Genomic DNA, 55038 nt, shown 5'->3' on the forward strand with positions numbered 1-55038 from the left:
CTCTAGCGGCGCGCGCGACGCTCGAAGCTGCCCGTGAACGCCGCGAAACGCGCGGCTGTCATAACCGCAGCGACTATCCGGATCTTGATCCAACCTTGCAGGTGAACCTCGTCTGGTCTCCTGCTCGTGGCATCGAGCACGAAGGCATCGCGCCTGTATCGCACGAGATTGCGACGCTCATGCGTCGACCGGTCACAACCGCGGACAAACTCGTCGAGTGAATGAGGGTCCGGTGCGTCCGATAGGACCTCCGCGTCACAAATCAATGGTTTGTCGATACCCTCAGTCGAAGACCCTCCTACCTTCCACCCCCGGGGCGACGCGGCCGGGCCGGACGTCAACCAAGAAACAACCTGCAGAGCAAGGGAACAGCTAAGAATTGGCATACCAACTTACCGCCAGAATGCCCGGCGTCGGACGACAAACTCGACCCACACTTCCATGGCCAGGGTCCAGCCCTTGGAGCAGTAATATTGGGCGCATGAGTGCCGATGCCGGGTCAGCCTCCGATTTAGAGACTGCGTCGACGATATTCGCGGAGGTCCGTTCTCGGTTGTTCGGGATTGCCTACCGGATGCTCGGCAGTGTCAGCGAGGCGGAGGACATCGTCCAAGAGACCTGGGTTCGATGGCAGACATGCGATCGCAGCCTAGTTCGGAATGCGCCGGCGTTCCTGGCGACCACCGCCACCCGTCTTGCCATCAATGTCGGGCAGTCGGCACGTGCCCGTCGTGAGACGTATGTCGGTCCGTGGCTGCCCGAGCCGGTGGACACAAGCGCCGACCCTGAACTGGGCGCCGTACGTGGTGATGCGCTCGAGCTGGCCGTGTTGCTGATACTGGAAAAGTTGTCGCCGACCGAACGGGCCGCGTACGTGCTGCGGCAAGCATTCGACTACCCGTATGAGCAGATCGCGGAGATCATCCAACAGACAGAAGCGAATGCCCGCCAGTTGGTAAGCCGGGCGCGCAAACGCCTTACCGAGGAGAAACGCGCAGCGGTGAGCGTGAGCGAGCAGCGGCATCTGCTCGAAGCATTCCTGGCTGCTGCGCGAACCGGGAATCTGGCCGCGCTGGAGGCACTATTCGCCGCGGACGTCGTCAGCTACTCCGACGGCGGCGGCAAGGTTCGGGCTTCCAAGTTCCCTGTTGTCGGACGGGAACGGGTCGCGAAGTACTACAGGGCATTCGCGGCGCGCTTCTGGGATGGTGTCGATACCGAGCCCTTCATGGCTAACGGCCGGCCCTCGGCACGGCTGACACGGGACGGGGTGGTGTTTGCGGTGGTGACTCTCACGGCGTCTGCGGATGGTATTGATCGGCTGTTGTGGACGATGAATCCGGACAAGCTCTCCGGCGTGACGAGGGTTGGCGGCTGACCTGTGGGCTTCCTGAACCGATCATGTGGCACCGCTAATGTCTGAGATCAGCCCGGCCCAGTATGGTCCGCGAGCGCATGAGAGCCCGTGCGGCGGATGAACCCCACCGCCATTCAAGCCAGTTGGAACTGCTGTTCGACCTCACTTTCGTGGTCGCTGTCGCCAGCCTTACAGCGCACCTGGCGCACGGGATCGCTGAAGATCATTTAGCAGAGTCGATCCTGCCGTTCCTGCAGGTGTTCTTCGCGATCTGGTGGGCGTGGATGAACTTCACCTGGTTTGCGTCCGCGTTCGACACGGACGATGCGCTTTACCGGCTGCTGACGATGCTGCAAATGGGCGGCGTGCTGCTGCTGGGTGCAGGTGTGCCCGCGGCATTCAACGACGGTAACTATCTGGCGGTCACCCTTGGCTTTATTGTGATGCGCGCCGGTTTGATCGCCCAATGGCTACGGGCTGCGATTGAGGATCCGGCCAGCCGCCGGCCGGCCATACGATACGCAGTCGGGTTCCCGATCCTTCAACTGGGGTGGGTCCTGCGGTTGGTGTTGCAGCAGGTGTCGGTGACGGTCGAAAATTGAGCCATTGTGACGGTTGAAAACTGAGCCACCCGTTCCAAACGATTGGGTGGGTGATCACAGTGGAGGATTGGGCGCTTATTCGGCGGTTGCATCTTGCCGAGGGTGAGTCGATGAGGTCGATAGCGGCGCGGCTGGACATTTCCCGGAACACGGTCGCGAAAGCGGTCAGCGCTGAGAGCCCGCCGACGTATGTTCGGGCGCCTCGGGACTCCGGGATCAAAGCGGTCGAGCCGGCCATACGGGCGCTGCTGAGGGAGAACCCGCGGATGCCGGCCACGGTGCTTGCAGAACGCGTGGGCTGGTCCGGGTCGCCGGCCTGGTTCAGGGAAAACGTGGCCAGGATCCGGCCGGAGTATGCCCCGGCTGACCCTGCTGACCGGATCACTTACGAACCCGGGGATCAGGCGCAGTGCGACCTGTGGTTCCCGGAGGTGCGAATCCCGGTTGGGGCGGGAAAGCCAAGGATCCTGCCGGTGCTGGTCATGGTGTCCTCGCATTCGCGGTTCGTCATGGCGCGGATGATTCCGTCCCGCATGACCGGGGATTTGCTGGCCGGGATGTGGGAGCTGATCGGTGGTTTGGGGGCGGTTCCGAGGCGGCTGATCTGGGACAACGAAACCGGGATCGGGCGACGGAACAGCTTCGCGGCCGGAGTGCCGGCGTTCGCTGGAGTGCTCGCGACCAGGATCGTGCAGGTCAGGCCCTACGACCCGGAGAGCAAGGGAGTCGTGGAGCGGACGAACCAGTTCCTGGAGACCTCGTTCCTGCCGGGACGGTCCTTCGCTTCGCCGGAGGACTTCAACGCCCAGCTCGCGGAGTGGCTGCTCAAGGCCAATACCCGGCTGGTCCGCCGGATTGGTGCCCGGCCCACGGAACTTCTCCCTCAGGACAAGGCGGCGATGCTTGGATTGCCGCCGGTTCCGCCGGTGACAGGGTTCGCGGCGAGGGTCAGGCTCCCACGGGATTACTACGTCAGGATGGGATCCAACGACTACTCCGTGCACCCGCAGGCTATCGGTAGGTTCGTCGACGTCACCGCAGACCTGGACACTGTCCGCGTCAGCCTGGATGGCAGAAGCGTCGGAGACCACTCCCGCTCTTGGGGCACTGGCCTGACGATCACCGATCCGGTCCACGTCGACGCTGCCCGCACGCTGCGGAAAGCCTTCCAAAACCCGGTGCCCGCGGAGCCCGCGGGAGTGCGGGACCTGGCCGACTACGACCGCGCATTCGGCGTCGTTCTCGATGATGGGCAGGTCGCCTGATGCCCGAAGCCAAAGAAACCGCAGGACAGATCGAGTACTACTCCCGGGCCATGAAGGCACCCCGTATCCGGGAAGCAGCGGCCCGGCTCGCTGACCAGGCAAGAGACGGCGGCTGGACCCACGAGGAATACCTCGCCGCGGTCCTGTCCCGGGAAGTCGCCGCCAGGGAGGCCTCCGGAGCTGAAGCCCGGGCCAGGGCCGCAGGATTCCCGGCCCGAAAATCGCTCGAGGACTTCAGCTTCGACCACCAGCCCGGCCTCAAACGCGACACCATCGCGCACCTGGCCACGGGCGCATTCCTCAGCGAAGCGTCCAACATTGTCCTGCTCGGCCCACCCGGAACCGGCAAGACACATCTCGCTACCGGGCTGGGCCTCCGGGCCACCCTGCTCGGCCACCGGGTCCTGTTCGCCACCGCCATCGACTGGGTCGCCCGGCTCCAGGCTGCTCATCAAAATGGGCGGCTGCCACAGGAACTAGTCAGGCTGCGCCGCTGCGGGCTGATCATCGTCGACGAGGTCGGCTACATCCCGTTCGAGCAGGACGCGGCGAACCTGTTCTTCCAACTCGTCTCATCGCGCTACGAACACGCCTCGCTGATCCTGACCTCGAACCTGCCCTTCGCCCGCTGGGGTGACGTCTTCGGAGACCAGGTCGTGGCGTCGGCCATGATTGACCGGATCGTCCACCACGCCGAAGTCATTACCCTCAAGGGCTCCAGCTACCGGCTCAAACACACGCAAGCGGACTCGTTGCCCTCGACACGGCCAGAAAATACGGCAAAATAACCAACGTCAACGTGGCTCAGTTTTCAACCCGCGAAATGGCTCACTTTTCGACCATCGCTGACAGCAGGCGGGGTTGTTGCCGGGGCAGCTGCAGCTCGTCGCGTTCGTGATGCTCGCTATTTTGGAGCTCACCGTTCCGTTGTGGGCCGAACGGACAGGTCACAGCAGCTGGCATCCGCATCATATCGCCGAGCGGTATGGCCTGTTCGCGATCATTCTGTTCGGTGAAAGCGTGCTGGCCGCATCGAATGGCGTGGCCGCTGCATTAAGGTCCGGCGGCGTGAGCGCATACTTGATTGCTGTCTCGGCGGCCAGCCTCGCGCTGTTGTTCGCCCTGTGGTGGTTGTACTTCCTCCAGCCGGCGGGTGAGACATTGTCGGCAAATCGTGACAAATCGTACCAATGGGGATACTGGCACTTCCCCATCTTTGCGGCCTTAGCCGCCCTCGGAGCAGGCCTCGAAGTTACGACCACGCTCCCGCTGACCGGACCGCAGCCCCTGGCGCAGGCGTTTATCGCCGGGTACTGCGTCGCGATTCCGACCGCCGTTTTCGTGGGATTGTTGTGGGCGATTCACGCGCCCCTCACGGTCCTGCGAGTCGTCCGCCCGCCGGTGATATTGCCAGCGGTGGGGACGGTGCTGGTGATTCCGGCTAGCGTCAGTGCGATCGGGGTTGCCGGAGTGGTTGGCGGAATCGCGGTTGTGAGTGCACTGGTCGTCGTGGTGACGGTGTTGCAACCCGGACAGAAGCGGGAAGCAAGCTGATCGATCACGGATCCTGCCGCGTGGCACTTTTCGGCTGTTCCGAAAGTTGGCCCAGACAAGCCCCCGGAGTTACGAACTTTGGCGCTGAACTAGCGTGCAATTTTCCCAAGGCTGTCACAGATTGATTTGGACCCGGTCATAGCTGGCAGACGGAATGTCACTACATTCCGCTAAGCCATTATCAAAGGGAAGATCATCATGAAGATCGTTGTTATCGGCGGCACTGGCCTGATCGGCAAGCAGGTTGTGGAGATTCTAAGCAGTCAGGGCCATGAGGCGATAGCGGCGTCCCCTTCCACCGGGGTGGATTCGGTGACCGGCCAGGGATTGGATGAGGCGATGGCGGGGGCGGACGTAGTTGTCGACCTGACGAACACCGCCGATTTCGATGAGAAGGTAGTCGTTCCCTTCTTCTCCACTTCATCTCACAATCTTCTCGCCGCCGAGAAAAAGGCAGGCGTGCGACATCATGTGGCTCTGTCCGTCGTTGGAACCGACCGTATCGGGGCCGTCAGCTACTTTGCCGGAAAGACTGCGCAGGAGAAGGCTGTTAGAGAAGGCGGAGTGCCGTACACCATTCTGCGGGCCACTCAATTCTTCGAGTTCATCCCGATGATCGCTGACGCCGGAACAAGCGGCGGGTCGGTTTATGTGACAAGTCACCTGATGCAACCGATGGCTGCTGCAGACGTTGCTCGCATTGTGGCGGAGACGGCGGTCTCGCCTGCGATTGACGGCGTCCTTGAAATGGCGGGCCCTGAGCGCACAGGACTTAATGAATTCGTGGGTCGGGTTCTCGCGGCCCGCAATGATTCCCGCCCAGTGGTCATTGATACCGAAGCCGGCTACTTCGGTATACCGATCGAAGAGACAAGCATCGTTCCCGTCGGTGAAACCCGCATCGGGGACATCACCCTCAAGGAGTGGCTGAACTTGACGTCATAGCACGGCCTGTAGCTACGTCTCCGCGACTATAGGAGATTTCGCCAGCAGCGTTTCTCCCGATTAACGGACGCTACCCAGCTCCGGACACCATAGCCAGGACATCGGCTAGCTCGGCCGCAGCATGACCGCAGGCTGGAATTCACCGCGTTGAACCCGGACCATCTCTCCGGGCGTTACAAGGGTTGGCACCTGACCTATGGCGTCCCATTGTGAGCCTGTCAACGGCACCCACTATGACGCAGTACCCGGACGCGGATGAAGCAATCTTCCTCAGGCCGTCACAGATTGTGTTGGTACATGGTCATAGCTGGTGGACGGATGTCACTGCATCCCTCTGCGTCACTTATCGGAAGGAAGATCATGAAGATCGTAGTTATCGGCGGAACCGGACTCATCGGGTCGAAACTGGTCAACAAGCTCGGCGAACACGGACACGAAGCAGTGGCCGCTTCCCCTGACTCGGGTGTGAACACCCTCACCGGCGAAGGCCTCGCGGACGTGCTGCAGGGAGCCGACACTGTAGTCGACGTGTCGAACTCGCCCTCGTTTGAAGATGCAGCTGTGCTGAACTTCTTCACTACCTCCACCCGCAACCAGCTCGCCGCGGAGAAGGAAGCCGATGTCGGCCACCACGTCGCACTGTCGGTCGTCGGCACCGAGCGTCTGGCCGAAAGCGGCTACTTCCGGGCGAAAATCGCCCAGGAGAAGCTCATCAAGGAATCAGGTGTCCCGTACTCCATTGTCCATGCGACGCAGTTTTTCGAGTTCGTCAAGAGCATCGCACAGGCCGCGACCGACGGAAACACCGTTCGTCTGTCACCCGCGCTGATTCAGCCCATGGCCGCTGAGGACGTAGCGACCGCTGTTGCCTCTACCGCCGTCGGAAATCCACAAAATGCCACCATCGAGGTCGCCGGCCCCGAGCAATTCGGTCTCGACGAGCTCATCCGCAAGGGCCTCAGCTTCCAAGGCGACCCCCGCGAGGTCGTCACCGACCCCAACGCACGCTACTTCAACGCCCTGCTCCAGGATCGCGAACTGCTCCCCGGCAACGAAGCGACCATTTATAACACCCGCTTCGAAGAATGGCTGAACCAGCAGTAGCCGGACAGCGCGGGTGTCCTTCATCACGGAAGGCGTCGAGGGGCGCCCCCGCTCCCAGCATTTTTTCGATGCAAGGCAATACATTCTGAAAGCAGACCGCCATGGGACATCACATTCGCTTGAACCAGGCCGTCCCAGCGGCCTACAAGACCTTGCTGCTCCTAAACGACGAGTCCTCGGCCGCGGCCGCCGCTTCAGGTCTGGAACCCCTCCTCATCGAGCTCGTCAAGATTCGCTGCTCCCAAATCAACGGCTGCGCGTTCTGCCTGAGAATGCACATCCGCGACGCCATCTCCCACGGCGAAACCCAGGACCGCCTCGCCGTCCTGCCCGCCTGGCGGGATACCGGGTACTTCACCCCAGAAGAGAGACATGCCCTTGCCATCGCAGAGAGCACAACCCTGATCTCCGACCGGCTGACCCTGCCCCAAGACGAACTGGCAGCACTCAACGACGACCAGATAGCCGCAGTGGAATGGGTGGCAATCACAATCAACGCGTTCAACCGGGTGGCAATCTCCAGCCACTACGATGTCCGCAACTGAACTCGGGCATCCAGCGGTACGCCCGGGGAGTCGTCAGTGAACCAATCCCATTCATGGTAGGGAACGTGGATCATGAAGTCACGGGCCGAAGGCCAACCTTACAGTGGCGCTTCCGCGTCAGCAGGAGCGCCACTGGCAGTGTTCACGGCCAGGAAAGGCGTCGAACCATGACGGGCGTCACGAGGGTGGGCCGGAGTACGGTTGCGTTCCTGACCACGCTATGCACGGACGCGTCAACCCGACACTTCCGATCGTGGCCGAGCTTGTTCGTCGCGGTCACTCCGTTACGTACCACACCTCGCCGCGTTCAGCGAGGCGATTGCCACTACTGGTGCGACCGTGCGCCTCTACCCAGGGGGAGACCAGCGACCCCCCGATCCGCCCGTTCCAGCCACGCTGTTGGAGGGGCATGCCCGTACTGCCGTCCGCGTGCTGCCGACTGTGCTCACTGATCTTCGAGGCATGCGGCCGGACCTTATCGTCCATGACTCCGCTTGTTTGTGGGGCGCAGTCGCCGCCAACGAACTCGGTGTGCCAGCGGCGTCGTCCTTTACTACGTTCGCGTTCAACCGGCACGTGCCAAGTCCCACTCGCGGCTCTTGGGAAACTGCTGGCCGGAGCGATGACTCGGCCGCGCAGCCTCCACGGGTACTCTGCGATCGCGCTGGGGGCTACACTGCCGCTTCAACACGCGCGGGTTACCACTGTTCGACCCGGGAAACATCCGCCAGCCGCTCAACCTCGTCTATACATCCCATGCGTTCCAGCCTCACGTCGAGAACTTCGACGAGTAGTACCGGTTCATCGGCCCAAGCCTCGGCGCCCGTCCAATCGATCCGTCGTTCACGCCCAATCTCCTGCAGGACCCGGTGCTGTACGCCTCACTGGGCACGATTTTCAACCCGGTCCCGCAGCTTCTTCACACCTTCGCAAACGCGCTCGCCCCGCTAGGTGTACTGCTCAGGGACGGTGGTCGTCTCCACCGGGCAGACCGATCCCGCGCTACTGGGACCGTTGCCTGCCAACGTCCTGGCCAGCCGCTTCGTGCCACAACTGGAGGTGCTGGCCCGCGCGGCACTGTTCGTCACCCATGGCGGGATGAACAGCGTCAACGAGGCCATGTATGCCGGCGTTCCGATGCTGGTGATCCCGCAGGGCGCCGAACAGCCGCTGGTAGCCGGTCGGGTCGCGGAGTCCGGTGCCGGCCTGTCTATTCGCGCCCAGGATGCTTTGGGTGCGGAGCGGGCGGAAGCGCTTGAGTTTGCGGTACTGCTCATTCTGGAAAAGCTATCGCCGACCGAACGTGCCGCCTATGTTTTGCGTGAGGCGTTCGATTACCCGTACCCGTAGATCGCCGAAATCATCCAGGCCACGGAACCGACGGCTCGCCAACTCGTTAGCCGTGCTCGTAAACGCATTAAGGCGGAGCGCCGTTAACCCGTTGCTAGCCAGGAGCAGCAGCGGCTGCTGGAAGCATTTGTCGCTGCCGCTCGGACTGGGGACCTCTCGACTTTGGAGCGACTCTTCGCGGCAGACGTTGTCAGCTACTCGGACGGTGGCGGAGTTGTGCGGGCTTCGCGGATCCCGGTTTTCGGCAGGGAGCGGGTGGCCAAGTACATACGTGCTTTTGCAGACCGGTTCTGGGAGGGTGTCAGGGTCAGCCAGATACAGACCAACGGCCAGGCATCTGTGGTGCTTTCGCGCAATGACGAAGAGTTCCCGTTCGCGATCGTGACGGTGACGGGGTCACTTCAGGGAATCAACCAGGTGCTGTGGATGATGAATCCGGAAAAGCTGGGGGGAATTGCTGTCACAAATCCTGGGTCTGCTCGGTCTTAGTTGATGACCGGACGGCATTCAGGCCACGGGCACAAATCGAAAGGCTCATCATGAAGATCGTAGTAATCGGCGGCACGGGACTTATTGGCTCAAAGCTCATTGAAAAGTTGTCCGAGCATGGACACGAGGCTGTTGCCGCCTCCCCCAACTCCGGCGTCAATACCCTTACCGGTGAGGGACTTGCCGAGGTCCTGGTGGGTGCACAGGTAGTCGTGGATGTCTCCAACTCGCCATCGTGGGAAGACGAAGCTGTGATGGACTTCTTCAGGACTTCGACCAGTAACCTTCTCGCGGCCGAAGCCGTAGCGGGCGTCGGACACCACGTTGCCCTGTCAGTCGTTGGAACCGACCGCCTGTTGGAAAGCGGGTACTTCCGCGCGAAAAGCGCCCAGGAGAAGCTGATCAAGGAATCCACCATCCCTTTCACGATCGTTCACGCGACCCAATTCTTCGAGTTCGTGATGAGCATCGCTGAGACTGGCGCCGTGGGTGACACGATTCGCATGTCGCCGGCCCTCATCCAGCCAATCTCAGCAGACGATGTCGCAAGCGCAGTGGGACGTGCTGCCGTTAGCGAGCCGATGAACGGCACTCTCGAGGTTGCAGGTCCCGACCAGTTTGGCCTTGACGAACTTGTCCGCAAGGCCTTGAGCTTCCACAATGATCCACGCGAAGTCATCTCCGACCCCGATGCACGCTACTACAACTTCGTGCGGCTGACCGGACGCGAGCTCCTCCCAAGTGATGATGCCCGCATCTTCGAAACCCGATTCGAGGACTGGCTGCCTCAGAACGTGGCACAGTAGCTGCCATGCCGTGGTGGCCTCGATCGAATCTCCCCTTGGCCACCACGGCACTCCAGCATGCGGGGCCTGGGGAGTGTTGCTAAAGCTGGGTTTTGGCCAGGCGAGTGAGGCGACGAGCTGTATTGCGGCCATGCGTGCGATCGGCTAGGCCAGACGCGGTTGGCCCTTGAGGTGTATCCCTTGCTGCCAGGCCCGGGCCCGGCCCTCTTACACCGCCCACGCGTACCAAGCTACGTAGTGGGTGTGTCCAAGGAACCGGGACGGACCGTGGGCTCGTATCTATTGGCTTGCTGGTAACTGCCTCGAAGGGAACAAGCTCAGGTCTGCAAACGGCCTATATATCGGCCGTCCCCGCCGCGCCGGACTCGGTCCCCGGGCAGTGTCTGCCTGCCGGGGGACTGCGACCAGATGTGGCGAAACGCCACTTTCCAAGGTCTAGGGGGAACAGAGCAAGAAGACTTGCCTGAGCCGCGTTTGGCATCCAGTGCCGGACGCGGCGTACGGTTGGGGCTGTAGCCCGGTATGCCCCCCAATATGCCGTGCTACAGCCTTTTCACAGGCACACCGGACTGCCCGGCCGTTCGCCGCCGCCGCGGGGCGTCTCATGAACTCTAGTTCTCAGGAACGTCCGCCTCGGTCGTGACCTCGCACCCTGTGACTGTTAGCGGAGAATGGCGGTTAAATCGCAGTTCAAGATGGGGGTTTTCGAACCGTTTCGGCTGTGGACTTTATCCACTCCTTGCCGGCGTTCTTTGATCACTTGTCTCGCTCTAAGCGGGGATGCGACTCGACTAGCTTGTGAGTGCTCGGGACCTTCGATAAAACGTTGCTCGGGACATTCCGAGATCGCGGGCAACCTGCGCAGCGGGGTCGCCGCCTTCGACCACGCCGTGATCCACATACAGGTCATCGCGTCTGACGCCGGCCGCCAGCAGATCCGCCTGCTGCCGGTCGATGGACTGCTGCCGCGTCGAAACGCGGGCATAACCGATCAGCTTCGGCACAGGCTGCTCCGATGTGTCGCATAACTAACGATGAATACACCGGCGAGTTCAGGTGGTGAGTGCAACACCCTGAATTGTGTGGGGTGTCGTCGATGGGCAGGCCGTGGTCGCCGTTGAGTGTTCGTTTAGCGTTCTGGGAAGGGCTGGATGCCGGGCTGTCGGTAGCCGTAGCGGCGCGGGCCGCGGGGGTGTCGCGTCCGACTGCGTACCGGTGGTTGAGCGACCATCAGAAGGTGTTGCCATCACCGGTTCAGGATTTCAGTGTGCCCCGTGCAGGGCTTTTGTCGTTGCGTGAGCGGGAAGAGATCGGGTTTCAGCTTGCCCAGGGTCATGGAGTGCGGCGTATCGCCGGCTTCCTGGGCCGGGCTCCGTCGACGATCAGCCGGGAGATCGCGAGGAACCGCGTCAGTGACCGGTATTCGCCATCGCTCGCGCAGGAGCAGACGTGGGCTCGTGCCCGCAGGCCGAAGCCGCGGAAGCTGGACGGGTTAGCGTTACGGGAACAGGTCACCACGATGCTCACCGACCGGTTCAGCCCGGAACAGGTCGCTGGCCGACTGAAGGTGGAGCATCCGGAGAATCCGGAGATGCAGGTGTCACACGAAACGATTTATCAGGCCCTCTTCGTCCAGGGCCGCGGATCCTTGCGCCTGGAAGTTGCGACGGCGCTGCGGTCCGGGCGGGTGCGTCGGCGCCCGCAAAGGCCGGAGGGTCCTCGCCCGCAGCGGTTCCAGGAGATGGTGATGATCTCTGACCGGCCGGCAGAGGTCGAGGACCGCGCCGTTCCCGGCCACTGGGAAGGGGACTTAATCATCGGTTCGACGGCATCGAAGTCCGCGATCGGGACCCTCGTCGAACGCACTACGGGATACGTGATGTTGCTGCATCTGCCCGAGGACCATACTGCCCGCACCGTCGCCGACGCCATGATCACCGCGATGAATACCCTCCCCGAGCAGTTGCGCCGATCGACGACCTGGGATCAAGGAGCTGAGATGTCACGGCATCAAGAAATCACGATGGCGACCGGTATGCCGATCTACTTCTGCGACCCGCATTCACCCTGGCAGCGCGGCAGCAACGAAAACACCAACGGGCTCCTCCGCGAGTACTTCCCGAAAAGCACCGACCTGTCATTCCACGGGCCCGGAATCCTCGAAAACGTCGCCGCTGAACTCAACCGCCGGCCACGCAAACGACACGGCTACCGAACGCCCGCAGAAGTCCTCGCTGAGCTAGTCTCGAACCCAGTCAACTAAATCCGGTGTTGCAGGCACCACTGGAATTCGCCACCGATTCAACCAGAAGGTTATGCGACATAGTTACGAGAATCGCCGACTGTCGTCCAACTAGCGCCGTTCCAAGGAAATTGGACGAGCGCCGTCGAAGCGATTCCTCGCTCAGTGAGACGTCTCGTATCCCAAGGGTTATGAGACGGCCGGTTGCTCCGTTTGGGGGACCGCACGGGACGACGAGTTCACCTGCTACTCCTGCTTCCTGGTTCGGCACCGCCCCCAGATAGCGCGGGAAAAGAACGCCCACGCCTACTGCATTGAATGCGAAGGCTAAGTCCCGCAATGGACTAGAAGCGCTCCCCTCACTGACGATTATCCGAACAAGACTCAGGTCTTGTTGCCAACCAGCAGAAATGTCCCTGCTGTGCGGGCCCCCTTTAAAAGTATGTCTTGGTTATCCACAGTGGATTGATGGCGTGTCCCGGCAGTCGGGAGCCGCGCTTACGGTGGCAACGCCGTCGTGCAGTGGTTCGATGAGGTGGACCCACCGGAATCGGCTGAATGACTGATGTCAGTGGTGTGCCAGCCTGCTGCCGCTCCCGGGGCGATGGAACTTTTCGATCAGCCCCCCGGTCAGCGCCTTCACGCTTCTGAACAGCCCGATGGCAGTAAGCCTCAGGACGAGAATCACCAGATGGACGGCCCCACCTACGAGGAGGAGCAGGACCAGGCTGAGGATGGCGGGCAAGAACATGACAAAAACGGTGCCCATGGTCGCTAAGTACGCGAGGGCGTAGGCCATGATGGTGGACGGGTCCACTGGGTATCCCTTTGAACGGCCGGATCGGCTCCGGTGCCTGCTGCGGACGCCCTTGCAGCTAAGGGTTGGCGTGGTCCGGCGCCTTTGCCGGGCCACAGTAGGCGCGCGACCATGCATTTCTCAGTGGGCCTTGGACCACCTCCAGGCATGGACGCGTGGAGAGGTAATACGAAGTGGGCGCCGTTCCGAGCTCTGCCGCATGGGTCGGACGGATTCAGGGTCGGATGTCTTCGCCTCATCGCCGCACATGTCGCTGACCAGGCCGGTTCCGGCGACCTCCCGTACGGTGAATATTCCTGCCGCCGCTGCCTGTTTCGTCGGAAACACCCCGGACGTTGCCAGGTGATTCCCTGCGGCATCCATCAGCCGAAAGCGGTAGCCCCCTTCAAGGGGAATCGAAGACTTCAAAGTGCCGGACATGTTGCTCCATCGCGCTGTCTAATGTGACGACAACGACGGAGTCTGCATACCGCCTGAGACCACTCACTTTATCGGCTGCCGAGGGAGCTTGAAAAGGTTTTGGGTCACCAAAAGGTCCCGAGTGACCCTACCCTAGCGCCGTGTCCCAGGCGCCACGCGAAGGCACGATGATTGACCAAGAGCAAAATGTCTTCGCCGGTCCTATAGTCAGACGGCCTTCCTCGAACAGCAGATGGACCCCGCCCGCCGAAGCGTAGCTGGACGCGCTCGAGCGGTGGGGCGCCCATACTGCGGAGCAGCTTGGGGAGTAAGGCGTTTCGCCTTGATGTTTCCTGGACGGTGGTTGGTTAGACCGTCAGAGGGCTGCTGCTGATCGCGAAGCAACTCTCGATGTCGTCGTCATCACGCGAGATGTATTCGGTGAAGTCCGCCAGTGACATGAAGCAGTAAAAGTCGCCGTATCGGTAGTCGGCCTTATCTGCTCTTGTTGCCACTCCGGCCACCTCCATTCATTGTCGTTCTATTTTCCTGTGGATTGATAGTGCACCGCCAGGCGCAGTGTTTCGCTCCACACTGTTCGGGCAGGATCGGGACAGGGTTTGCCCAGGACACGCTAACGCCCGCCGGATTCCGCTGAACCGTCCTGCCCACGTGGTCAAGCGCTCCCACGCCCGGTCGGCTGGCAGCTGTTGTTTATGGGCGAGCGGCACCGAGGCCCCCGGTAAGGGGAAATTCGCACGCTTCCTGGAAACATCTCTCCAAGAAGGCAGATACGGGAAATAGCCCGTGCAGTGGTGCTCCCGGGGCCTTCCCGACGGAGATCCGTCAGTGGGTTCCCCGGAGGCCCTTTTGTACCGCCAAAGTCGGGGCGGGTTTGCGGGGAAGGATCCCGCCACCCGAGAGGCTTGGTCACAGCGCGTGACCAGGTTTGCCAGCCGGCAGGGAATAGGGCGGTATTCGGGAGCCTTGCGCTGCGTCACGGTGCGGCCTGCGGTGCCATACTGGTTCCACGAGTATGACGGACCGGGGGCCCACCATGATGCTTGATACGACGACCCTGCGTGCCGCTTTCGGGGTGATCGCGCTTACCCTGTTGGTTCTTTTCTACGTCGTGACGTTCCGTCACACCCGTTCGGAGTACAGTGCCTGGTGGTGCACGGCGCTCGGCCTGTTCCTTTTCGGAGCCGCTTCGTTTCTTCTTGACGGAACCTCGCAGCAGGTATGGGCGAACCCGCTGGGAAACACCCTGCTGGTTGCCGGCGCTGCGAGTGTCTGGTCCGCCGCCCGTTCTTTGAGGACGAGCCGGCCGCTGTGGTGGCAGCTGACCTTGGCGCCGGCCACCACCGCGGTTGCCTCGGCACTGGATCATCCGGCCACCAACGACTGGTCAGGCGGGCCGGTTTTTCTGGCGTTGATGTCGTTGATGATTGGCCTTGCCGCCCGGGAACTGTGGCTGCTAAAACCCGACGACTCCCGAGTCCACCGGCCGTTGGCGGTCATGTCCGGGCTGCTCGCGGCATACTACTTCGGCCGGTTGCTGGTCTTCCTTGCTGAAGGTCCGACAGGGCCCGTTTTCCTCACTTACTTCGGTTCCGCGCCCACGACGCTTCTCACCATGGCCCTCCTTGTGGTTGTGTCCTTCAGCATGGCCGTGCTCAGTCACGAACAACTGACAAAAGACCTCAGTGCCCGTGCCACGCGGGACGGCCTGACAGGCGTCCTGAACCGCACAACCTTCCTGAACCTCGCCGCCGGAGACGTACGTCGGTTGCGCTTCACGAGATCCTCAGCATCACTCGTTCTCGCTGACCTTGACCACTTCAAGGCAGTTAATGACAGGTATGGGCATCCTGCGGGAGACTCAGTTCTCCAGGCGTTCGCCGCGGCCTGCTTGGCTTCGGTCCGGTCTACGGACCTCGTGGGCAGATACGGCGGTGAAGAATTCATTATTTTCCTTCCCGGAGCAGGTCCGGACCGGGCCGAGGCCATAGCAGGGGAAATAAGCCGCCGCTTTGCCGCGGTGGAGATCCCGGAGAACGTCCGGTTTCCGACCGTCAGCTACGGGATCGCCACAAACAATTCCGGCGCCGCCGATCTGAGAATGATGATCTCATCAGCCGACTCGGCCCTCTATCGGGCGAAGTCAACCGGGCGAAACCGCGCCGCCCGGAACCACCTGAACTGAGACGCCCCCGGTACTTTGGTTGCAGTCACGCACACCTGGCTTCCGCGGCAAGGGTTCGAATGTGGGCTGTCTGGTCGTTGTTGTCCCGGCTGATGAAGCCTGACCCGAGTTGCGCTTCCTGGGAAAAGACTTGACGGAGGACGAGCACGTCCGTTCCTTCTGCCGCTGTGCGCGGTTCGAAGTAGGCAATGCCTCCACCATCGACTCCCTGAGTGTGTCGAGGTGGTGCTGGCTAACAATGGCCCGGCAAGGTAGGCGTGCTTGCTCCAGACAATTTTCGCCCTGGCGCCCTGTGGACCACGTGATCGCGCAGGCCTGATCCTCTTTGACCAGGTGCGGCCGGATCACCGCCCTTCCTCCGGATTATGTGAAAGCGAGGAGGTGCACGACCATGCTCACCGTGGTTCCTCGGGAATGCAATCCGTGTTCAGATTCATGAGGTGGGCGATGAAGGGGGGCCCCGAATTTTGTGTGGCTGGGACGCGCGGAAGCACCGCCCGCAATCTGAACGGGGCGGTGCTTCCTGGGGGCGCTTTCGTTAGATGTGGATGGTTAGCGGATGCCGGTGGTGAAGCTCCAGGCTGTGCTGGCCAGGGGAGTGCCGGCCACATCGCGTACCGCCGTCGGGCCGCCCGTGATGGAGGCGGTGTACCTGGTGCTGGCCGGAAGCGTGGCTGCCGGGTTGAGGATCCACTGGTTGGTGGTTCCGTTGCGGGTGACGGTGGCTGCCACCGCCGCGCCGGTGGCGGCGTTCTTCAGCGTGAAGGTGGCGGTGCCGACGCCGTTGACGGGCTTGCTGAAGGTAGCGGTGATGTTGGCTGTCGGGAGCGCCCCGGTCGAGTTCACGCCCGGAGCCCGGGAGGTCACGGTCGGCGCGGCGCTTGTGGTGAACCGCCAGCTGGTTGAGGCCAGCGGCCGATTGGCCAGGTCGCGGATGGTGGCCGTGCCGCCGGTCAGGGTGGCGGTGTAGGTGGTGCTAGGGGTGAGCAGGGCGGTGGGGTCGAGTGTTGCCCGCCGGGTGGCCTGGTCGTAGGTTACCGCGGCCGGGGTCGTGGCCCCGACTGCGTTCTTCAGCGGGAACGCTCACCTGCATTCTCTTGGATGCAGCGACAGCCGATAAGAAGCAGCTCATCTTTTCAAGATCCTTTTCCAAGCCGGTGACCACGGCAGGCTGCGGCTGCAATCGCCTCGATGTTCGCCCTTCCGCGCCGACCCATCGGATCATCGGGGGTGAGTGGTACAGCCGGGCTGCCGCCGCTTGCCAGGCTCTATTCGATGGACACCCTCAGACCGTTCAGGGTGTCTGGGTCCAGATCGACAGGGCCGTCAGGGACAGCTGCTGCCCCGAACTGGGCTAGGAGCAGGGCGGGGTCCTTTTCGGTGTCTGCGCATGCCTTTAGACGGGACGCCAACAAAGGGAGGATCCCTATGATTGAGTTCGGATGGCTGCAGTCCCATTCTTCCGGAGACCCTTGGACGCCGATAATGGTGATTCCGTCAATTGGGGGTAGGCGTGCAGTGGCGGGGGAGTGCCTTTTACCATTGCTAGGTCAGCCGTAGTTTCGGGAGGCATCCCGAAACTACGGCTCTTTCATGGTGGAGTTGTTCAGGCCGGGTGCCTCGAAAGTTTGAGCTGCCCTGACCCGTGCCTACAGCCAAATTCTCGAACCCGGAACGCCAGGTGCTCACGCCCCGTAGGCGCGGAATGCGTAGGCAGACAAGCGTATAGATTCGTTCCGGGGAAGCCTGCCAGTGTTAGTCTGGCAGGCTTCCCCGGACCTCATAAGCATCCGGTATCTGGGTCATGCGCCGCTCTCGGGCGCCGGAGATAAAGGCCGTTTACCGGCTTGTTGACTGGTCTCCGCCTAGCCTTGCTGGACCCGGTTGAGAAAGTGCCCGGTGCGGTTTTGGAAGCCCTCAATCTGGCGGAGGACGACGGCCGCCGGGTCCGGGTTGATCTCATTGGCCGGAGGCTCCTTTCGCACATTTTCGCAGCACAGGAAGTCTGCACAGATCAACGTGCCAACGGTGTTCCCGTCACGACCGGACTGGCCAGCGCGCTTGGCCACCCAAAGGAGCACATCTTCCTTGGAGAACACATCCCGGCACAACTCGCAGAGCACGGAGCGATTTTTCTTTGCGCCGCCTTCGGGTGCACGGAGCATAATCCCGGTCACGCCTTTTGGCCCGGGCACTACCAAGTACCCCCGAAGCGGCATCTTCTCGTCGCGCCAGCCAAGGAAGTCCAGGTTGTCCCAGTCCTGGGAATCGAGGCTTCTGGGCAGAGTGAGCTTTGTTGCCTCGGAACGGGTGGCATTGATAAAGGATGAACGGATCTGTTGCGGCGTGATTGCCTGCATGACTGACTCTTTCGACGATACGGTTTCCCCTTGCGGGGACGGTCATGGAGTGTCAGCTTCCGGGCGCGCGAAAAGGGGACCGCAATCTACGTCTTTTGTCAGTTGGTGACCTGAAGAACTAGGGACGGTTCCGCGTCGAGGGGAAGCTGGGCGGAGCAGCGGGCACACTGCAGGCCATGACGGCCACCTCACTCACTATGGCCGCAGCGACCGCAAAGGTCCCCCGCGCACTCATCGCCCTCGTCCTCTCATCCTTCTTCACCAGATCATCCTGGTCCCCATATCCTGCCAAACCATATCCAAATCTGTCCAAAAGGTTGCTGCCACCACCCTGCAAACGTAGAGCCTGTTGCGAGGAGCAGGACGCACAAATCGCGGCCAGGTGCACGATTCTCACGTTGAATGAGAGCGCTCTTCGAACGCCGATAACCGGCCTTTCGTCAAGCTGTTGTCCGTGGCGGGGGAGGTCACGCCGTCTTTCCCGTAAGGCAGCGAGGCCTGAAGGGGCGGATCGCGGTTGGACAGGAGTGGATCCCAGAGGCTCGCGTGGAGCGGTCGACTATGCCGTGGGCAGTGGGGCAGACCGCTTCATCCAGGTTCAGCTTTTTTGACCAATCTGTTGCCCGCACCGGGACTGACACATAGGCTCAACATGTGAGTGGCGGGGACGGCAATCCGACAAGCGGATCCGGCCCGCGACCCGTGAAGGAAAAAAGCATGGCAACAGGTACGGTCAAGTGGTTCAACGCCGAAAAGGGCTTCGGATTCATCGCCCCCGACGACGGAAGCGCTGACGTGTTCGCACACTTTTCAGCAATCGCATCCAGCGGTTACCGCTCCCTGGACGAGAACCAGAAGGTTCAGTTCGACGTCACCCAGGGCCCTAAGGGTCCGCAGGCGGAGAACATCCAGCCGCTCTAAGTGGTTCTCAGGAAGCTGGCCGGCTGCAAACCGGCCAGCTTCTCTGTTTTCACCCAGCCCCGCTGCCGCACGCAAAGCCGCAGGACCACAAACGGAGGCCCGCCAGCCAAAGGGCAACGGTTCTGAATGTCCAACAATTCCATAGCAGCAGCGGCGGGTCTGGGCATGGTATCCACTCCGACGATGAATTCATCGGTTTCCGCCACGATGGTCACGGGGCCGGGCTCCTTCCGTAGTCGGTACCGTGTACGGTGCCAGTCCGGCTGGAGCTGCGATGAGGCACTTCTCTGACGGGTCACGGTTTCCACATCGGAAAGCCTGGACAATCTTCTATCAGGCCATCAGCGCGGGCGGATCGGCGCAGACCCCCGGGTCCAGGGTGGACGAGTCTTGCTCAAGGCACCGAACCTCAGTGAGATTGGGGCAGAATTTCCATGCATCACAGCCCGGAGGGGCCTGCACCAGCCTCCCAGCCAGCACCAGACCATACCGTCTGAACCTGGTTACCGTTCGGGATCTGGCGCAGGTTTCAGCCGGCGTTGTTCCCCGCTATTCCCGCCTTTGGGGACCACCTGGTTTGCGATCAGGTCCACGCGCTCAGCGGCGGTTAGTTCGTCATCGTTCTGGATGGCGGCGACGTCGCTGCCATCGACCGTTTCAACCTCCTGTGGAACGGACTCATCAGGTTCGGGATCGTCTTTGTGGCGGGCTTTTTGGAGGTGGTCCTCCAGTTTCTCTTCTGCGTCACGGCGGCGTTGACCCACGGTGCGCATCTGCTGGGTTGCCGGTGCCGGTTGTGGCTGCTGGGCCGGTTCACCATTGGTCTGCTTCTCGCCATTTTTCTCGCTCATAATCGAATCGTCCCACCGGGAGGGCACATCAGGAAGATCGGTGCGTTCACGCAGTCGGGTTAGCACCGGCAATAGCGGAGGACCGTCTTCCCGCCTATGGCCAAATGGCGCATGCTTCTGACGGCACTGTTCGCCACGACTCGCGGCGGGTGAGCAACCGAGCGCCAGTGGCTGGCGTTCACCCGCTCAAGCCACTCCTCTACCAACTCGACGGAGAAGTGCAATCCATTCCGCGAAGAACCCTGTCCGGGTCGAATCCGTCCCGTCAGCCCTGCCGGTGCTGGTAGAAGGACCGGGCACGGCTCTGGGCGAACGACCACGCCCGCTTGTGCAAGCGCGCGTGAGCTTCGGGTTGCCTGGGGTCATTGCTGTGGAGAATGAACTGGTCCACCGGTGACATCACGGCCATGCGACCAATGAGCGAGCGGTCCGCCCTGCTGACTCTCATTCCGTCCGGTCAAGCCGGTCGTGTAGCCGACTCTCCAAGTCCTGCAAGGTTGGAAGCAACTGCGATCGACGCAGCCTGGCCGTTGGCCTGCCTGCCGGGGGTGCGTGCACCGCCGCTTCTGGATCCAACAGAACACCTTCTGGGCTTGATCTCCTGGGCCTAGCCATGAGATCTGTTGATTGTGCCCTCGCCAGCAGCAAAATAGGTACAGGCACCACCGGCAACTAAGGAGCAGACATGAAAAAGGAACTGCGCATCAGCTTCTCGGTGCTTACTCTGGCTGCGGCGCTTGGTGGCTGCGGCGGCAACCCCGGCTCCACAAGTCCCACCACAGGTACACCGCAGGCGTCTGCCACCGCTCCGGCACCGGGTGTGTCCACTACTGCGGCAGCGGACGTGGAGCTCAAGACCGCCACCTCAGCGGCGGGCCCGATCGTGGTGGACAAGGACGGGAAAAGCGTCTATTTCTTCACGAAGGACGTCAAGAATTCGTCCACCAGTGCCTGCAAGGACGCCTGCGCGGCGGCATGGCCGGCGGTCACGACAGGCTCGGATGCACCCAAAGTGGAAGGCATCACAGGCACAGTGGGTACCATCAGCGCAGCTGGCGGTTTGAAGCAGATCACGCTCAACGGCATGCCGGTTTACCACTATGCCAAGGACACGAAGGCGGGGGACATCCTCGGCCAGGGCGTCAACAACGCGTGGTATTTGGTCAGCCCGTCCGGTCAAATGTTGAAGTAGCCGGAGACGGAATTAGGCCCGGTATGGCCGCTGGGCTGCCGTCCGGAAGCCAGATTCCGGACATGGACGGCCCCTTTCCAGGCACTAGTAGCGCCTTATTCTGAAGCGGGAATCGTCGGTTCGACATAGAGAGTAAGGGCGATGTGCAGCGGTTCCGAGCGGATCCGGGGTGCCGAGCCTCCACGTTTTCATTCTTTGCGCCATGAAATGTCCGAAGGAGATGCAACGCCATTACTTGTTGATTTCCGCCCGCGACTTGCCTCGTGCGCGGGTTTCAGGCAGCGTGCCGAAAGCCGATCATCAGGCCGGCACTGGTAACAACGGGCCGAATGAAGGCGCGCCGCATACACGACTTGTCGGGTCAAAACAGCTGCTACGCCGCTCTGGATCGTGCAGCAAAGTGGTCAAAAAAGAGGGTGTGCACAATGTGCACACCTGGGGCTTCGGATTCGTTTGGACCGGCGTCGGACCGGTCCGGATTGGGGAGGTTTTTGGGGAAGTGGCGGTTTTGCGAGGGGAGGAGCGTGGTTCGAGTCCCACCTCGGGCACGTGTTTTCCCTGTTCAGGGGCTTAGTAGCCTCTGAGTGTGCACGTATTGTGTTGTGAAGGGCCCCTTCGGGGGCCTTTTTCATTGGTGGCCGTTGGTGTGGCCGGCGGTTTTGGTGCTTGTTACCTGTTCATGGACGTGACTGCCTGAGGCGACATGACCTGAGTCTGGGTGGTTGCTTGTTCACCTGGCTTCTCCTTCTCGGTTCGTGGCGGCTGTTCTGCTTCTTCATGTTGGGTCCGGGGGAGAGCGACGTGACTTGTGCCCAACCGGTAGGGAATTGTGGCCCCCGGACACCAGCAAGCACTCTGATACGGGTTACCGTGCCCGACCGGGAACCAACGTCGCCGCATACGGAGCCCACGAAGCTCACACCGCCTTTCTTCCCCGGGTCCACGGTTTTTCCGTCGATACACCTGTTCATGGTTGCTTTCGGCGTCTACTACATGAGGGTGTGGATTCTTGGCGCGATGTCCCGAGTTGACGTGCCTGCCGCCTCGCTGATCTTTCATACTCGTCCATGGCCAGCCTGTTGGATGACTACATGACGGAATGGTGAGACGCGCCGAAGCACCCTTAGCCGCTAAGAACCCAACAGCGGTCGGCACTCCGCGCATCGCATTGGGTGCGCTTCGCCGGTTCTCGGTTTCATATGCGCTGTTATCAGCGATTGATGGCAGCAGCATGCTGACCCCTCAGTGCCTGTGTCAGGTGTCTTGTAACTAGCGATGCACGCACCGCGCGAGTTCAGGTGGTGAGTGCAACACCCTGAATTCTGTGGGGTGTCGTGATGGGCAGACCGTGGTCGCCGTTGAGTGTTCGTTTAGCAGGTTGCAGTCGCACTCACCCCATGGGCCAGAAAATGGATCCGTGCAGTTGAGGCGACGGCAGGTAGGGTGAGACGTCTCGTGTCCGAAGGGTTGCAAGACGTGTTCTGGAAAAGTCCGTCCGCGCCCGAGGCACTACAGAGTGCCAATAATCTAGTGTTGGGTGAGACACGCCGCACCTCATCAAAATACGTTCGTGCCACAGACCTGAGCCCAAAGTGGGTCAGTAGGACGTTGTGATGCGTTCCCACACTTCGTCAGCGTCGAGGTCAAGGCCCAGTTTCTTGACGTTCTGCTGCACGAGGAGCCGTCCGGTATGGGAGAGGTGGGCATGCATAGCGGCCGCTGCCGCCTCCCCCTCGCCCCGCGTGATGGCATCGAAGACTGGATCGTGCTCATGTGCAGTGTCCACGAGGGTGCGGTCAACGCCTGCTGTTGACGCGCCCAGTATCCGCGTTGACGCTCGCAGCCGGTTGATTATCTCCCGGATTCTGTGGTTTCCGGAGGCTTGGATGATGAGGTCGTGGAAGCGCTGATCGTGCTGGAAGAACCGCGTCTCGTCGTCTGCGGTCGTGGCGTCAAGCATCTGCGTCATTTCCTGACGGAGCGCCAGGACGAGTTGTTCTGACGCGTTCAGGGCTGCGCGGCGTGCGGAGGGACCTCCAGCGCCAGCCGAACGGCGAATATTTCTGCGACGTCTTCCGGGCGGGGCTGAACGATCCGAAACCCTTTATTGCGTTCAAACCGAACCAGGCCGGCCTCCTCCAGGCGCAGCATAGCGTCACGGACCGGGGAGCGGGAGATGTCGAAGGTCTCCGCCAGTTGGTACACGGAATACACCTCGCCCGGCTTCATCTCTCCGGACATGACCGCGGCTCGCACTCTGTTCATGACCTTGCCCGTCAGGGAGGTTTCGGGTTCTCCGTGATTCCGTCAATCTGGCAGGCCGATCGTGTTGGAGTATCGCAGTGCCTCAGGCCGATTGGGTGCGCCCGTTGTTCCTAGACTATTGTCACGGAGGACCACCGGGGGGAGTGGACTCTGTTGTCAGCGCAGAGGATGAAGTTGAGGGAACCGGACGCCTCCGCCACGGAGTTCGACTAGGTCGCGGATAAGGGGCTCGCTGGACCCGCGCCGCTGGCATGGAACCATAGTGCTCGGCGAGCTTCGCCAGCCCGTCATCAAGTGAGACAGCGGGCGTCCAGTTGAGGAGTTTACGGGTGTCGCGCTGGTCGTACCAGTGGGCGGTGGAGAGCTGTTCAGCGAGGAACCTGGTCATCGGCGGCTCTTCTTTGCGCCCGGCCCAGGTCCAGAGCTTCTCTATCGCCGTTCCCGCTGCCCGTGCCACCCCGCCCGGCACTTTCCACGAAGGCGCGGGGACGCCCCCCGCAGCGCATATGCCCGACAGCAGCTCGCCGACCGGGCGGGGCTCGCCGTTGCTCACGACCAGGGCGCGGCCATGGACGTGTTCCATGCGGTGCAAGGCGGCGACGATGGCCGAGGCGGCGTTGACCACGTACGTGGTATCGATCAGGGCGCCACCGGCGTCGAGCAGAGGCAGGCGGCTTCGGGCGGCGCGTGCCAGGACCCGTTCCACCAGTTGAGTGTCGCCGGGGCCCCAGACGATGTGGGGACGCACCGCTGTGACACGGAATTCCGGGGCGTCCGCTGCCAGCGCCAGCAGCTCTGCCTCGGCCTTGGTGCGGGAGTAGTGGCCGTGCGCATGTTTCGGGTCAGCGGGCTCCGCGCCCACCCCGGCGATGGCGGCGCCGGAGTTGGCCACGGACGGGGAGGAGACGAACACCAGATCCCGTACCCCGGCCTCACGCGCGGAACGGAGCAGATGGCGGGTGCCTTCGACGTTCACCTCGTTGAACTCGGTGGCACGGCCGGTGAAAGAAACTTTCGCGGCCAGGTGAATGATTCCTTCTGCGCCCTGGACTGCTTCGCGGACCGCTACATCGTCCGTGACGGACCCGAGGAAGTCCGTGGCGCCGTCGACTCCTGATGGACGGCGCTGAAATGTAGCCACAGCGTGGCCCTGGCGAATCAGTAGCCCGGCCACTTCCCGCCCGAGCAGTCCGCTTGCGCCGGTGACGAGGACCCTCATGGCTCTCCCGGACGGCCGCCGGCCAGCACCCGTGAAGCCCAGCGGGACAGACGGGTCCTGTCGATTTTGGCGTTGTGCCGGATGTCGGTGGGTTGTGCGGGCACTGCGAGGACAGCGGAGATGTTCACGCCCGCCTCAAGCGCAGCCGCGCGGACGCGGCCGGCGAGCTGCGGCGGAGCAGGGCCGGATTTGCGAGCGGGAGGTACGGTCTCGACGATGGCGACGACGGCCTGGGTTCCTGCCGGGCCGACCCCGGCGATGGCGGCCAGCCGGACGCAGTCCAGGCGTTCGATGGACTGTTCGAGCCCGACGGGCGTCACCACAGCACCGGGCGCTGTCACGACATGGGGGAGACGTCCTTCCACCCAGAGCCGGCCGGCGGCGTCGAAGTGCCCCACGTCGCCGGTGCGGTGCCATCCGGGCAGACTGCTGCTCTCCTGCTGGGTCAGCCAGAGCCTGTCGTACGTTTCCTTGACGTGCGCGGCGCTGACCAGGATCTCGCCGGTGACGCCGGCATCGGTCACGGGATGGGACCCGGATGCCCTGCCATCCGCCGCCAGTTCGACGACGGCCACGCGGGCGCCATGCACGGGCATCCCCACGCACACGCCATTGCCTGCTCCCGCCACGGTGCCGGCGGCTGCTTCGGCATCGGCGGACTGGATTTGTTCGAGGCTGATGTCGGTGACCGGCAGCACCTCCGTCATCCCGTAGGGGGTATGCAGAGAGGCGCGGGGCAGCAGCTGCTGCACCTCCGCCAGGAGCCGTTCCGGGACGGGCGCGCCGGCGGAGAGAAGCAACTCGACACCTTCCAGGGCTTGATGCCCTGCCCCAGTCAGGGCCTCCCGGGTGGCAAGGAGGTTGCGCAGCGCCGCCGGTGAGGCGAAGACCACCGTAGCGTCTATGGCCGCGGCGGCGTCCGCCAGCGCGCGGGCCGTTAAGGTGCGGGGCGCAGTAACGTCCATGGCTGGCGTGACCGAAACCGCTCCGAGTGCCGGGCCCAGCAAGGCGAAGGGGGCGAAGCCGGCCACGAGCCGGGCACCGGAACGTATCCCGAATGTTTCGGCCACCGTATCCCGCATCGCGGCCAGCTGCCGGTGAGTGTAGAGCACGCCTTTGGCAGGACCGGTGGAGCCGGATGTGAAGAGCACAGCGGCCGGGGCGGTTGGGTCCAACGTATGCGTTAGCCGGCCTGCGTCGTGTCCGGCACCGCGCCCGGTCAGGGCGGACAGTGAGGTTTCGACGCCCAGGATCCGGCGGCGGGCGGCCGGGAGGTCCCGCACGCTGATCCTCCGTCCCGGCCAGCCGAGCATCGCGGCAGCCGTCAGCGCCTTGTCGATTCCGATCAGGAAATCGGGCGTCGCGCCTTTCACGGCGCGGCTCAGGCCTCTGGTTCCTAACCCGGCGTCAGCCACGACCACCACCGCACCCAGCTGGAGGCAGGCGTAGAGGGCTACGGTCAGGTCCACTCCCGGTGGAACCATCAGGCTCACCCTGCTGCCGGTGCCCACTCCGGCTTCCCGAAGCCCCGCGGCAAGGTTCACAATGGCTCGGTCCAGTTGCTGCCAGCTGAGCGAGCGGCTGACTTTGCCGTCCGGTGACATTTCCGCGACGGCGGTATCTCCTCCCGCGGACCCTGCTGCCTGCTCACCGGGCAGGTCCCAAAGGGGCCGGAAGCCCGTCCGTGGCTCCGGGTCGACTGTCTCCGTCGGGCTCTGGCAGGCGATCGTCATGGTTTCCCTTGTTCGGGGATCGCCCCTGTTGGTCCTGCCTTGCCCGGCGAGCCACTGGAAAACAGGGGCGGCGATGTCCCGGTCTTCCGCCACGAGATGTCCTGCGCCTTCGAACCGGTGCACGTCCGCGTGGGGAAGCCGGCTGATGAGGTCCTTGAGGTATCGGTCGGAAAAGATGGGATCCCTGGGGCCCCAGAGCATCAGAGCCGGGACTTTCAGTCTGCGCAACCCTTCCGCTATGCGGTTGAGCGCGGGGAAGCTGGGATGGGACGCATCCAGGGGAATATCGGCAACGAAATTCCCCACCCCGGCCCGTTGGCGGGCTCCGCGGTAGGGGGCCATGTAGGCGTTCCGGATGTCGGCGGGCAGCGGCGGGTGTGCCAGTGAATGTGTCACCCGCAGAAAGGCGTCGGACGTCGTCGTTCCCCACCCATGCACTGCGGGGTGCAGGGCAAGCCGCAGGGCTCGCGGGATTCCCGCATTGGAGGGCTGGTGGACGGCCGTGTTGGTGAGCACCACCCCGGTGACGTGCTGAGGGTGCGCCAAGGCCCAGCCCAGGCTGATCACGCCTCCCCAGTCATGACCCACGGTAACGACCGGTCCGTCCAGGCCCAGTTCGTTGGTAAGGTCCCCCAGGTCATTGATCCGGTCCGCCAGGCGCCGGAATGTGCCGGTGCGCTCCGAAAACCCCATATCCAGCTGATCCACCGCCACCACGCGCCACGGATGTACCGGGTCAGATCCGGCGGCCAGCAGCGTCCGCCACAGATATGACCACGTCGGGTTCCCGTGGACGCACAGCAGGGTGCCGGCGGGAGTCAGGCCGCGGAAGGAGAGCTGGGCACCGTTGTCCAAGAGGTGCCAGCGGCGCACGGTGCCCGGCTCATCGGTGGCGGAGGTGGAGACAGCACTGATTTCACGCGACCATTCGGGGTCGACGCCGGGCCAGTCTGCGACTACCAAAGGATTTCCATCATGGCGGTGTTCAGGCCGGAACCGACCCCCATGCACAGCACGCGGTTCCCGGTTTCGAGGAACTGCGCCTCGGCGGCGAGGGTCATCGGGAGGGAGGCAGGGCCCACGTTGCCCCAGTGCGGGAACGTGATGGGAACCCTGTCCGGATCCAGGCCGATGGCGTCAATGATGGCCTTCGTGTAGGCATTGCTCACCTGGTGTGTAACGTACCGGTCCATCGAGCCCCAGTTCCATTCCGGCTGTGCCTCGTGCCAGGCATCGACCACGAGCTGCAGGCCGCCGTCGAGCAGGCCCTTCGTATCCGTTGCCATGCCATCGATGCCGCCCACGCACAGTTCATGGTGCTCGGTGCCGGCCCGCATCACGCCGCCGACGATTCGGTGCGCGCCGGGATGCAGGTCCGCCGGGCCGAGGACGGCCGCGGCAGCCCCCGATCCAAGCGTGAGCGTGGCGAACTCCCGGTTGAAGTCTTCACGGGTGGTCTCTGGCCGTTGAAGTCTGGCCAGGGTGGCCTCCTGCGTTGCCTGAGCGTCCTCACCGTTGACGATCATCGCATGTCTGATCTGGCCGGAGTCGATCATGTTGGCCGCCAGCGTCAAGCCGTTGACGAATCCGAGGCAAGCGTTGGCCAGGTCGAAGTTCATGGCCGACGAGGGCAGGCCGAGTCCGTGGTGGATCTTCACCGCGACGGACGGTTCCAAGTTGCGCCGGGTGACTGAGGTATTGATCAGCAGGCCGATTTCGGACGCTTCTACGCCAGCCTCGGCCAGGGCCTTCGCGCCGGCTTCGACGGCAGCATCATCGAACGAGGTCCCAGCAGCCCACCAGCGGCGGTGTGTGATGCCGGCAACGCGCTCAAGCAACCGCGGCGGGAACTTCAGCCGCTGCAGAGTCGACGCCAACCTGCGGTCGAAATCCGTGGAACTCACGATCCTCGGAGCCTCGACACTGCTCACCGAAAGCAGCGCGGTGTTGGTATGCCGGAAGGTTGCATTCCCTGCCAAGTTGAGCCCCTGTTCGTTCCGTCCTGCATTCATGCGGTGACTGTACCCATAAAGCCCAAGAGCTTAACTATGCCGGTGCGAGCCCCTGCATGTCGCCCCAAAGTGGCACCGCATTCGTTCCGCAACCCTCTTGCCAAAATGCTGGTTTTCGCAGTGCAGAAGTCAGACCGAGCTCCGCCCGTGGAGCCGCAGCCGTTTCCACAGCGCCGGGTCTCGCTGGTGCAGTCTGCTCGGCAGGGTTCAAGGAATGAACCCTAGGCTCCATTGGCTCTCTCGAAGGCCACTCAATATCAAGTAGAGTGCTTTTAGAAATGGGGCCGCCTGCTGGCTGATTTGACCTGCGATCCTGCGGCTTTCGGATCGTGACTACTGCGGATCCCCGGCCCGGCGGCCCAACGGCGGGCCATCCCTCGGCTGACACTATGGAACGCATTCTTAGTACGGCGTACGAGCTGTTCTCCCGGCGCAGTATCCGGGATGTGGGCGTCAACGAATTGATCGAGACGTCCGGGGTCGCCAAGTCGACGTTCTACCGGCACTTCCCGTCAAAGGACGACCTTGTTCTCGCGGTTCTGGCGCTACGGGATCAGGTCTGGTTTTCTGGAATCGTTGCCGAGGCACAGCGCCGCAGCGCCAGTCCTGAGGAAGAATTGCTGGTCATCTTCGATGTCTTCGCTGACCGGCTCCATAGCGGCGGTTACAAATCGAACATGCTGATCAAGGTCCTCATGGAAATGGCCCAGATCACGCCCTCGGCCACGTGAGCGTGCAGTACCTGGCCAGGATCCGGGGGCATGTCGAGGACCTGGCCGAAGACGCCGGGCTGGAGGACTCCGAGTTGTTTGCCCGGCATGGCACCTCCTCCTGAAAGGCTCCATCATCTCTGCCATGGAAGGCGATCGTGAGGCGGCCAAAATAGCCCGGCAGTTAGCCAAATCCCTCATCGAGCGCCACCGCCGCTCCGTGCCCTGACCTAAATGCTCTGATTAACGTGCAGGCACAGGTGAACTGTACGGGCAGGATAGCTGCCTCCGCGTGTGCCTTGGCATGAAGACAGAAAACTATACGGTGGACTTGGTCGGCTGCGCTTCGCAGAAGCTGCGGCGGCCGGCGCCGGCCCGCGAACTGTATGTCTCTCAGCTGTTCAACAAGGCCGCCGCCTCCGCGGAACAAACCTGTGACCGCTGGTACGTCCTGTCAGCCAAGCACGGACTCCTGCACCCGGACGCCATCCTCGAGCCCCACGACATGAAGCTCGGGACCAATCACCGCACGTCCCCGCCCACCACGCGTGGTGCAACCGGGTCCGGGAACAGCTGGCCGCCGAGCTCTCGGGCCTGGAGAACGTCACGCTCACTGTCCTGGCCTGGGAGCAGTACCGGTATGCCGTCTACGGGTGCCATTGGCCCCACGAGATTTCGATGAAGGGCATGGGCATAGGCCAACAACTGGGCTGGCTGACCGAACAGCTCGCAAAGGAGCCCGTCCGGGCAGCCGGGTAGGGGCCAGCAGCAGCTTCTATTCTGCGGGTCGGGGCAATGACAACGAATCCGTGCACCTCGGTGAACTGCGAAACGCGATCCTCGCCGAGGCTCTGTTTCTCGCCGCCCTCTGCCAGAATCCCGCCCTCGGGCTGCCCTGAAATCCGGAGTTCGCCCTGGTTCCAGCCGGGTCCCACTACGTGTGAGCGTTGACGCTTGGGGTTCTCTCTACTCCTCCCAGCCCAGCCATTCAATTGCTTCCTCTCTAATGGCGGGGGAAACCGTATGGCCGCCCGCGAACTCCCGGTAGGTGACGTTGTAGCCCTGCCTTTTCAGGAGGGGCACCAACCGGCGGCTGGTTCGGTCAATCCGCAGGACGTTATCCCGGTCGCCGTGGGAAACGAAAATGCGGGGTCTGCCGGAGCGATGCGCGGGAGGGACAAAGCCGGGGGAGAAGGCAATGATTTTGGAAAAGAGGCCACCGTTTGCCAAGCCCAATCCCAAGGCGTAGGAAGCGCCATCGGAGAACCCGCCGATTGCGATACGGTTCGGGTCAACGAAGACCAGTTGGAAGATCCGTTCAAGCGCCCGGTTTATCGCCTTGACGTCGGATCCGAAGGTGCCGCGGACGCCGTCCCAGGTTGAGGTTCTGGACGACGGTGCGGCCAGGACGAGTCTGTGTTTTTCGGCATAGCCGGACAGTAGGCCTAGCACTCCTGCCGCCTCACCGCCGGCTCCATGAAGCAGGAGAACAAGCGGGGCCGGCCGTCCGGGGCGCAACGCTGCAGGCACGTAGAGTAGGGTGTCCCGTGCCGGTTCGATACCCAGTGCATATTGTCCCGGGGCGGGTGCCTGGCCTGGTTCCTTGCCTGGCACCGCGGTCAAGGCAGCGAGATTCCATGAGGCTTGCAAACGGACGATCCATGGTTACTTGGGGCAGCGGAGAGGGCAACCGCCGTTGGTACAGCTGCCCTCTCCTTGGAGGCAGGCAGGACCGGGTTGTCAGTAGAAGGAAATCAGCTCGACGAGTTCTCCGACGCGGTCCTCGGGATAGTTCCGGGCGATGTCAGCCTGGCTGATGATTCCGATCAGGTCGTGGCCGTCGATGACGGGCAACCGGCGCACCTGGTGCTCTCCCATGGTTCTGATTGCTTCCTCGATGGAGTCATCGGCCCCGATCGTTACCGGTTTGCCCTGACCAAAGTCCCCGGCCTTTGCGGTGCGCGGGTCACCGCCTTCAGCGAAGCATTTGATGACGATGTCGCGGTCAGTGATCATGCCTTTGAGCCTGTTGTCCTCCCCGCAAATAGGCAGGGCGCCGACGTCCAGCTCTTTCATCTTCCGGGCCGCGGCTTCCAGGGTTTCATTTTCACCGACGCATTCGACGCCGCCGGTCATGATTTCACGTGCTGTCGTCATGGCGCTCTCCTCATACTGGGTGGCTGGTTCCGGACCGCCGTGCCGGTGTCCTCTTTTTGCTCGGGCACGCGTTAACGCTAAGGATGCTGAGTGTAGGTGTCCAGAGCGGCACGCCGAGCGACACACGGGACGGCTCCGCAAGGCTGTCACTGCCTGGTGGGAACACCTGGATCCACTCCTGGGTGGACGGACCGACCAGGTACACGGTGGTCCATTCAAGACAGGTGGCGGTGCTTTTCGCCGCCACGCATCCGATGGACGCCATCCCGCTCCACCACGATCTGCTCGGCGCCGACGACCCGAAAACTTCTTCACCCTTCGCACGTGATCACTCTGTGGGGGGTGGCCTTGAATCAGATCATCCGGGATGTGGGTCAAGGTTCGGCACCTTGAGGAGTCGACGGCGGTCTGGGTAGCTCGTCCGATCCCGGAGGGTGGGATCAGGGCCCTCCGCCGCCGACTCGATCTCAGCATCGGCCTTCGTCATTGGAAGAACGCTGGGGCTCCTTGCGGAAGTGTCGTAGGGCGAGAGGGGCTGCTCAATTCTGCCCCAAGGTTGCCCACCCTTTTCCCGAGGTTGCCGACAAATACTGAGACCGTCCTAGAAGAACCGGAAGTAAGCGCCCCGGTCTCTTCCAGAACCGCCGGGTCCGGAAGCACCCCCCGTTGACCGGACCCGGCAAAACCGAAGACCCTCCTCCAGTCCAGACCGAAAAGGGACTTCCCCGGGGCGGACGAAACACGGTTTAGGTCGCCTTTCTCGTGCCCGCTACCAGCGGCTGATAGGGTCCGTCCCATGGATGAACTGCTGCTGCCCGAGACCGCGGCCGTCGAAGACCTGTCTGGCAGGCAGGGTTTCGACGAGGAATTCCTGGGCCAGCGCGTGCCACTGCCTGGGCTGGCCGGCGTGGAGACCGTCCTTCTGCCGTACACGCACTTCTCGGTGCTGATGCGCCTAGCGTCTGGCGGCCGTCACCGGTGTCGGGATCGACGGCGAAAAGCTTAACGCCGCCCCATAGGCAGCCAAGTTCAACCAGGGCCCGGAGCTGTGACTGGGCATCGAGGACTACCTCCAGGAACACGCCGCCCAGTACCGCAGCCGCGTTGTGGTCCTCACCGGCCCGGTCTTCAGCGCCCTCGATCCGGTCTACCGGGGCGTGGACATTCCGCTGCGCTACTTCAAGTCGCCGCCTTCATCCACCGGGGTGAGCTGGCTGCCACCGGATACGTGGTTGACCAGACCCGCAGATGGCCGAACTGCCGGACGTGCCTTGGCGCGGGATAACCGAGGACGTCCCGCCGCTGGGTCCGTTCCGGACCTTCCCGGCACCCATCCGGGACATCGCCGAGCTCACAGGCCTGGACCTGGACCAGCTGATAGCCGTGGACCGGATGCCCATCGCCGCCACCCTTGGTACTGCCCGGGCCAGATCGACGTGGCGGCTGCTGGGCGACGTCGAAGACCTCGACCTGGACCTCGAGGACTAAAGGCCGCTGGGCCGCAAGTGACCCAGGTTTCGCGAATGGGGCGGGCTACATTCCCGGCCCAGCCACCATTCGTGTGGGTGTCTTATTCAGAGATGAATCTGGCTTCTTTACTGGCGTAGAAGATATGGCGGCCTTTGCCGTCCAGCTTCGCAACGCAAGATAGGCAAGAAGGCCGCCTCTGATCGACATGGGGGAAGCGTCCCGGCGAGCACGCCGGGGCGCTTCGGCGTCCGGACGTCATGGGTGACGGATCAAGGTGCGTCCTGATTCGGCTGACCGGCCTGGCTATTGTCCGGCGACGCAGTGATCAGGCCCAACTCATGTGCCCGTTGGACTGCCATCAGGCGGTCGCAGACATCTAGTCTGCGGTAGATGTGTTCAAGGTGCTTTCCAGCGGTGCGCGGCGAAATGCCGAGCCGCCTGCTCATGGCCTCGGCGGTGAGCCCCTCGATCAGAACGGACAAGACCGTCATTTCGCGTGCTGTTAGATCCTGCGCGAAGCGGTCATGGGTGGGTGCTCCAGCTGACTGCGCTGTCTTAAAGTGCACTGCAAGGGCGGTCAGAATTGGTTGCAGCAAACCGGCCAAGTCGAGTTCTTGGTCAGTGAAGTCGCGGTCTGGTCGCTGGACGAGGTAGGAGTTGAGGTCAGGCCCCCCATTTTGTGGCGGTATAGAGCTCATTGTTTACATTCCGAGGCTCCCGTCCAGGTTGGCTCTGGCCCCAGAGCCTGGACATCCATTTTCCCGATTACAACGTCGGAATCGATTATCAGGGGGCGCAGCATTCACGGCCTGTTGAGCAAGCAACAAGAGCGGATGGATGATCCTGCTCGGCCTGATCCCGTTCGCGGGCCCGATCATCCTGCTGGTGTTCACGCTCCTGGGTCCCGACCCTGCTGGGCAGCGGTTCGACCAGCCCGCAGCTTACTGACACCGCCAGCAATCTGATCGCCTGAGAAGCCCCGCTGTCACCTGACAGCAGGGCGTTCTAATGCACAGAGGATGGCATGGTGTCCGATGAACCCAAGAAGCACCGATTCCTGACCATCGACCAGGCCGCTGAAGAGCTGAACGTGGAGCAAAGCCTCATCCGGTCACTGATCAGGAGCGGTGAGCTTCGCCATCCAGGTCGGCGGCCGGGCCATCCATCTGGCGCATCGTGGCCAACGACCTCGAGGACTATATCGCCGAGGCCTACCGCCGCACCGCTGAGCACGTTGCCGCCGGTGAACTCAAGGAGGCCGGGGAGCCTGGCACGGAGCAGGCGTGATGCACCTGGCCGGTCACACGTACTCCGCCCACTGCCCCTGTCCACGGCGTATCGCCCGGGCTGGGGAGCAACAGATGAGCGAAAAGGTACCCCTGCTGAATTCCAATGACCCGGGAAGTGGTCCGGGCGCAATCCAGCGCGAGCTCCATCGGCCGAAAGGGGGCGCCGGGATGCTCCTGTCCAACGGCGACCTTCGCACCGGAAGCACCAACACAAGCTGCAGTGACGGTGTACAGCCCGGCTGCCGGCACCTTCGCCGTCGTGCCAAAACCCCTGAAGGGGCCATCGAGTGGCCCCTCCTCAAAAAGGAGGACTGGCCCCGGCGCCGCCTTAAGGAGCCGGTCCAGCTCAGCGTAGTTTTTGACCTCACGCGCCAGGACCTGAGGATCCCTGTGGGGCTTAGGGGTCCCTGCTCCCGGAGTCGGGTCAGGGGTCGGGATGTGCACTGGTTCGGGGGCAGTGGTTGGGGGGTGCACCGGCTCCGGGTATTCATAGACGCACCCCGCAGTCCCGCTTAAAGGGATCAGCAGGCACAGGGCAAGTCCGATCCGGTGCCGCCTGTCCTTCATTCCCACGTTTCCATGGTGGGCAATCCAGCCGTTCGAAACAACCACCGTGCCAGTCAAGATGCATCATCTGGAAGACACGCCGCACTGTACCCGCCATCCTGTCGGTGCCCGGGAGGACCATGGAGCCATGACGGCTCCAACAGTGGAAGCGGCGATCAACGACCTGATGGATCGCGCCTGGAATGTTGTCTACGACCTGCTCTCGGAGCGGGGCCTGCTCGGTGACGGGCTGGACGTCGAGGAGTACACCGGGATCCATTCCTGGGTGGACGGCCTCACCCGGTACACCGTCGTCCACTCTCAGGCCGTGGCGGTGCTGTTCGCCGACACCCGGCCGGTGGACGCCGTCGTGTTCCACCACGACCTGCTCGGCGCCGACGACCCGAAGGCTTTCTTCACTGTTCCGGGGTAGACCGGGCGGGACGCCGCATGATGGAAATGCCGCTTACCACTTTCGGTTCCTCTACCTCTGCCAGCCCAGCCAGTTGATAGCTTCCCGGGAGATGGCAGTGGGTACAGAATGGCCCCCGGGAACTCTCGATACGTGACGTCGTAGCCGTCCGTTTTTAGGAGAGGCACCAACCGGCGGCTGGTGCGGTCAATCGGCAAGACAGTATCCCCTCTCTGTGGGAAACGAAGAGGCGGGGTTTGCCAGTACGAGGTACGGGCGGGACAAACCCTGGCGAGAATGCTATGACCCTGGAAAAGAGGCCCCCATTTGCTAGACCCAAACCCAGCGCGTACGAAGCCCCGTCCGAGAAGCCGCCCACAGCGATCTGGTTCGGGTCAACGAGGACCAGTTGGAAAATCCGCTCCAGCGCCTGGTTAATCATCTCGACATCGGGGCCGAAGGTTCCACGGACGCCATCCCACGTTGAGGTTCGCGACGACGGTGCTGCCAGGACGATCTTGTGCGACTCGGCAAAGGCGGACAGCAGCCCTAAACCTCCTGCTGCTTCACCCCCGGCGCCGTGAAGCAAAAGAATAAGCGGGGCCGGCTGTACGGCCCCTATACCCGCCGGCACATGGAGCAATATGTTCCGTGCAGACTCAAGGCCCAAAGCATTCTGCCCGGGAACAGGTATCGAGGCAGGTTCCTTTCCGGGCCTGGCAATCAAAGCACGAAATTCAGCGAAGTTTCCCGCTGACGGTCCATATTTACTCCAGAACAGGCGGAGAGGGCAGCAGCCGCTGTAAGGGCTCCTGCCCTAACCACGAAGCTTCTACGTGTGGTCACCCTTTCCAGCAGTCGTTACGACGTCAGCGAAGTTGAAAGTAGTTCTTGGAGGTGGTCGGCACTGCAAGCCAGGGGCCGGCGTCAGTTGCCGGGCCATTCTCCGGTCCAGCGCTCGAAGAGCCGCGCGCCGCCGCGGTCGATGACCGTCTTTATCACTGCGAAAATAGCGCCCTGGATGGCGGCGGCTATCAGGATCTCTTTCAGACCGTAGCCGGTTGCCAGGGGGTTTGGGGGCTCATCCCGGTCGCCCGGGGCGGCGTGCTTCCACACCTGTTTGAAAATTTGTCCAGCGATGGCGCCGCCGATCAGTCCTGAGGCCAGCCCGATCGGCCGGTACAGCGTTTTCGCTGGGTTGCTGGTGGGTTTCTTGGCCATAACATCCCTCGTCTGCAACAGGGGCTGGGTGCTCGGACGCAGGCACCCGGTGGCTACCCAAATTACTCCAAACACCGCCACCGCATAACCTGTTGCGGACGCCTGCGTGTTTCCATCATGACCTGCTGGGCGCCCTGGAAGACCTCGACCTGGACTTCGACATGGAAAACTAGGCCTGCTCGGCGATGTCCTCCGCCCAAAGCTCCGGGTTGTTGTTCTGGAAGGTGCTCATCATGTCCACGCAGCACTGGTCATCCAGGACCACCACCTCAACGCCACGTGATCGCAGAAGCTCGAATTCGCCGTCGAACGTGCGCGCTTCACCCACCACCACCCGGGGAATTTTGAACTGGATGATGGTCCCGGTGCACATGGCACACGGGGCGAGGGTGGTGTAAAGCGTGGTGTCCCGGTAGCTCTTCTGTCGGCCGGCTGCGCGAAGGGCGGACATTTCGCCGTGTGCGATCGGGTCGCCGTTTTGGACCCGTTCGTTGTGTCCGCTCGCGATGACCACGCCGTCACGGGCCAGCGCTGCTCCGATGGGGATCCCGCCTTCGCTGAGGCTCTTTTGTGCGGCCTGGTAGGCGGCTTCGAAGGCGGGGTCGTGGGCTGTTTGTGGCTTCTGGGTGGCGGTTTGCTGCTGTTCGTGGCTCATGTGGTTATCTTCGCATGCGGCTATTTCGGACCGCTTCGGCAAACGCACTGGCCGGTGGACAGGAGGGGCCATCGCTCCCGAGCCTTGAGGCGGCCTCGAGGTAGAGATAGTCGCCGGCAGCTTCCTCGAATCCGAAGTCCATCCAGTAGCGCCGTAATGCGGCCGTGGCCGCCACATGCTCCGGAGACCCTTCCTCCGGCGTCTCCTCCGCCAGCGGCGGCACCGCCTCCAGGATGACCATCGCGGTGTTGCGCGCCACGGTTCCCAGAATCGCCTTCAGGATAGTGTGGCCAATCCGGTTGCCCCGGAACTTGGGCTCAACTGTCATAGAGGACAGGAGGAGCAGGTCGCCTCCCAGGTCCATCCCCGCCGAATGCATCAGGTCAGGTCTTTCGTGGAAAAGCATCTCTGCGAGCAGCATCATCTCTTGGTCAACCGCGTCCATGGCGTCCAGCAAGTGGATCGTACCGGCATCAGGGATGATTCTGAAGTTCGCCTCACCAACGTGCACGTCATCGCCGTCGGCCCCATCCTTGTCGCCGAGGCCGCGCCGCGCACCGAGACGGTCCAGTCCATTGGATAGCCGGTCGGATCGTGATCCGGTCCAGGGACGCCCCGATACTCGCAGCTATACCGAAAGATCAGGTGCTCCGGATCAAGAGCAGGCATCCGGGTGTCCTTCATGGATCAGTGCAGGAATCTCTTCCCGCAGTCTATGCGCGCGCCCAATTGCACGGACATACTCATTGTTGAAGCCCTGAGCCTGAGCAATCCGGATCGGACCTCGTGCCGCGTCCCGATCCGAGTTGACGGTGCCGGAGGGCCAGAGCCCGCACCATTGATTATCGGACCTCCGGGTTCGGGCAAGGGTACGCAGGCGGAACGCATTTCAGAGCGCCTCGGCGTCGTTGCGGCCTCCACCGGTGACATCTTCCGCGCCAACGTTAAAGCCGGGACGCCATTGGGTGTCGAGCCCAGGAAGTACAAGGATGCCGGCGGCTTTGTTCCGGACAGTGTGACCAACAAGATGGTCCGCGACCGTCTCGGCGAGGCCGACGTCGAGCACGGCTTCCTGCTGGACGGCTATCCCCGGACCGCGGAACAGGTTGACTACCTTGATATGGTCCTGGGCACCGTTGACCAGAAGCTCGACGTTGTCCTCCAGCTCACCGCTACCGACGAGGAAGTGGTAGCTAGGCTTCTGGACCGGGCCGGGGAAACCGGCCGCAGCGACGACAACGAGGCCGTTATCCGCCATCGGCTGGATCTTTACCACGCGCAAACCTAGGCCGTTGTGGCCAAGTATGCCGAGCGCGGAATCCTGACGCAGGTGGACGGCGTCGGCGGGATTGATGAAGTCACCGATCGCGTCATCCGGTCAATCACCCGGGCGGTTCCATACCTGGTTGCCCAATGACCCGGTCGGAATCCGCACTGTTCCCACTCGGGTGGGGCGCCGCCCCGGCCCCGACTTCATCGCAATGAGTGCCCTTGCCGTGCCTCGTCGTCAATGGTTGGCTTGGCCAAGCACCGCAATCGCGGATTGAACGGCAATAAGAGCATCTTCGGGACGGTTCCAAGCTGAGGGAGTGCGACTAACCGGCGACGAAGTTGACGGCCACAGCAAATCTGAGGCCGCCCGAATTCTTCGCAGCACATTCCCTGCCTCAAAGCGGCTGGTTGCATGCAGCCGCAGCTTCAGCGCACTTCTGTGCTCTGTGGTGCGATGAGTCCCGCTACTTTTGGGGCGGTGCGAGCCGCAATAACCAACGTAAAGGATGTTGCGAGGCCGAGAATCGTCCAGCCGTAAATTTCCCGGCCGGGGAGGGCGGCTGGTGGCACCTCGGCGCCGGTCATCAGGCGCACGGTGACGACGGTTCCTACGACCAGCCAGAAGAACGCGCCAACGCCAAACGCTGCCATGGCAGCATCATGGGCGTGGATGCTTGAGAATCCGATGCTGGCAACGAAGGATCCGGGCACGACGGGCAGTAGGTAACCGGGATGGATGGATTCCATGGATACCCCGCCGGTGACCCAGTGCGCCAGGAGCTGGGCAGCGACGATGGCAAGGGCGGCAATGCAAGCCATACACAGCCAGGCGCCCCATGGCGGCAGGTACTGGCTGTAGTGGGACGAAAGCAAGATCCCGATTAGTGGGATGAAGGACGCAAAGGGCCCTGCCAGTTCATGTCTGAGGTCTGCCCGGAATGCTCCTTTTCCGGCGAAGGCCCCGAACCACGTAAACGGCGGTCAGGATCAGCCACAGCGAGCTGGCTCGCCCGTAGAGGATTTCCTCCGGCCACATCGGGGACCCGAGAGAGCTCCCCGCGGCGGACCAGCTTCCGGGAAGACTGGCAAGCCCCAAGGGAACGCCGGAGCGGCTCAACGCCGGCATTCCCGAAAGGGGGCGGGAGCAAGACGCGATCCTGAGCGGCAGGCGTCAGGGCAACGGCGGTGCCAGTATCAGTCATGTTGTCAGAGCGCCCGGTTGGTGGGGGAAGATGAGCAGCGTGCTCGTGGCGGTGGCGAGGAGTTCTCCGCTGGCGGTGCTGAGGCGGCCTTCGGTGAAGATCACCCGCGAGCCGGTTTTCACGACTGACCCCTCTGCGCGCAGAGCACCCTTCTGAAGCGTGATGGGCCGCAGGTACTTGACCGCCAGATCGATAGAGGTGTAGCCGATCCCTGCTTCCAAGGTACTGTGTGCCGCGCAGCCGAGCACCGTGTCGAGGAGCGTGCAGGCCAGGCCGCCGTGCACCATGCCGAGGGGGTTGTAGTGCGCTTCTCCCGGCCAGCACTGGAACTCGATGTGTCCGTACCTCGCATCGACGAGATCGAAATTCATGAGGGAAGCGATCGGCGGCGGCGCAATGCTGCCGTCGCGGAGGCCGGAAAAGTAGTCCAGACCCGACAGCCGTGGCAGCTGTTCGAGCGCGATGGCCGGATCAATCCAGGTGAAGGTTTCCGAGCGTTGCGCCGAGGTGTTGGTTGACACCGGGGTTTCCTCCTTAGAGCTCTGCAGGTCTTCAGGGTTTGTCGCGGTCATACCGGGGCATTGGCTGCCAGGGCAGGGTACAGATCCGAGATCGAGCCAGACAGGCCGCGCTTCACTCCGGCGCTGATGTCGTCCACGATGACCTCGTAATCACCCTGCTCAAGCCCATCGAACGACTTCCGCGCGACTTCCTCGGGGGAGATCTTCGGGGCATTCACGCCCTTGGCCATGGCTGTGTCCATGTAGCCGACGTGAACACCCGTGACCTGCGTGCCTTGGGGCGCCAGTTCCACACGGAAGGAGTTGGTCGCCGACCACAGCCCGGCCTTTGATGCACTGTAGGCGCCGGTGAGCGCGATCCAGCTGAGCACTGAGTGGATGTTGAGGACCGCTGATGTCCCGCTGGCGGCGAGCACCGGCGCGAATGCCCTGGTCAAGGCGACCGGTCCGAAGAAGTTGGTCTCCATGACCTCACGGATCTTCTCGTCGGGGAGTGCCAAGAACGTGTCCGATTCGACGCTCATGCCGGCGTTGTTGATCAGAACGGTGACGTCCTGGGCCTGGGTAACGGCGGCCCGGATCGAGTCAGGGTTGGTGACATCGAGGGCGAGGGGGACGACCCGGGAGTCGTTCCACTCTTGCGGGCGGCGGGCCGTCGCGTACACCTTCGCAGCACCCCGGGCGAGGGCCTGTTCCACGAACTCGCGGCCCAGGCCTCCATTTGCACCGGTAACAAGGACGACGGCGCCAGATAGCAGTGGCATGGATTCTCCTGTTCTTAGATAGGCGGCGACGCGGTCGTCGCGACCTCAGAACATCAGAGTAGTCGAGTGAGTAGGATTTTCCAACTGACTTGTATACTTGAAGAAAGTACCGAAAGCAGGTGAACGATGAATCGGCCGACCGACAAGGCAGTAGATGCGCCCAGGGCGTGTTTCATCGCGGCGGGGCTCGACGTGCTCGGGGAGCGGTGGGCGCTGCTGGCGCTTCGCGAGATGTCTTTGGGCGTTCACCGGTTCGATCAGATCGCGCGAAATACCGGCGCGTCCCGCGACATCCTGGTGGGCCGACTGCGCACACTTGAAAGCCAAGGCGTGATCGAGCGCGTCCAGTACTCCGAGCGCCCCCCGCGCTACGAGTACCACCTCACAACTTCCGGGGCCGAAGTCGCGCCCATCCTCATTTCACTCGCAGCGTGGAGCAGTACATGGATGCGCGACGAGACACCCCGCGCCTCTTATCGGCACAGTTGCGGGGCCGACCTGAAACCGCTGGTGATGTGTGCGGAATGCGGTGAGGAGTTCACGCCAGGAAGTTTGATGCTGGGACCGCTTGTGTCAACGGCCGGTACGAGCCCGGCGGCCGACCAGTAACCACAAAACCAGACAGAGGACGACGGCGGTACATCCCGCCGTCGCCCTCTGGCCACCGTTGTGCACGGCTTTCGCCGGCCTGATTCCCTGGACTCAAACCTCAGGTTCCTTCTCGAAGCAGACTGACGACGGTATCGCGGCGTCATAGGGCGGATAGACCGGTATTTGCAGCTGCGACCTGCTCCAGTCCGGCCATCAGCCGAGTCGCCGCCCCGATGCGCGCGCTGCCGAATCGACGATGACACGCTTGACTTCCCACTCGCCGTCCAGCAGCGAAGTGCCCCGTGCCGTATCGCCTGCCCAAACGGTCTAACAACGAGGACATTCGCGACAAAGTCTTAAGTGCATCCAGGATCAGTGCGATGAGTGCTCTCTCGGCTGCCTTCTCGGGGAGCAGCAGCTGCTTGCGCCTGGCACAGGTGATGATTTTGCCGGCGGTCGCGAAAACCGGTGGCGCCTGGCTTTGATGTCGAGTTCCAGGCGTGGCCGCCGTCCGCGAGTGCGGTGAGCTGGAGGCCGGGAACTACAGGTAGGTCGCAGGCCAGTGCGGCGAGTTGGCCCAGGCCTATTGGCGGGGAAGACAAGCGGAGCGAACCCGTAGCCCCTTACACGTGCCCCGCGATTTTCTCCTCGTCTGAGTGTGCTTTCACGAGGGTCGCGCCCAGGTCGATGACCAGCGGGTCCGCCGACATGGCCTGCAGTTCCGGGTTCGGGTCCCGGCCGTATCCCGGGCCCTGGACGGCAGTTGGCCAGTGAACGAGACCGGAAGGGGCGGGAAAATACGGCCAAGACTGGACACGCGAAGGGTGCTCCTTTGCTCGGCAGAATAACGGTCTCGACAACCATATTTTCCTAGTTCAGAGCACCCTTCGCCTGTTTAAACACAAACCTAAAAACACCGAGTCATGAAAAGCGTGGGCTAGCCCACTTCTACGGATTTACTTGTTCCTACGGCTGCGGCCGGACGACGCCCATGTTTTGCCAGTTGGATTTGTTCGTAAACGTGGTGAGGCAGTTCGGTGAAGCGCGGCAGAAATCTGGTGTTGAGTTGGTCGCGGGTCGCCATGATGGCATACTACGCAGAATAGACCTCGCCAGCATCGGTGGTCACAATCCAGCGCGCTTGGGTGGTCACAATCCAGCGCGCTTGGGCCTCATCGAACTTGGCACCTGTGACCCGTGTATTGAGTTGAATATTTTTGAGCAGATCGAAACGGTCTGCCACGTGATTGATGTATTCAAGGATCTCGGGTTGGGAAGCGTACCGCTCCGTCCACGGCCACTCCTGCTGCAGTTCCTCCGAGAAGGAATACGAATAATCTAGGGACTCTATATCGCAGCGGGCGCCCGGGTAGCGGTTGTGGTACCAGGGCGGGCAGAAAGTTATCCTGGTTCTGGGGTCCGAAAACAGCCGCTGCTCCGTTTTTGGCCGGTGAGCGGATCGGTGACGTCGGTGGAACGATGGCGCCGTGGCTAGGAAGCGGTCTGCGTGGCGTACAAACAACGAGAACTGTCCTGATCCGGAACAGCGGAGAGCTTCGACGGTTCTGATGGGGACAGGCAGCCGGCTACTCAAACATCTTCAGGTACCGGACTATGGGCAGCCCCGGGCGGGTCAGTCCCGGTGAGCATGGGTGACGAAGTGCTCAACCCGGCGGTCAGGAATTAGCCAGATCAGGGCCACGATGGTGTAGACCGCAACCCCAAGCAGTGGCTGGACTGCGGTCAGCCCGAGGCCTGCGACGTAAATCAGTGGCGACGCTTTGCCTTTCCAGTCCCGGCCAATTGCCTGGGCGAGGGGGCCATCCCGGCCTTGTTGGCGGATCAGTGCCCGTTCCAGGATGAAGTAGGCGATCGCGGCGCACAGTAAGTTGATCCCATACGTCAGCACCGGGATCTGCACGAAGCCGGACTCATCCATCCAGCGGGTGGTGAACGGGATTAGCGAAAGCCAGAACAACAAGTGCTGATTGGCCCAGAGGATCGCCCCGTTGACCCTGCTTGCCAGGTGGATCATGTGGTGGTGATTGTTCCAGTAAATACCGACGTAGACGAAGCTGAGCAGGTAGCTGAGGAACGTGGGCAGGACGGACCCCAAACCACGCCAGGTCGGTTCGTCCGGCACGTGGAGTTCCAGCACCATGATTGTGATGATGATGGCGAGCACACCATCACTGAACGCCTCCAGACGGTTCTTGTTCATGGGGTACGGAGCAGAGCGCGCAACGTCTGGATGGTGTCGGCCTCCGCGGCCGTCTTGTCGTCACGGTAGCGCTTGACTCGTGCGAACCGAAGGGCGATTCCACCCGGATAGCGGGGAGAGTGCTGGACGCCGTCGATGGCGATCTCGACCACGGTGACCGGTTTGGTCCACACCGTACCCGCCGTACGCCGCATCTCCAACTCCTGGAATCTTTCGGTCTGCCATTGAAGCAGCGCGTCGGTGAGGCCCTTGAAAGTCTTGCCCACCATCACGTAGCCGCCGGGTTCGCCGAACTCGCCAACAGGGTCCAGGGCTCCGAGGTGCAGGTTCGACAGCAGCCCGGTGCGCCGTCCTGACCCCCATTCGCAGGCGAGCACCACCAGGTCGTAGGTGAGAACCGGCTTCACCTTGATCCAGTTCGAACCCCGCCGCCCGGCGGCGTAGGCCGAGCCCACCGCCTTCACGACCACACCCTCATGGCCGGCGGCCAGCGCATCGCGCAACACTCTCTCGGCAACAGCCGCATCCGCAGTGATTTTCCCCGGGATGCGGTGACCGGGGGCAATGCGCTCGAGCACGCCGATGCGTGCGGACAGCGGCTCGTCGAGCAGGTCGCGCCCGTCGATGTGCAGCACGTCGAAAAACCACGGATGCAGCAGCGTGGTGCGCGCCGCGTTCGCCCCGAACCGGGACATGGTCTCCTGGAACGGCCGGGGCCCGCCGTCCTCGTCGAGGGCTAGGGTCTCGCCGTCGAGGATCACATCGCGCACGGGCAGTCCTCGCACCACCTCCGCCACCTCAGGCAGCCGGTGGGTCACTTCGGCCAGGGTGCGTGTGTAGATGCGCACGTCGTCGCCGGCACGGTGCACCTGGATGCGTGCGCCGTCGAGCTTGTATTCCACCGACGCTTCCCCCGTCGCCTCCAGCGCCTCGCCGGCACTGGCCGCGGTTGCGGCGAGCATGGGCTGCACGGGACGCCCGACGACGAGGCCGACCGCGTCAAGCTGGGCCGCGGTGCCCGTGACCGCCAGCAGGGCGGTCCCGCCGAGATCGCCGGAGAGCATCGCTGCGCGCCGTACGGCCTCGACCCGCCGGCCGGCGGCGCGGGCAACCGCATCCGTCAGTACGCCTTCGAGTGCACCGGTACGAAGTTCTCCGAGCAGCACGCCGGCGATGAAGGCCTGCTCTCGTTCGGTGGCTTCCGCCATCAGAGTCCGAAGGGTGGCGGCGCGTTCCATGGTCGAGCCAGCGCCTGCGGCTGCCAGCAGCCGGTCCAACGCAACGTCGAGGTGGGCGATAGTGAGATTCGGCTCAGGAGCTGGCTCGCCCTTGGCCGCCCTCATGCCGCTCCAGCCGATCCCGACTCGGCCCTGGCGAGGCTTGGCGGTGAGCAAGCCGACGGCCGTCGGGATGTCCGCGGGGTCGAGCCGGAGCAGCAGGCCTGCCAGTTCGTTGACCTTGGCGAGCCGGGAGCGGGTGGCCGCGACGGCTTCCGAGGTCCTCACGAGCTCGTCGAGTAGCATGGCACCAGTCTGTCACGGCCGCTGGCTATGGACAGCGATTAGGCCCTGTTCCAGAATGGGCGCGTGGGAATCATCGTCGCCAACCTGTTTGTCACCCTCGACGGCGTCTACCAGGCGCCGGGCGGCAGCGAAGAAGATACCGCGGGCGGATTCGCCTTCGGTGGCTGGCAGGCTCCGGTGTCCGATGACGAGGCCGGCGCTGCCATCGGCGATGAGATTGGCCGCATCGACGCCCTGCTCCTCGGTCGGAAGACCTACGACATTTTCGCGGCCTACTGGCCGCACCAGTCCGACGAGATCGGCGGCACGCTCAATCGGGTGCCCAAGTTCGTCGTCTCCAATTCACTGGTTGCTCCGGCGTGGGCGGGCACCAAGGTGCTGCCAAACGCAGAGGCAGCGGGCCGGCTCCGTGAAGAGTTCGACGAGGTGCACATGTTCGGCAGCGGAGTCCTCATCCGGTCGCTACTGGCAGCGGACGTGCTCGACCGCCTCCACCTCTGGCTCTATCCGATCACCCTCGGGCAGGGCAAGCGCATCTTCGACGCCGTGACCGTCCCCGCCTCCTTCCGCCTCGCCGAGCCGGCGCGCACCTTCCCGAAGGGGGCAGTGTCGCTGGTCTACGACCGAGCAGGCAGCGTGGCGACCCAGGATATGCCGGGCGCCTGATGGGCAAGGTTATCGCGTCCATCACCACGTCCGTTGACGGCTTTATTACCGGCCCAGACGACAGGCCCGGCTGCGGCCTGGGCAAGGGCGGAGAGGCGAGCAGCCTCGGGATGGTGCGGAGAAGCCACCGCGCACAAAACCATACCATTTTCAGCATAACCCTCACAGCCCACCCGGAGATCCCTCCGTCGCATGGGGACAAGTCCTGCCCCGTGCGGTCTGGCCTCCGTCCGCGACGATGTCTGTGGGGGCGGTGTTCGCTCGCCAAAACCGTCCCGTTACCTGGCCGGGGTTCGCCTCCGCTGCTTGTCACGTCGCATGTCCAGGGGCGGGGCGGGGCCGCACCCGCGTTCCCTTGGTGCCGATGAAGGTGCAGTGGTCTCCGTCTGGTGCCTGGAGTGTCAAGTGCACCAGGCCGTCGCGTTGCTCGGCGGCCATCACGTGGAAGTCATGATCCCTGATACGCAGTACTGTGCCTTCATTCACGGTCTTGAGTTTGAGCGGATTGTCCGCAGCTGCTTGTTTTGTCTTCATGCACCTTCATCCTGATCTATATCTGTTGATATAGATTTAGTAGCACTCGCAGCCGCATCGCGCAAGGTTTTCTATCCCGGTTTCCCACGCGAAAAACGCTTGCACACGCGCTGTGGCAGTGCTAAAAATCTATGGTGGTTGATATAGGTCACGCATGAAGCCGACACGTACTGACCGAGTATTGCGCAGGAAGCACGCACCCGTAGCTCAGCCGGGAGAGCAGGGGACTTTTAATCCTCGGGTCGTGGGTTCGATTCCCACCGGGTGCACGCTGGAACAGTCCGCCGGACTCCTGGTTCGGCGGGGTCCAGACGAAGGGGCGGTGATGCGAAATGGACTCAGAACTCCAGAGGCTGCGGGCACTGGCGGCGGTCATAGCAACCGCCGAAGCCACCCTGGACGTTGCATACAGAACGCTGCGGGAATCCGCCGCGGCGCTGCTGCGCACCGGGGATGCCACCCTTGCCGAGGTGAGCGAGGCGACCGGCCTGGATCAGGGTGAACTGCTGGATCTGCTCAGCCGGAACATTCCCGGGCGGGAACCGTCCTGGAAGAAACCGGGGATTGCAGGCCTTTCCTAGAGATGCATAGGTTCTGTTCCGCCGTGTCGGCGGGCCGCTCGTGGACGCTGCAGGGCCGGGCAGTACGTGGTGGCCGCGTCCGCTCGGCTCCAGCGGCTTGTGCTCCTGCCGGAACCGGTCCGCTCCGGGCAGCCGGCCTTAGGCCGCGCGAGGGTTTTGGCTGCCTTACATGCTGTCCTCGTTCGGGCGGGCGCTGCGGGCGCGCTTTAGCTGGCGCCGGAGTCGGGCGTTGTCCATTTCCAGTTCCAGCACCTTGGCCACGCCCGCCAGGTTGAGCCCCTCATCCAGGAGCTCTCCGATCCGGCGCAGGACGGCGAGGTCGGATTCACTGTACTGGCGGGTGCCTCCCTCGGTCCGTTCCGGGGTCAGCAGGCCGCGGCGTTCATACAGCCGGATGTTTTGCTGGCCCGTCCCCAGGAGTTCCGCAACCACCGAAATGGCGTACAGTCCGCGCCCGCTGCTGTGTTGGTTTGCCATGAGTTTCCCGTCAATTGCTTGGATCTTTCTCTTGCACCAGTTTGTCACCAGTGCTATAAGAAATCTATATCCACTGTCACAGATGCTCGGCGGTGGGTAGCCATGAAACCTAGATGCTGAAGGGAGTGGGATGTGATGCTAATCCGTACTGACCCGTTCCGTGAGCTGGACCGGCTCACCCAGCAGGTCTTCGGAACAGCAGCCCGTCCGGCGGCCATGCCGATGGACGCGTGGCAGGAAGACGGGGAATTCGTCGTGGCATTTGACCTGCCCGGGATCTCGCCCGACGACGTGGATCTGAACGTTGAACGGAACGTCCTCACCGTCCGGGCAGAGCGCCGGGACGCTACCCAGCCCAACGTCGAACTAGTGGTCTCCGAACGGCCCCGCGGCGTCTTCAGCCGCCAGCTCATCCTTGGCGACACCCTGGACGCGGACAACATCAAGGCCAGCTACGACGTCGGCGTGCTGACACTGCGGATCCCCGTGGCGGAACAGGCAAAGCCGCGGAAGATCGAGATCGAAAGCAAAGGCCAGCAGCACCAGATCGAGACGTAGCCCTTCAATGCCATGACGGGGCGGCGTCCGGATTCCCGCCTTCGGGCGTCTGCCGGAGGCCCGCCCCGAACCGCTGCCACCGGCAACGGAACCAGCACAATCCTGCAGCAGCAACAGGCTTCATGATGACCAGACCTGTCCCGGACTACTACGCGGTCCTGCACGTTTCCCGTGGCGCATCGCCACAGGAAATCGCGCGCGCCTACCGCGCCCTCATGCGCCGGCACCACCCCGATGTTGCCGACCCCGATGTTTCCGGCGGAGAGGCCGCGCCCGCCGAACTCCAGCTGATCATGCAGGCCTTCGCCGTGCTCCGTGACCCCAAGCGCCGCCACGCCTACGACCGCGAGGCCTCCCGCGCCGGGCCCGCAGTTCCATCTGCGGAGCGAAACCGGCCGCAAGAACGTGCTGACGCGAACGGCCAGGACACCCGCCGGAGCACCGGAAAGTGGAACGGCAGCAGTCCGCAAGATATTCCGGTCCGCGTGGTCCGGCGCCGGGAGCCGCCACTGCGCGCCACACCCGTCCGGTGGGAGAGCGGACCGCGAGCGTAACAACACATGACTCAGACCCAGAGGAGAACTACCACGATGAGCGACTGGCGCCGCTACGACTCACACCTGATCCCGGCCTTCCACGAGCGCTTCGAACAGCGCTGGGGCAAGGGAACAGCCCCGTTCCTGGACCCCGAGGCCCACGAGGAGCCGCTGCCCCGCGCACAATGGATCAACCCCGCAACCGGTGCCGCCCTGGCCGTGGTGCCCATCTGGACCGACGACGACCACCAGCACCGTTCCTTCGGGGTGTTCTACCTGCCCCCTGCGGGGGATATCTGGGTGCTTCGCCCGGGCTTTACCGGATTCCTTGAACCCGGCGTGGACGACATTGAACACCTCGTGGCGCTTCGGAATGACGCGTTCCGCAAAGCCGTGTCGCACGCCAACGAATTCCTCTTCGGCCCTCCTCGGCTCGTGGACTAGCTTCGTTGCGGTCCGGCAAGCATGGGGCGGGGCAGCGGTCTATGGCCTATATGCGGACGGGAACCGTGCCGATGACCAGTGTTCCTTGGGCTGCGGCGTGGCGGATGTCAAGGCCATTGGTTGTGATGATGAGGTTGTCTCCGCTGATGACCAGAACGTGGCCGCCGCGGGCGGCCTCGAGCCACAGCGCGTCGTTGGGTTCATCCGGGTGGAGCTGTTCCCCAAAGAGGGTCCTGCCACCGATGCTGTGGGTGATCAGGCCCTGTCGTGTCACGGCGAAGCTGCAGCTGGCTGACGTTTCGACGACGTCTTCCAGGATGTCTCCATAGTCCGGGCTCATGGCCAATTGGAAGCCGTGGAAGAGCAGGATCGAGACGAGGGCGGAGGTCAGGTCGCCGTCGTTCTCCCGAAATGCCACGACCGGGACCAGTGTGTAAACCAGCACCGGTACCAATCGTTCGTGCCCGTTACCGGACTGCTGGGTGAGGACCATCCGGGCGGCCATGGGGGTGAGTTTGTTAGGTACCCACTGGCTCCGCTGGACATTCAGGCCGGGATCACTGCAGCGGCGGTGGCAGACGCAGTCGGTGAAGGTGACGTAATTGGTTCCGTCCGGTGCCGTGCTTTCCGTGACGTTCACCAGCAGTGAGAGCGGCTCACCGTACTCAAGGGGCCCCCGGCAGGCAGCGCACGCGCTGGCCATGGAGGCAGCCGTGAGCACGTACTGTGTCGTGTCCCTGCCCTTGAAGGATTCCAAACGCCTGTCCCAGGCAACATTGCGTGTGACTGGCATTGCAGTGAGTCTCCCGTCCTCCTCATGGTTTGGTCACGTTGTGCCCCTTCGTCGTGTGGTGTGGCGCGGTCCCCGGGTCACCGGCACCGGGGACCGCGCCCGGGAGGGGCGTCTGGCCGCGGCTGCCTGTGCGCGAAAGACGTATCGGCGTTCATCGCTGAAGGCCTGTCGCCCTGAAACAGCCTGGCGGTTCGCTGCCCCTCCGTGCCGGTTAGGCACTGATCTGCTGCTGGGGGCCCTGGCCGCTGGTGATTTCGATCTTCCGTGGCTGTGCCTTGGCCGCGACCGGGATACGCAGGGTCAGCACCCCGCCGTCGTACCCGGCGGTCACGTTCTCGGCATCCAACGCCTCGCCGAGGACCAGCTGCCGGCTGAAGACGCCCTGCGGCCGCTCAGCGGCCACCAGCTCGGCCCCTTCGGGGGCGGTGTTCTTCCGCTCAGCCTTCACAGTCAGGACGTTCCGCTCGATGTCGACGTCGATTGAGTTCACGTCCACGCCGGGCAGGTCGACCGCGATCACAAACTCGGTGTCCTCCCGCCAGACATCCAGTGGCATGGCGGCCGGGTGCGCGGCCGTGCCGAAGACCTGCTGGGCAAGCCGGTCCAGCTGGCGGAAGGGATCGCTCATCATCAACATGACGTACCTCCTTGATCATCATTTGACGGGGGCGGATCTATATCCGCTAATACAGATTTTTTACCACTTCGGTTAACCGCTGGCAAGAGGTCGGGCAGGTGAAAGTCCGCCACCATGACGGGGACTGCTGGGGAGCAGCATTGTCAACTAAGTAACAGGATTCGGGTGGCGCCTCGATGGGCCCGCCAAGGTGGGGCCGCCAGTGGAGGGGCTATGAGGCAGGGCGTGCTGCCAGCGGAACTTTGACCTCGTGCCGGGTCGTTCCTCGGCGGAATTCGACGGTGACTGTTTGGCCGGGGCTCTTGCTTCTCAGTGCGGCGAGCAGGTCCTCGGGGGATGCGAGCTCGTCGCCGTCGAGTCTGGTGAGGACGTCACCGGGCCGGATACCGGCCTTGTGTGCGGGTCCGCCTTCCTGGACCGTGAGTGCCAGCGCCCCGCGGGTGTCCGGCAGCCCCAGTTCTTCGGCGATCTGCTGGGTGATCTCGCCCAGTCCCAAGCCTATGAAGGAGTGCTCGGCGGTTCCGTCCGCACGGAGTTGGTCCGCTACCTTTACCGCGGTGGCGGCCGGGATGGCGAAGCCGAGTGCCACGGCCCCGGACTGCGGGGGTATGTAGGCCTCGCTGATCCCGACCACTTCGCCCCTGCTGTTCACGACTGCACCGCCGGAGTTGCCGGGGCTGATCGCGGCATCGGTTTGGATGAGGTCTACCAGGGACTGGCTGCTGGATGCAGACCCCGGGATTTGCCGGTGCAGGCCCGAGATGATGCCGGCCGTCGCCGTGTTCTCAAATCCGAGAGGTGAACCGATCACGACGGCAAGTTCACCGATGCGGGGCAGGGCAGGCTGGAATTTGGCGGCAGGGAGGCCTGTCCGCTTTGCCTCCACCAAGGCAAGGTCCGAGATTGGGTCCGTTGCCCGTACCGTTCCGGTTACCCGGCGGCCATCGGCGAAGCCCACCTCCACAGTGCGGTTTCCCCGCACCACGTGCTCGTTCGTGAGGATCAGCCCGTCCTTCGAATACACCACGCCGCTTCCCAGCCCGCCATCGGTAAAGACAGTCACGACAGACGGCTGGACGTTGCTGACAACTGTGGGAATATCGACAGGCCCTTGACTGGTGCCCGGGCCGCCCTCTGCCGGTGATGACGGCGCCTGGGATGGCTGGCCCGGCGCGATCCCGACCCCTGGGGCACCACCTGAAGCACTCTCTGATCCACTGCCTGTGGCGCTGCCCGAAGACGTCGGTGTTGACGGAACCGGAACTTGCTCCGGAGCCGTGCACCCGGACAGGACCGTTGCGAGTATCGCCGCCGCGCACACCATCCCGCTCACGCGGTAGAAGCGGCGTGATGGTTTCCGAGGGTACATTGGATGTTCCTCTCTCTTACAGGGCCTGTGCCGCCCGGTACACCTCGTCCTCCCGCCAGGATTCAGGCACCTGTTGCCGGAGCCGCACAGGGTGGATCGGACGCGTATGGCTGCATGCGGGGCGCATATATCTCTCGGCCGCGGGCGAACTGCAGACCTGTTCATCTGGACAACCGGGGCGGTAAGTGTCAGGCAGCATTAGGTGCGGAGCGTTCTGAGCGCTGTTGCCCAAGCAATGAGCTGCTGGAGGAGTGGTTCCAGGGCTTCTTCCGCGGCGTTGCTGGGCGTGAACGTGGTGAAGTTCTCGAAGTCCGTGGCAAAGGGCAACGCCACCTGGGCGCGGACGTCGGCCATTTGGAGTTCACCGGCGATCAGGCGCAGGTTTTCTGCCGCGCGGACTCCACCGGCGCTGCCGTAGGAGACGAAGCCAGCTGCCTTGTTGTTCCATTCCTCGTAAAGATAATCCAGGGCGTTCTTCAGGACCCCGGGCACGGAGTGGTTGTATTCGGCCGTGACGAAGATGAACCCGTCGAAGCGGGCGATCGTGGCCGCCCAGGACTTGGTGTGTTCGTGCTGGTAGTTTCCCAAGGACGGCGGCATCGGTTCGTCCAGCAGAGGCAGGTCGAAATCAGCCAGGTCCAGCATCTCGAAGTCGGCACCGCCCCGCGACGTTGCCCTTGCCAGCACCCAGTCCGCCACCTGTTTGCTCCGGCGGCCCGGCCGGGTGCTGCCAACCACCACAGCAATCTTCACCACGCAAACCACTCCCTTCAATAACCTCTCCAGCGCCTTACGCCAGCACGTGCTTCCGTTCGTAGGTGAGAACACCGTTGGGCGAACGCGGCGCTTCGCCGCGAACCCCGCCGGCCAAGCGGGCCGGTACTCCGGTACAGGACTGATGCGGCTACTGCTCCAACACGCTGTCAATAAGATCCTTCAAAATCTCCCAAAAGTCCCTGGCACGGAAAGACGTTACAGGCCCTCTTCCTTGGGATTGCCGGACAGCGTTGGCTACGGCGATGGCCTCGGCGAACAGTTCAGCCGTGACGGCAGGGACGCGTTCGGGTTCCAGGGCGAGAATGTGTTCCACCAGAGCCCGGGAGTGCTTCTCTGCCTCCCCGCCCTGGTCCCGGCCCGCAGCCCCGGAATCAAGACGCGACCTGGCTGATGCCAGGCCTCGGTCAACATGGGGAGCGAAGCCGTCGTCCATGTACTGGATCGTCATTTGTCTCTGCCTCCATTCGGGATACACCAGGACGGCCATGTCCTGGCGAAACGGGCAATACCGGTTGTGGTGCGAAGTATGCTGCTTTGCCGGCTTGACCCATGACCCATCGATCTATATCCGCCGACATAGATTTAATAGCACCGGCATCACGGGCTGGCAAGGCAGTTTCCCGCCCGTAGGCGCTGTACCCTCGAAGCGAGTTTGAGACCCCAGTTCTCCCCATCGGGGACTGGGCCCCCGGGTCTGAGGAAGGCCGCCGGCGGCCAGGACCGCACATCAGACGCGCGGTTGATTGTGCACAGTAGACGCGCCGAGCAGTGGAACGGCGGTCACCAAGGCTGACGCCCAGCCTGAGCCGCACGGGTTCCTCCGGCGCTGCGAGCCCTTCAGTTCCTCCCAGCATGAGGTCTCACTTCGCTTCAGCGGGAATGCGCAATCCGCAATGTCAGTTGTAGGGATTAGACGGTTAAGGAAGGAGGAGTACCAACTAGCGTGGGAACGTATGAACGAGCGGGTGCGAGGTTCTGTGACTACTACTCTTTTATGTCGTACGCAGACTTCACCGCGTGGGTTGCGGCCGATGATGAGTCCCTCCCCGAGATCTCGTTTTCCGAAATCTCGCTCCGCGGCTGACACTTTCGGCCTCACGGGACAGCCTTTCCCCGGGGCTGCCGCCGCCGCCCGCAGTGGGATGCTTGGCCGGGCAAGTGGTGCGGCCCGGTCTCTGGCCCTTGGCCGCTGGAGCCGTCGGGGGGGCTAAGTTCGTCAAGGTAGGCCGCGGCGCCCTGTGAGATTTGGCCGAGGCGCCTGGTCTTTGGACACGAACTTCCGGCGCCCAAACGGTCGTGGCGGCCTGGGTGTGCTTTGGCTCGCGGTGGCGGCGGCTTTTCAAGGACTTACTGCCGTGGTTAGGGTGTTTGCCTCCAGACGGTATGCAGAACCCGTCCTCATTGTCCCAGCGCAACAAGGCCGTGGAGCAGAGTGCCATGTCCAGTCAATTCGAAGTTTTCTCGTCTCCCGACGGCGGCTACCGGTTCAGGCTGGTGGATTCTTCCGGGACTACGTGGGCGACCTCCTCGGAGACGTTTGCCACGAAACGGGCATTGCAGCGGCCATAGCCCTTGTCCGGGAGATTGCCGGCACTGGCTTAGTGCGGGATCAGAGCATCGGCGCCAGCGGTGAGCCGATGCCACCCAGGTTCCGTGCCACTCAAGCCGCAGCAATCCGCAACGGCAGCAGTAACTTTCTTCAGGGGCGGGATTCTCCCGCCTCTCCGGCCACAGTACTGCTCGTGCCCACAGGTGATAGGTCATGGCTGTGTTGATTCAGTAATCCAGGCAGGGGGCCGGATCCCCACGAAATCGGGGCACATCGGAAACTCGGAGCAAGCGAGACTTCCGATGGTGTCGCGGTTCAGGCCTGACTGGCGGCCCCCGCGCCTCCACCTGATCAAGGGAACAATGGTCGCCGCCGCTGAGGGCGACCCCCGTGCCGCTGCCCGGGCCAAGGCCGCCCCTCTCATGGACCACCGCCGGCCCTGAACGCCGAAGAACTCCGCAGCCGAGGCGCGGGCCTACGCATCCTGAAGTTCGGCGGAGGCGATTGTGCTTGTTTCCTTGAAGCCGAGCGCACAGCGTCATACTGTCGCGGAAATCTTCTTGGCGTCGCGGCGTTTGGTCGCGACATATGTCCCCATGCCCTAAGAGCAGTAAGGCGCTCAATGCGTGCCAGAAGCATCGACATCGTGTCCCATCACAGTGCTGCTCAAGAGCTGCGGCATTCGGCAGCATGGCCTTCAGAGCGGCGGTCCGCGATTAGCGCACTTTGCTGCGTTAGGGCACTGCGCTCTCCCCGTAACAGGGAAATAACCCTAGACCTTTGTCGCACTGAACCAGCGGGACACCCGTAATACGGCGAGCGGACATGGATTGATGTACACCAGGCATTCTTGCCCCGAAAGGAGCTTGCGCTGAACACGGTAACTCTCGATACTCCGTACCAGGCAGCTTTTGACGGGACCGATAATCGAAGTCGAGGGAACCATGGATATGAAACCGGAAGTCGGCGAACCCGGTGCAGGACCTTGGCAAGCGGAGTCACTGGAAGGCGTGGTGCGGCGGCTACTGCCGGCAGCAGGACACCGTCCGGACCGCCCCTGGATTGTAGCGGTAGATGGAAGGAGCGGGGCCGGCAAGACCACCCTGGTCGGTCGTCTACTGGCTCAAGTGCCGGACTCAGATGTCGTTCACACGGACGATGTAGCGTGGCATCTCTCGTTTTTTGACTGGGCCGATGAACTCCGTGAGGGTCTCCTCGAACCCCTGCTCCAAGGCGAGGCAGTCCATTACCGTCCGCCGGGTTGGGTGGCCCGAAAACGTCCAGGTGCCATAGCCCTACCTGCCGGGCGTTCCGTGGTGTGGGTGGAGG

At 63.0% G+C, this 55038-nt stretch carries 62 protein-coding genes, 1 tRNA gene and 6 pseudogenes (2 of these 69 running past the window's edge); 33 read left to right on the forward strand and 36 right to left on the reverse strand.

What is annotated here, in order from left to right:
- The 12 genes from QF036_RS12415 to QF036_RS12470 all read left to right on the forward strand — a co-directional run.
- A protein-coding gene (locus tag QF036_RS12415; RefSeq protein WP_307102223.1) for an L-aspartate oxidase crosses the window boundary here: on the forward strand, nucleotides 1–221 show its 3' end. 1513 nt of this gene lie to the left of the window's left edge; only the last 221 of its 1734 coding nucleotides appear in the window; its start codon lies beyond the left edge, outside the window; the stop codon is at nucleotides 219–221.
- 260 nt (nucleotides 222–481) lie between these two features.
- Entirely contained in the window at nucleotides 482–1378 is an 897-nt protein-coding gene (locus QF036_RS12420; RefSeq protein ID WP_307102225.1) for an RNA polymerase sigma-70 factor, read from the forward strand.
- A 122-nt stretch (nucleotides 1379–1500) separates the two neighbouring features.
- Entirely contained in the window at nucleotides 1501–1959 is a 459-nt protein-coding gene (locus tag QF036_RS12425) for a low temperature requirement protein A (RefSeq protein WP_307102228.1), read from the forward strand.
- Nucleotides 1960–2009: 50 nt separating this feature from the next.
- Entirely contained in the window at nucleotides 2010–3224 is a 1215-nt protein-coding gene (gene istA, locus QF036_RS12430; RefSeq protein WP_307102230.1) for an IS21 family transposase, read from the forward strand.
- Nucleotides 3224–4012 carry an IS21-like element helper ATPase IstB gene (istB, locus tag QF036_RS12435; protein ID WP_307102232.1) on the forward strand — a complete coding sequence of 263 codons (789 nt, stop codon included), beginning with the start codon at nucleotides 3224–3226 and terminating at the stop codon, nucleotides 4010–4012. The genes istA and istB overlap by 1 nt, the downstream gene beginning before the upstream one ends.
- A gap of 76 nt (nucleotides 4013–4088) precedes the next feature.
- Nucleotides 4089–4778: a low temperature requirement protein A gene (locus QF036_RS12440; RefSeq protein ID WP_307102234.1), complete on the forward strand. Its 690-nt coding sequence runs from the start codon at nucleotides 4089–4091 to the stop codon at nucleotides 4776–4778.
- A gap of 198 nt (nucleotides 4779–4976) precedes the next feature.
- Nucleotides 4977–5723 (forward strand): SDR family oxidoreductase, encoded by a 747-nt coding sequence (locus QF036_RS12445; protein WP_307102236.1) that lies wholly within the window; start codon nucleotides 4977–4979, stop codon nucleotides 5721–5723.
- A 360-nt stretch (nucleotides 5724–6083) separates the two neighbouring features.
- Nucleotides 6084–6827 carry an SDR family oxidoreductase gene (locus tag QF036_RS12450; protein ID WP_307102238.1) on the forward strand — a complete coding sequence of 248 codons (744 nt, stop codon included), beginning with the start codon at nucleotides 6084–6086 and terminating at the stop codon, nucleotides 6825–6827.
- A 101-nt stretch (nucleotides 6828–6928) separates the two neighbouring features.
- Nucleotides 6929–7372 (forward strand): carboxymuconolactone decarboxylase family protein, encoded by a 444-nt coding sequence (locus tag QF036_RS12455; protein WP_307102240.1) that lies wholly within the window; start codon nucleotides 6929–6931, stop codon nucleotides 7370–7372.
- 969 nt (nucleotides 7373–8341) lie between these two features.
- Entirely contained in the window at nucleotides 8342–8722 is a 381-nt protein-coding gene (locus tag QF036_RS12460; protein WP_307102242.1) for a nucleotide disphospho-sugar-binding domain-containing protein, read from the forward strand.
- 255 nt (nucleotides 8723–8977) lie between these two features.
- Nucleotides 8978–9211, forward strand: a complete 234-nt coding sequence (locus tag QF036_RS12465) for a hypothetical protein (protein ID WP_307102244.1) — start codon at nucleotides 8978–8980, stop codon at nucleotides 9209–9211.
- A gap of 50 nt (nucleotides 9212–9261) precedes the next feature.
- Nucleotides 9262–10017: an SDR family oxidoreductase gene (locus QF036_RS12470; protein ID WP_307102246.1), complete on the forward strand. Its 756-nt coding sequence runs from the start codon at nucleotides 9262–9264 to the stop codon at nucleotides 10015–10017.
- Nucleotides 10018–10901: 884 nt separating this feature from the next.
- Here the strand turns inward: QF036_RS12470 and QF036_RS25320 are convergent.
- Nucleotides 10902–11021, reverse strand: a pseudogene (locus QF036_RS25320) (recombinase family protein); the annotation flags it as partial.
- 92 nt (nucleotides 11022–11113) lie between these two features.
- Here QF036_RS25320 and QF036_RS12480 point away from each other — a divergent pair.
- Both QF036_RS12480 and QF036_RS12485 read left to right on the forward strand, forming a co-directional pair.
- On the forward strand, nucleotides 11114–12280 hold the full coding sequence (locus tag QF036_RS12480) for an IS30 family transposase (RefSeq protein WP_373460289.1): 1167 nt from the start codon (nucleotides 11114–11116) through the stop codon (nucleotides 12278–12280).
- A gap of 208 nt (nucleotides 12281–12488) precedes the next feature.
- Nucleotides 12489–12590 (forward strand): annotated as a pseudogene (locus QF036_RS12485) (DUF4193 family protein); the annotation flags it as partial.
- Between the two features lie 237 nt (nucleotides 12591–12827).
- On the opposite strand, the gene QF036_RS12490 reads toward QF036_RS12485, so the two are convergent.
- From QF036_RS12490 to QF036_RS12500, 3 genes are all read right to left on the reverse strand, one after another.
- Nucleotides 12828–13076 carry a hypothetical protein gene (locus tag QF036_RS12490; RefSeq protein ID WP_307102250.1) on the reverse strand — a complete coding sequence of 83 codons (249 nt, stop codon included), beginning with the start codon at nucleotides 13074–13076 and terminating at the stop codon, nucleotides 12828–12830.
- Between the two features lie 120 nt (nucleotides 13077–13196).
- Nucleotides 13197–13496, reverse strand: a complete 300-nt coding sequence (locus QF036_RS12495) for a YegP family protein (protein ID WP_307102252.1) — start codon at nucleotides 13494–13496, stop codon at nucleotides 13197–13199.
- 347 nt (nucleotides 13497–13843) lie between these two features.
- Complete coding sequence (locus QF036_RS12500; RefSeq protein ID WP_307102254.1) at nucleotides 13844–13990, reverse strand: hypothetical protein; 147 nt, start codon at nucleotides 13988–13990, stop codon at nucleotides 13844–13846.
- A 542-nt stretch (nucleotides 13991–14532) separates the two neighbouring features.
- Between QF036_RS12500 and QF036_RS12505 the strand changes: the two genes are divergently transcribed.
- Nucleotides 14533–15681, forward strand: coding sequence for a GGDEF domain-containing protein (locus tag QF036_RS12505; protein ID WP_307102255.1), 1149 nt, complete (start codon nucleotides 14533–14535; stop codon nucleotides 15679–15681).
- A 552-nt stretch (nucleotides 15682–16233) separates the two neighbouring features.
- Here QF036_RS12505 and QF036_RS25325 read toward each other — a convergent pair.
- Both QF036_RS25325 and QF036_RS12520 read right to left on the reverse strand, forming a co-directional pair.
- The gene (locus tag QF036_RS25325; protein ID WP_373460291.1) at nucleotides 16234–16755 is read right to left on the reverse strand and encodes an Ig-like domain-containing protein; all 522 of its coding nucleotides are present in this window, start codon (nucleotides 16753–16755) and stop codon (nucleotides 16234–16236) included.
- A gap of 791 nt (nucleotides 16756–17546) precedes the next feature.
- Entirely contained in the window at nucleotides 17547–18041 is a 495-nt protein-coding gene (locus tag QF036_RS12520; protein ID WP_307102260.1) for an FBP domain-containing protein, read from the reverse strand.
- 717 nt (nucleotides 18042–18758) lie between these two features.
- Between QF036_RS12520 and cspE the strand changes: the two genes are divergently transcribed.
- Nucleotides 18759–18962 carry a transcription antiterminator/RNA stability regulator CspE gene (gene cspE, locus QF036_RS12525; protein WP_104046164.1) on the forward strand — a complete coding sequence of 68 codons (204 nt, stop codon included), beginning with the start codon at nucleotides 18759–18761 and terminating at the stop codon, nucleotides 18960–18962.
- Here cspE and QF036_RS12530 read toward each other — a convergent pair.
- Both QF036_RS12530 and QF036_RS12535 read right to left on the reverse strand, forming a co-directional pair.
- Entirely contained in the window at nucleotides 18959–19177 is a 219-nt protein-coding gene (locus QF036_RS12530) for a hypothetical protein (protein WP_307102262.1), read from the reverse strand. The two genes, cspE and QF036_RS12530, sit on opposite strands and share 4 nt — an antisense overlap.
- 288 nt (nucleotides 19178–19465) lie before the next feature.
- Entirely contained in the window at nucleotides 19466–19879 is a 414-nt protein-coding gene (locus QF036_RS12535) for a hypothetical protein (protein WP_307102263.1), read from the reverse strand.
- Nucleotides 19880–20498: 619 nt separating this feature from the next.
- Between QF036_RS12535 and QF036_RS12540 the strand changes: the two genes are divergently transcribed.
- Complete coding sequence (locus tag QF036_RS12540; RefSeq protein ID WP_307102265.1) at nucleotides 20499–21005, forward strand: COG4315 family predicted lipoprotein; 507 nt, start codon at nucleotides 20499–20501, stop codon at nucleotides 21003–21005.
- Nucleotides 21006–22602: 1597 nt separating this feature from the next.
- On the opposite strand, the gene QF036_RS12545 is transcribed toward QF036_RS12540, so the two are convergent.
- From QF036_RS12545 to QF036_RS12565, 5 genes are all read right to left on the reverse strand, one after another.
- A complete protein-coding gene (locus tag QF036_RS12545; protein ID WP_307102266.1) occupies nucleotides 22603–22974 on the reverse strand; it encodes an FCD domain-containing protein in 372 nt (123 codons plus the stop codon).
- A 38-nt stretch (nucleotides 22975–23012) separates the two neighbouring features.
- Nucleotides 23013–23270, reverse strand: a complete 258-nt coding sequence (locus tag QF036_RS12550) for a GntR family transcriptional regulator (RefSeq protein WP_307102268.1) — start codon at nucleotides 23268–23270, stop codon at nucleotides 23013–23015.
- A gap of 121 nt (nucleotides 23271–23391) precedes the next feature.
- Nucleotides 23392–24489, reverse strand: a complete 1098-nt coding sequence (locus QF036_RS12555) for an NAD-dependent epimerase/dehydratase family protein (protein ID WP_307102270.1) — start codon at nucleotides 24487–24489, stop codon at nucleotides 23392–23394.
- Nucleotides 24486–27185, reverse strand: coding sequence for an alpha/beta fold hydrolase (locus tag QF036_RS12560; RefSeq protein ID WP_307102272.1), 2700 nt, complete (start codon nucleotides 27183–27185; stop codon nucleotides 24486–24488). Before QF036_RS12560 ends, QF036_RS12555 begins: the two co-directional genes overlap by 4 nt.
- Entirely contained in the window at nucleotides 27179–28201 is a 1023-nt protein-coding gene (locus QF036_RS12565; protein ID WP_307105900.1) for a 3-oxoacyl-ACP synthase III, read from the reverse strand. Before QF036_RS12565 ends, QF036_RS12560 begins: the two co-directional genes overlap by 7 nt.
- A gap of 422 nt (nucleotides 28202–28623) precedes the next feature.
- On the opposite strand from QF036_RS12565, the gene QF036_RS12570 reads away from it, so the two are divergent.
- Together QF036_RS12570 and QF036_RS25330 are read left to right on the forward strand one after the other, a co-directional pair.
- On the forward strand, nucleotides 28624–28965 hold the full coding sequence (locus QF036_RS12570; RefSeq protein WP_307102275.1) for a TetR/AcrR family transcriptional regulator: 342 nt from the start codon (nucleotides 28624–28626) through the stop codon (nucleotides 28963–28965).
- A 283-nt stretch (nucleotides 28966–29248) separates the two neighbouring features.
- Nucleotides 29249–29410: pseudogene (locus QF036_RS25330) on the forward strand (DUF6884 domain-containing protein); the annotation flags it as partial.
- Nucleotides 29411–29466: 56 nt separating this feature from the next.
- Here QF036_RS25330 and QF036_RS12575 read toward each other — a convergent pair.
- The gene (locus QF036_RS12575; RefSeq protein WP_307102276.1) at nucleotides 29467–29604 is read right to left on the reverse strand and encodes a hypothetical protein; all 138 of its coding nucleotides are present in this window, start codon (nucleotides 29602–29604) and stop codon (nucleotides 29467–29469) included.
- Between QF036_RS12575 and QF036_RS25335 the strand changes: the two genes are divergently transcribed.
- A complete protein-coding gene (locus QF036_RS25335; RefSeq protein ID WP_373460292.1) occupies nucleotides 29539–29703 on the forward strand; it encodes a hypothetical protein in 165 nt (54 codons plus the stop codon). The two genes, QF036_RS12575 and QF036_RS25335, sit on opposite strands and share 66 nt — an antisense overlap.
- A 207-nt stretch (nucleotides 29704–29910) precedes the next feature.
- On the opposite strand, the gene QF036_RS12580 is transcribed toward QF036_RS25335, so the two are convergent.
- Nucleotides 29911–30396, reverse strand: coding sequence for an alpha/beta hydrolase (locus QF036_RS12580; RefSeq protein ID WP_307102278.1), 486 nt, complete (start codon nucleotides 30394–30396; stop codon nucleotides 29911–29913).
- A 288-nt stretch (nucleotides 30397–30684) separates the two neighbouring features.
- Complete coding sequence (locus QF036_RS12585; protein WP_306922528.1) at nucleotides 30685–31101, reverse strand: CBS domain-containing protein; 417 nt, start codon at nucleotides 31099–31101, stop codon at nucleotides 30685–30687.
- A gap of 796 nt (nucleotides 31102–31897) precedes the next feature.
- On the opposite strand from QF036_RS12585, the gene QF036_RS12590 reads away from it, so the two are divergent.
- Nucleotides 31898–32107, forward strand: a complete 210-nt coding sequence (locus QF036_RS12590) for a hypothetical protein (RefSeq protein WP_307102280.1) — start codon at nucleotides 31898–31900, stop codon at nucleotides 32105–32107.
- Between the two features lie 242 nt (nucleotides 32108–32349).
- Nucleotides 32350–32589 carry a hypothetical protein gene (locus QF036_RS12595; RefSeq protein ID WP_307102283.1) on the forward strand — a complete coding sequence of 80 codons (240 nt, stop codon included), beginning with the start codon at nucleotides 32350–32352 and terminating at the stop codon, nucleotides 32587–32589.
- Nucleotides 32590–32840: 251 nt separating this feature from the next.
- Here the strand turns inward: QF036_RS12595 and QF036_RS12600 are convergent, their stop codons facing one another.
- Nucleotides 32841–33176 carry a response regulator transcription factor gene (locus QF036_RS12600; protein ID WP_307102285.1) on the reverse strand — a complete coding sequence of 112 codons (336 nt, stop codon included), beginning with the start codon at nucleotides 33174–33176 and terminating at the stop codon, nucleotides 32841–32843.
- Nucleotides 33177–33405: 229 nt separating this feature from the next.
- Between QF036_RS12600 and QF036_RS25460 the strand changes: the two are divergent.
- Both QF036_RS25460 and QF036_RS12605 read left to right on the forward strand, forming a co-directional pair.
- Nucleotides 33406–33519, forward strand: a pseudogene (locus QF036_RS25460) (DUF805 domain-containing protein); the annotation flags it as partial.
- 1035 nt (nucleotides 33520–34554) lie between these two features.
- A complete protein-coding gene (locus tag QF036_RS12605) occupies nucleotides 34555–34839 on the forward strand; it encodes a hypothetical protein (protein WP_307102287.1) in 285 nt (94 codons plus the stop codon).
- Nucleotides 34840–34993: 154 nt separating this feature from the next.
- Here QF036_RS12605 and QF036_RS25340 read toward each other — a convergent pair whose 3' ends face one another.
- The 5 genes from QF036_RS25340 to QF036_RS12620 form a co-directional block, all read right to left on the reverse strand.
- A complete protein-coding gene (locus QF036_RS25340) occupies nucleotides 34994–35260 on the reverse strand; it encodes a hypothetical protein (RefSeq protein ID WP_373460293.1) in 267 nt (88 codons plus the stop codon).
- Nucleotides 35261–35541: 281 nt separating this feature from the next.
- Complete coding sequence (locus tag QF036_RS25345; protein ID WP_373460137.1) at nucleotides 35542–35664, reverse strand: twin-arginine translocation signal domain-containing protein; 123 nt, start codon at nucleotides 35662–35664, stop codon at nucleotides 35542–35544.
- Nucleotides 35665–35745: 81 nt separating this feature from the next.
- The gene (locus tag QF036_RS12610; RefSeq protein ID WP_307102289.1) at nucleotides 35746–36039 is read right to left on the reverse strand and encodes a DUF4235 domain-containing protein; all 294 of its coding nucleotides are present in this window, start codon (nucleotides 36037–36039) and stop codon (nucleotides 35746–35748) included.
- Between the two features lie 169 nt (nucleotides 36040–36208).
- Entirely contained in the window at nucleotides 36209–36694 is a 486-nt protein-coding gene (locus tag QF036_RS12615; RefSeq protein WP_307102291.1) for a nucleoside deaminase, read from the reverse strand.
- A gap of 4 nt (nucleotides 36695–36698) precedes the next feature.
- Nucleotides 36699–37205 carry a hypothetical protein gene (locus QF036_RS12620; protein ID WP_307102293.1) on the reverse strand — a complete coding sequence of 169 codons (507 nt, stop codon included), beginning with the start codon at nucleotides 37203–37205 and terminating at the stop codon, nucleotides 36699–36701.
- 327 nt (nucleotides 37206–37532) lie between these two features.
- Here QF036_RS12620 and QF036_RS12625 point away from each other — a divergent pair.
- Nucleotides 37533–38111 (forward strand): annotated as a pseudogene (locus QF036_RS12625) (adenylate kinase).
- 281 nt (nucleotides 38112–38392) lie between these two features.
- On the opposite strand, the gene QF036_RS12630 reads toward QF036_RS12625, so the two are convergent.
- The 3 genes from QF036_RS12630 to QF036_RS12640 form a co-directional block, all read right to left on the reverse strand.
- Nucleotides 38393–38881, reverse strand: coding sequence for an SLAC1 family transporter (locus QF036_RS12630; protein ID WP_307105901.1), 489 nt, complete (start codon nucleotides 38879–38881; stop codon nucleotides 38393–38395).
- 283 nt (nucleotides 38882–39164) lie between these two features.
- The gene (locus tag QF036_RS12635) at nucleotides 39165–39689 is read right to left on the reverse strand and encodes a PaaI family thioesterase (RefSeq protein ID WP_307102294.1); all 525 of its coding nucleotides are present in this window, start codon (nucleotides 39687–39689) and stop codon (nucleotides 39165–39167) included.
- A 47-nt stretch (nucleotides 39690–39736) separates the two neighbouring features.
- Nucleotides 39737–40453, reverse strand: a complete 717-nt coding sequence (locus tag QF036_RS12640; protein ID WP_307102296.1) for an SDR family oxidoreductase — start codon at nucleotides 40451–40453, stop codon at nucleotides 39737–39739.
- 126 nt (nucleotides 40454–40579) lie between these two features.
- Between QF036_RS12640 and QF036_RS12645 the strand changes: the two genes are divergently transcribed.
- The gene (locus QF036_RS12645) at nucleotides 40580–41062 is read left to right on the forward strand and encodes a winged helix-turn-helix transcriptional regulator (protein WP_307102299.1); all 483 of its coding nucleotides are present in this window, start codon (nucleotides 40580–40582) and stop codon (nucleotides 41060–41062) included.
- 919 nt (nucleotides 41063–41981) lie between these two features.
- Here the strand turns inward: QF036_RS12645 and QF036_RS12650 are convergent.
- The 4 genes and pseudogenes from QF036_RS12650 to QF036_RS12665 all read right to left on the reverse strand — a co-directional run.
- Nucleotides 41982–42119, reverse strand: a pseudogene (locus QF036_RS12650) (ABC transporter ATP-binding protein); the annotation flags it as partial.
- A gap of 18 nt (nucleotides 42120–42137) precedes the next feature.
- The gene (locus QF036_RS12655; protein WP_307102300.1) at nucleotides 42138–42287 is read right to left on the reverse strand and encodes a hypothetical protein; all 150 of its coding nucleotides are present in this window, start codon (nucleotides 42285–42287) and stop codon (nucleotides 42138–42140) included.
- A 390-nt stretch (nucleotides 42288–42677) separates the two neighbouring features.
- Entirely contained in the window at nucleotides 42678–43265 is a 588-nt protein-coding gene (locus QF036_RS12660; RefSeq protein ID WP_307102302.1) for a TMEM175 family protein, read from the reverse strand.
- Nucleotides 43262–44788: an ATP-dependent DNA ligase gene (locus QF036_RS12665; protein ID WP_307102303.1), complete on the reverse strand. Its 1527-nt coding sequence runs from the start codon at nucleotides 44786–44788 to the stop codon at nucleotides 43262–43264. The genes QF036_RS12660 and QF036_RS12665 overlap by 4 nt, the downstream gene beginning before the upstream one ends.
- Before the next feature lie 63 nt (nucleotides 44789–44851).
- On the opposite strand from QF036_RS12665, the gene QF036_RS12670 reads away from it, so the two are divergent.
- Entirely contained in the window at nucleotides 44852–45454 is a 603-nt protein-coding gene (locus tag QF036_RS12670; RefSeq protein ID WP_307102304.1) for a dihydrofolate reductase family protein, read from the forward strand.
- Nucleotides 45455–45763: 309 nt separating this feature from the next.
- On the opposite strand, the gene QF036_RS12675 is transcribed toward QF036_RS12670, so the two are convergent.
- Nucleotides 45764–45988, reverse strand: coding sequence for a hypothetical protein (locus QF036_RS12675; RefSeq protein WP_307102306.1), 225 nt, complete (start codon nucleotides 45986–45988; stop codon nucleotides 45764–45766).
- Nucleotides 45989–46184: 196 nt separating this feature from the next.
- Between QF036_RS12675 and QF036_RS12680 the strand changes: the two genes are divergently transcribed.
- Together QF036_RS12680 and QF036_RS12685 are read left to right on the forward strand one after the other, a co-directional pair.
- Nucleotides 46185–46257: transfer RNA gene (locus QF036_RS12680), tRNA-Lys, on the forward strand.
- Nucleotides 46258–46320: 63 nt separating this feature from the next.
- Nucleotides 46321–46569 carry a hypothetical protein gene (locus tag QF036_RS12685; protein WP_307102308.1) on the forward strand — a complete coding sequence of 83 codons (249 nt, stop codon included), beginning with the start codon at nucleotides 46321–46323 and terminating at the stop codon, nucleotides 46567–46569.
- Nucleotides 46570–46734: 165 nt separating this feature from the next.
- Here QF036_RS12685 and QF036_RS12690 read toward each other — a convergent pair whose 3' ends face one another.
- Nucleotides 46735–47046 carry a MerR family transcriptional regulator gene (locus QF036_RS12690; protein ID WP_307102310.1) on the reverse strand — a complete coding sequence of 104 codons (312 nt, stop codon included), beginning with the start codon at nucleotides 47044–47046 and terminating at the stop codon, nucleotides 46735–46737.
- Nucleotides 47047–47181: 135 nt separating this feature from the next.
- On the opposite strand from QF036_RS12690, the gene QF036_RS12695 reads away from it, so the two are divergent.
- The 3 genes from QF036_RS12695 (at nucleotide 47182) to QF036_RS12705 (ending at nucleotide 48584) form a co-directional block, all read left to right on the forward strand.
- Nucleotides 47182–47604, forward strand: coding sequence for an Hsp20/alpha crystallin family protein (locus tag QF036_RS12695; protein WP_307102312.1), 423 nt, complete (start codon nucleotides 47182–47184; stop codon nucleotides 47602–47604).
- A 122-nt stretch (nucleotides 47605–47726) separates the two neighbouring features.
- Complete coding sequence (locus QF036_RS12700; RefSeq protein ID WP_307102314.1) at nucleotides 47727–48158, forward strand: J domain-containing protein; 432 nt, start codon at nucleotides 47727–47729, stop codon at nucleotides 48156–48158.
- 36 nt (nucleotides 48159–48194) lie between these two features.
- Nucleotides 48195–48584: a hypothetical protein gene (locus QF036_RS12705; RefSeq protein ID WP_307102316.1), complete on the forward strand. Its 390-nt coding sequence runs from the start codon at nucleotides 48195–48197 to the stop codon at nucleotides 48582–48584.
- Nucleotides 48585–48630: 46 nt separating this feature from the next.
- Here QF036_RS12705 and QF036_RS12710 read toward each other — a convergent pair whose 3' ends face one another.
- The 5 genes from QF036_RS12710 to QF036_RS12730 form a co-directional block, all read right to left on the reverse strand.
- A complete protein-coding gene (locus tag QF036_RS12710; protein WP_307102318.1) occupies nucleotides 48631–49377 on the reverse strand; it encodes a hypothetical protein in 747 nt (248 codons plus the stop codon).
- Between the two features lie 211 nt (nucleotides 49378–49588).
- Nucleotides 49589–50014, reverse strand: coding sequence for an Hsp20/alpha crystallin family protein (locus QF036_RS12715; protein WP_307102320.1), 426 nt, complete (start codon nucleotides 50012–50014; stop codon nucleotides 49589–49591).
- 211 nt (nucleotides 50015–50225) lie between these two features.
- A complete protein-coding gene (locus QF036_RS12720; RefSeq protein WP_373460295.1) occupies nucleotides 50226–51113 on the reverse strand; it encodes a S1C family serine protease in 888 nt (295 codons plus the stop codon).
- A gap of 468 nt (nucleotides 51114–51581) precedes the next feature.
- Nucleotides 51582–52139, reverse strand: a complete 558-nt coding sequence (locus tag QF036_RS12725) for an NADPH-dependent FMN reductase (protein WP_307102325.1) — start codon at nucleotides 52137–52139, stop codon at nucleotides 51582–51584.
- 148 nt (nucleotides 52140–52287) lie between these two features.
- Nucleotides 52288–52608: a hypothetical protein gene (locus QF036_RS12730; protein WP_307102327.1), complete on the reverse strand. Its 321-nt coding sequence runs from the start codon at nucleotides 52606–52608 to the stop codon at nucleotides 52288–52290.
- A 2051-nt stretch (nucleotides 52609–54659) separates the two neighbouring features.
- Between QF036_RS12730 and QF036_RS12735 the strand changes: the two genes are divergently transcribed.
- A protein-coding gene (locus QF036_RS12735; protein WP_307102329.1) for a uridine kinase family protein crosses the window boundary here: on the forward strand, nucleotides 54660–55038 show its 5' portion. The gene runs 281 nt beyond the window's last position; 379 of the gene's 660 nt are visible here — the first part of the coding sequence; its start codon is at nucleotides 54660–54662; its stop codon lies beyond the right edge, outside the window.

The organism is Arthrobacter globiformis, from assembly GCF_030817195.1.
In the GTDB taxonomy this organism is placed as follows: domain Bacteria; phylum Actinomycetota; class Actinomycetes; order Actinomycetales; family Micrococcaceae; genus Arthrobacter; species Arthrobacter globiformis_D.

Coding starts and splice junctions, on each gene's coding strand:
- QF036_RS12420 (WP_307102225.1), top strand. CDS start 482: ATGAGTGCCGATGCCGGGTCAGCCTCCGATTTAGAGACTGCGTCGACG.
- istB (WP_307102232.1), top strand. CDS start 3,224: ATGCCCGAAGCCAAAGAAACCGCAGGACAGATCGAGTACTACTCCCGG.
- QF036_RS12445 (WP_307102236.1), top strand. CDS start 4,977: ATGAAGATCGTTGTTATCGGCGGCACTGGCCTGATCGGCAAGCAGGTT.
- QF036_RS12450 (WP_307102238.1), top strand. CDS start 6,084: ATGAAGATCGTAGTTATCGGCGGAACCGGACTCATCGGGTCGAAACTG.
- QF036_RS12455 (WP_307102240.1), top strand. CDS start 6,929: ATGGGACATCACATTCGCTTGAACCAGGCCGTCCCAGCGGCCTACAAG.
- QF036_RS12470 (WP_307102246.1), top strand. CDS start 9,262: ATGAAGATCGTAGTAATCGGCGGCACGGGACTTATTGGCTCAAAGCTC.
- QF036_RS12480 (WP_373460289.1), top strand. CDS start 11,114: ATGGGCAGGCCGTGGTCGCCGTTGAGTGTTCGTTTAGCGTTCTGGGAA.
- QF036_RS12495 (WP_307102252.1), bottom strand. CDS start 13,496: ATGTCCGGCACTTTGAAGTCTTCGATTCCCCTTGAAGGGGGCTACCGC.
- QF036_RS12505 (WP_307102255.1), top strand. CDS start 14,533: ATGATGCTTGATACGACGACCCTGCGTGCCGCTTTCGGGGTGATCGCG.
- QF036_RS12520 (WP_307102260.1), bottom strand. CDS start 18,041: ATGCAGGCAATCACGCCGCAACAGATCCGTTCATCCTTTATCAATGCC.
- cspE (WP_104046164.1), top strand. CDS start 18,759: ATGGCAACAGGTACGGTCAAGTGGTTCAACGCCGAAAAGGGCTTCGGA.
- QF036_RS12540 (WP_307102265.1), top strand. CDS start 20,499: ATGAAAAAGGAACTGCGCATCAGCTTCTCGGTGCTTACTCTGGCTGCG.
- QF036_RS12545 (WP_307102266.1), bottom strand. CDS start 22,974: ATGACGCAGATGCTTGACGCCACGACCGCAGACGACGAGACGCGGTTC.
- QF036_RS12550 (WP_307102268.1), bottom strand. CDS start 23,270: ATGAACAGAGTGCGAGCCGCGGTCATGTCCGGAGAGATGAAGCCGGGC.
- QF036_RS12555 (WP_307102270.1), bottom strand. CDS start 24,489: ATGAGGGTCCTCGTCACCGGCGCAAGCGGACTGCTCGGGCGGGAAGTG.
- QF036_RS12570 (WP_307102275.1), top strand. CDS start 28,624: ATGGAACGCATTCTTAGTACGGCGTACGAGCTGTTCTCCCGGCGCAGT.
- QF036_RS12575 (WP_307102276.1), bottom strand. CDS start 29,604: ATGGCACCCGTAGACGGCATACCGGTACTGCTCCCAGGCCAGGACAGT.
- QF036_RS12585 (WP_306922528.1), bottom strand. CDS start 31,101: ATGACGACAGCACGTGAAATCATGACCGGCGGCGTCGAATGCGTCGGT.
- QF036_RS12590 (WP_307102280.1), top strand. CDS start 31,898: ATGGATGAACTGCTGCTGCCCGAGACCGCGGCCGTCGAAGACCTGTCT.
- QF036_RS12595 (WP_307102283.1), top strand. CDS start 32,350: ATGGCCGAACTGCCGGACGTGCCTTGGCGCGGGATAACCGAGGACGTC.
- QF036_RS12605 (WP_307102287.1), top strand. CDS start 34,555: ATGACGGCTCCAACAGTGGAAGCGGCGATCAACGACCTGATGGATCGC.
- QF036_RS25340 (WP_373460293.1), bottom strand. CDS start 35,260: ATGATTAACCAGGCGCTGGAGCGGATTTTCCAACTGGTCCTCGTTGAC.
- QF036_RS12610 (WP_307102289.1), bottom strand. CDS start 36,039: ATGGCCAAGAAACCCACCAGCAACCCAGCGAAAACGCTGTACCGGCCG.
- QF036_RS12615 (WP_307102291.1), bottom strand. CDS start 36,694: ATGAGCCACGAACAGCAGCAAACCGCCACCCAGAAGCCACAAACAGCC.
- QF036_RS12640 (WP_307102296.1), bottom strand. CDS start 40,453: ATGCCACTGCTATCTGGCGCCGTCGTCCTTGTTACCGGTGCAAATGGA.
- QF036_RS12645 (WP_307102299.1), top strand. CDS start 40,580: ATGAATCGGCCGACCGACAAGGCAGTAGATGCGCCCAGGGCGTGTTTC.
- QF036_RS12660 (WP_307102302.1), bottom strand. CDS start 43,265: ATGAACAAGAACCGTCTGGAGGCGTTCAGTGATGGTGTGCTCGCCATC.
- QF036_RS12665 (WP_307102303.1), bottom strand. CDS start 44,788: ATGCTACTCGACGAGCTCGTGAGGACCTCGGAAGCCGTCGCGGCCACC.
- QF036_RS12675 (WP_307102306.1), bottom strand. CDS start 45,988: ATGAAGACAAAACAAGCAGCTGCGGACAATCCGCTCAAACTCAAGACC.
- QF036_RS12685 (WP_307102308.1), top strand. CDS start 46,321: ATGGACTCAGAACTCCAGAGGCTGCGGGCACTGGCGGCGGTCATAGCA.
- QF036_RS12690 (WP_307102310.1), bottom strand. CDS start 47,046: ATGGCAAACCAACACAGCAGCGGGCGCGGACTGTACGCCATTTCGGTG.
- QF036_RS12695 (WP_307102312.1), top strand. CDS start 47,182: ATGCTAATCCGTACTGACCCGTTCCGTGAGCTGGACCGGCTCACCCAG.
- QF036_RS12700 (WP_307102314.1), top strand. CDS start 47,727: ATGATGACCAGACCTGTCCCGGACTACTACGCGGTCCTGCACGTTTCC.
- QF036_RS12705 (WP_307102316.1), top strand. CDS start 48,195: ATGAGCGACTGGCGCCGCTACGACTCACACCTGATCCCGGCCTTCCAC.
- QF036_RS12710 (WP_307102318.1), bottom strand. CDS start 49,377: ATGCCAGTCACACGCAATGTTGCCTGGGACAGGCGTTTGGAATCCTTC.
- QF036_RS12715 (WP_307102320.1), bottom strand. CDS start 50,014: ATGTTGATGATGAGCGATCCCTTCCGCCAGCTGGACCGGCTTGCCCAG.
- QF036_RS12730 (WP_307102327.1), bottom strand. CDS start 52,608: ATGACGATCCAGTACATGGACGACGGCTTCGCTCCCCATGTTGACCGA.